This is a genomic window from Pseudomonas sp. SDO5591_S426, assembly GCF_054070755.1.
This window is the reverse complement of sequence record NZ_JBSVXD010000029.1, coordinates 1-44,833: the sequence shown is the minus strand read 5'-3', so window position 1 is coordinate 44,833 and position 44,833 is coordinate 1. Positions and strand designations below refer to the sequence as shown.

Here is a 44,833-nt window from a genome sequence, read left to right as displayed (position 1 = left end):
GAACGGGAACGTACGTTAGCGTTCCGTTGGACTTCAAACCCCTATAACCAGCTAGGTGGCAGAACACGATTCACTCCTCTGACCAGTGGGTTGCACGTCCGCCGAGGCGTCGCGCCAGGCGCTGGATGTCGTCGATACCGGCAGAACGCAATGAAGGTTGGCGTTTATTGACTGCTAAGGCGGCATCGCAAGCGGCATTCCATGCTTTACCACGCTGGTGACGCAATGCACGCAGCGCTTCGATCAGCAGCTCCCGCTCATCATCGCTTAAACCTTCGACCGACGTCGTCTTGACCATGATCAGGACTCGCTCACGTCGCCATCTTCATAGGACAAGCTTTCGGGGTAGAGGGTTGTCAACTGGGACAAGGTTTCCTGCACCTGCTCCAGCGAGGTTATCAGGCTGTGCACCTGGTCTTCCAGATCGACGGCTAACTCGAACAGTTCGTCTACTCGGCTGCGTGATCCCTCGTTAAACACAGCCATCGCCAGTTGATGCAGCTTCAACAGGTCAGTGCGCAGCTGCGGCGGCCCGCCGTGCTCGCTGTCGTTCAGGTCGCAGCGCAGTACGTCCACGGCATCGACTGCACGCAGTAATGTGGCCGTCTCGAAGTTCTCTGGTGACAATTCGTCCCACTCTTCATCGGTGATGCTGATTGTCATGTTAGTCCCTCCCTTGTTCTGAGCAGAGTTCGGCATTCTACAGGGGCCAATTAACACACGCGGCTCGACTCCAGCGGACTGTCGGAAAATAGTTGATTTCCGGCGCTGCTGAGCCAAGCACGAAAACGGCACTCTTTCAGGGGTAAAGCGTATACGTAAAACCATGTCGGATAGACGAAGCAGCCGGAAACCTAGCTTCAGACCTTTTCCGACGGAATTTTCTGGGGTTCCGGCTTACACCCCCTTTTAGGCTCTATCCCGCGATCTTCAAACAGAGTTAAAGAGACCGTTTTAGACTGGGAGTGGTAAGAGGGGTTTGGGGAGCAATGGAACCGAAAACCAACGTAAGCACGAATTAGAGTTCGCTTTACTCGTATGTGACTGTTGATTGGAGAACTCTGATTGTCGAAACGAGTTTATCGAACCGCTTTTCGGATGTTTACGGTCCTTCCTGATGTTCGTTAAAGCGGTTTCATAAAACGGTGGTTTTATCGTACTCCCCAGACAGAGCGCTGGTTTGCGGGCAGGTACTGGGCTTAAGTGCGTTTACTGTTCCATTGCTCCCCGAACCCCAGGTCGCTGCCAGTCGAGTGGCGGCCAGCGGGCCCGGCGCTCGGCTGGCAGTGGCCAGGCTGGCCTCCGAAGCCAATTTGGTCTAAATGAAGTACGCTCACGCAGCCATTAAGGCGCATCACAGGAGTCTGAAATGAGTGAGCAATACGATCCCGAAGGCGTTTATGACGTCATCGAGCCAGAGGGGAGCAAGACCGGCGAGCTGCGCCAGGGCCGCTATTTTGAAACCACATGGGAAGTGGGTAAGGTTGAAGGCGATGTGTTTCATTACAACGGCAAGCCGGCTGGCAAGCTTGAAGGTTTGACGCTAACGCGTGACGATCCACCCGGCGCCAAATTGACTCAGTTCAAATTGGTGCGCCAAGAGTAACCGTGGTTTACCACTAACAAAAAGCCCCGCTACTGCAGGGCTTTTGCACGACCTGGCCGATCAGATCAGATCAGAATCTCGATACCGTGCTTTCCACGATGGCCAACTGCTTGATGGCCATGCCGCTTGGACGCTTATCGTCGGCTTGAGTTAAGGCATGAAAAAACCGCCTTCAGGCGGTTTGGGCGTCACACCAATTTATGGGCAGCGGGTAATGTGAACGGGTCGTGATCGCCGTAATCCACCAGCTTCACATGGCGTGCGCTTTCGTTGTACGTAAAGTGCAGAACCCAGTCCGACACCTCGTATGTGGCATTCGGATTTTTTGACGGCTTCCAGGTGGGGATACCAATGTGCGCATGCCAATACTTGTTGGCTTTGGCATCCGCCCTTCTGATCGCGGCATCTGGGTAGTGGTCTGGCACAATCCAGCTTGGTTTGATCTTGCCTTGCCAGCCGGATAGGCCATGGTCTTCACAATGTGTCCAGAAGGCGTCGATCTGATCGAGGTCTCGCTCGGGTAATTTGTCGTAAAGGTTACCAAAATAAACGCTCAGGCTAACGGTTAGCGACATTCGACAGCTGCTCACGCACAAAGCGACGACGCGCCTCTTTGGTTAATCCTTTAGGAACATGAATCTCGCCGCTGTCCAGGGACATGCGCATACGTTCCATGTTGTAAAAAACGGGCGCATCGAGGTCGTGCTCCGTTTTTTTGGGGGACATTTTCAGTTCGAATATCACGAGAACTCCTCGACCCGGCATTGGCAAGGTCATTTTGTTGCTGAGGATCGTGCGTCTGTCATAGATGACAATGACTCACTTGTACTCACTTGTAATTCACATTCTATGCCGTCCTATGCCAGTAGTCACTGGTTTGATCGCTGCACGTCGCTTTTATGGGCCCGCTGGGCTGCGAATAACAGACCCTATGTTAAATGGCCCCCCACACAGACAGCGCTCCTGGTTTGTTGGTGCTGATGGAAAATTGACCCACCCTGCCGATTGAAATTTGACCCAGGGCGGATTGCTGATTTCTATATCAGCAACTGTGGATAAGTCTATCAGCGCAGCTGCTTTAAAATCCCTTCCTTTCGATCGCCCCAAGTGGCGACTGAAGACCTGCCACATGTCGTCATGCAGCAGGCCATCCTTTCCCTAAAATCAAAACGGTTCGTCGTCCACCGGCTTCTGATCGTCCTTGCGTTTTCGCTCCCGTGATTTGATCTTTGCCTGAGCCGCCAAGCTGCTGTGTTGCAGGCGGTAGGACTCGTTGCCCGTTTCGACGATGTGGCAGTGGTGCGTAAGCCGATCCAGCAGGGCGGTGGTCATCTTGGCGTCGCCGAGCACGCGCGACCATTCTGCGAAGCTCAGGTTGGTCGTGATCACGACGCTGGTGTGCTCGTACAGCTTGGACAGCAGGTGAAAAAGCAGAGCACCGCCAGCCTGACTGAATGGCAAGTAACCCAGCTCATCGAGGATGACCAAGTCCATGCGCAGCAGTGCTTGGGCGATGCGCCCGGCTTTACCGTCATGCTTCTCGCGCTCCAGCAGATTGACCAGGTCAACCGTGGAGTAGAAGCGCACGCGCTTGCCGTGCAGAGTGATGCCGGACACGGCTAGCGCGGTGGCCAGGTGGGTCTTGCCGGTGCCCGGCCCGCCGATGAGTACCACGTTCTGTGCCGTGTCGGTGAAGGCCAGGCTGGCCAGTTCCCTGATCAGCCGTGCGTCGGCGCTGGAGGCGCTGAAGTCGAAGCCAGCCAGGTCACGGTGCATGGGCAGCTTGGCCATGTTCATTTGATGGCTCACCGAGCGCATGGCGCGATCCGCATGCTCCTGTTGCAGCAGGTGTTCGAGCAACCATTTCGAGGAGGCTAGGGCCGACTCACCCTGCGCCGTCAAGTCCGCCCAAGCATTGGCCATGCCGTGCAGGCGCAGCTCTTTGAGTTCTGCCATGAGATCACGCATGACGGATCTCCTCGACGCTGCCGCGTAAACGGTCGTAGCGCGCCGTGTTCGCGACAGGCGCTTCCTTGAGCTGCAAGTGAGTCTCGACGGAGGGCGGTGGCTCGGTCGCTGTCAGCCGCGCCACGACATTCAAGACGTGTTCGGCGCTCAGGGTGCCGGCTTCGAGTACCAGTTCAACGGCCACCAATACGGCATCGAGTCCGGCGACGGGTACGGCAGCCAGGACTTGCGCCATGATCCGGTCACCGCCGGCATGACGTGTCAGGCCGTGTTTGAGTTGCCGCAGTGGTGTTGGTAGATCCGCAAAAGGAGCGCCATTGCGCAGTGCGCCCGGCTTGCGCTCGATCAGCGGGATGTAGTGCTGCCAGTCATAGTTGACCTGGTCGCGATCCAGCAAGCGCGCGTGGCTGGCAATCAATACGTCATCAGCTACCACCTCGATCCGCGTCGGATACAGGCGGCAACTGAGCCACTTGCCGGCGTACTCACAGGGTACCGAGTAGCGGTTTCGTCCCATGCTGACCAGGCAGGTGCTGGAAACCCGCGCCGCACGCTCGACGTAACCGTCGAAGGGCGCGGGCATGGGCATCATTTCGGCCCGCTCCAACTCCAACACCTCAGCCACGCTCAGCCCGCTGTATTGCGGGTGCGGAAGCTCGCTCCAGAGTGCGCGGCAGCGCTGCCCGAGCCAGGCATTGAGTTCCTCGAAGGAGTGGAATTGACGGTCTTGGGCGTCCAGCCAGATACGCCTGCGACTGTCCTGCACGTTCTTTTCGACGATGCCCTTTTCCCAACCTGAGGCAACGTTGCAGAAATCCGGATCGAACAGGTAGTGCGCGCACATCACCGCGAAGCGCGCATTCACCGTGCGGCCTTTGCCCTTGTTGACCTTGTCGACGGCCGTCTTCATGTTGTCGTAAATGCCTCGGCGTGGCACGCCGCCTAAGGCGCTGAACGAGCGCGTATGCGCGTCGAACAGCATCTCGTGACCTTGGCTCGGATAAGCCACCAGCCAGAAGGCACGGCTCGCGCACAGCTTCAGGTGCGACACCTGCATGCGCCGGTAAATGCCGCCGATCAGCAAGCCTTCCTCGCTCCAGTCAAACTGAAACGCCTCGCCAAGGGCAAAGGTCAACGGCACAAAGGCGTGCGCTGCCTTGCCCTGATCCCCGCGCCAGGCACGGACAAACGCGGTGAGCTGGCTGTAGCCACCGTCATAACCCTCGGCTTTGATTTGTGCCAGCAGCGCCTTGGCACTGCGCCGTTGTTGCTTGGGACGCAGCGAGTCGGCTTTAAGCGCCTGCTCCAGCGTGCCGTGAAACGGACTCAGCTTGTTGAAAATGGCCCGGCGCAGGTACACCGGCTGCTTGGCTTCCGGCGCTCTGACCCACTTGCGAATGGTGTTGCGCGCCAATCCGGTGCGCTTGGCTATCTCATGCAACGACAGCTTGTCGCGGAAATACATCCGCCGAATTTTGCCCATCATTTCCATACTGATCACCCTGTGTTCTCCTGCTCATAAATTGAGCAGGAGCAGTTGAGCACCTGGGTCAGTTTTCGATCGGCAGAACAGCCTCTACTGGGTCAGTTTTCGGTCAGCGGCAACACTCCTGGTTGAAATGTGGGCCGGTCACGGCGACCAAGCCCCCCACTTCTGGCGTACCGCCACGTACACTCCTGGTTTTAGAATGATTATGCCGCTGCGCCGAACTCAGGAGCCCCACCCCATGCGCGACAAACGTACCGGTCGCCTTTTTTTCCTTGTTCATTTGCTGCAAGAACGTCATGGGTCTTACCCATTAGGTCGCCCGGCTTTCGTCACCTGGCTGAATGATCAGCTCGACCAATTGCCGGGCGATGACGGCATGGCCAAGCTCATCGACGATTACCCTGCCCACCTGGACGCCCTGGAGGTCTCGACATGAAAAAGGGGTCGTCTCAGAAAACGGAAAATAAAGCACGTTAAGCTCCAATTTCGCGCAGGTACTGGTACAACGTTTCGCGGCTGATGCCAAATTCACGGGCCAGCTTTGCCTTTTGCTCGCCGGCCTTGACGCGTTGCAGAAGTTCAGCGGCGCGTTCGGGCGAAAGCGCTTTCTTGCGGCCCCTGTATGCTCCGCGCTGTTTGGCGAGCGCGATGCCTTCCCTCTGTCGCTCGCGGATCAATGCTCGCTCGAACTCGGCGAACGCGCCCATGACCGACAACATCAAGTTTGCCATCGGCGAATCCTCACCGGTGAAGGTCAGGCATTCTTTGACGAACTCGATGCGCACACCGCGCCTGGTCAGCTTTTGCACAAGGCGGCGCAGGTCATCGAGGTTGCGGGCCAAGCGATCCATGCTGTGCACCACCACCGTATCTCCTTCGCGCACGAAGGCCAGCAGCGAGTCAAGTTCTGGGCGCTGGGTGTCCTTGCCCGATGCCTTGTCGGTGAATACCTTTCCGACTTCGACCTGTTCCAGTTGCCGCTTCGGGTTTTGGTCGAAGCTGCTGACCCGGACGTAGCCGATACGTTGACCTTGCAAGATGCCCCCAAACAGAAAAGTGTCAGGAATAAATCTATGACCTTGCGTAGCTTGTGTCAATAAATTAAGCGATGGAGTCTATCCGGACGTTTCTGGGTAGGCTGTCCTGACGTCAGGTTAGGGCATAGCTCAATATGACACATGGCTGCAAATCGCTAATTTTCCAACTATAAAGAGCTATGCTCTCAAGAAGCGGTTGCGCTAACCGATACAGTATAAATTGGGCCCCAAGTATTATTTTATTTGCACAAAGGTAATGATTATGTTTTTCAATAAAAACAAACAACTGCTGGACACAGAAAATAAGCTCTCAGAACTACAGCGGCAGCTTGATTCAATAAGTCGAAATGTCGCGGAAATCAGATTCAGGCCAGACGGGAGCGTAATCTATGCGAGCAATATCTTTCTAGAGATGCTTGGTTACAAACTCGAAGAAATAGCAGGGCAGCACCACAGAATTTTCTGCGAAAAGAATTATGCTAACACAGCTGATTATTCGCGCTTCTGGCAGAAATTGGCTGACGGCCATCTTCAATCAGGTTTATTTAGGCGGCTGCGCAAAGACGGTAACTTAGTATTGATTGAGGCTACTTATATTCCAGTTCAAAATCAAGATGGAAAAGTTATTGAAATCATTAAGATTGGCTCAGATGTCACTCAGAGAGAAAACGAGTTACTCTCACTAAGAGCCGTCCATGCAGCCATCTCCCGCTCGATGGCGGAGATCGAGTTCACACCTAACGGTGACATCCTGCATGCAAATGAGAATTTCCTCCGTGCTATGGGTTATCGCCTCAGCGATATCAAGGGTCGACACCACCGAATGTTCTGTTTCGATAATTTTTATCAAGAAAATCCAAATTTTTGGCAGAGTTTAAAGGGAGGAACTTTTTTAAGCGGGCAATTTGAGCGCAAGACCGCATCGGGAGAGACCATCTATCTTGAGGCCACCTACAACCCCGTCATTGATGAAGCCGGCCAGGTTGTGAAAGTGTTAAAATTTGCCACCGACGTCAGCTCGCAGAAGCATAAGGCTGATGAAATCCGTCAGGCCGCAGAGCTTTCCTTCACCACCGCCGAGGAGACATCTCAAATTTCCGTGCGGGGCATGGAGTCCCTTGCTAGTTCAATTGAACTATCTCAGGGTACATTTAATTTAATAAACGGTGCGGTTATTTCGATTACACAGCTAAATGCTCAGGCTAAAGATATCGAGAAAATTGTTACCATCATCCAAGGCGTGGCAGAACAAACTAACTTACTAGCACTTAACGCCGCAATTGAAGCTGCCCGAGCGGGTGAAATGGGCCGAGGCTTTGCTGTAGTAGCCGACGAGGTTCGTCAGTTGGCAGCTCGAACTAGCAGTGCCACCGTGGAAATCCAGAATGTGGTAACTGCTAACGGAAAGCTTACTCAGCAACTGAATATAGATATGAACAGCATCGCTAGAAGCGCCGAAGAAAACAACGATCAGATCGCAACTGTAACAACTATTATGCGTGAAATCAGTGACGGTGCAGACCATGTTGCCCGTACCGTATCGACGTTGTTCAAAGACAATAGCTAGTGTCCAGTTTTAGGCAAAATCAGGATCGGAACTTCGAGCCGCAGCGCTACAGAGCCAGAAGCCCAAACTTGGTGACGGCCATCGTGCTATGGAACACGATGTATCTGGAGTGCATCACTTGGGGCTGGTCGAGGCTGGCAAGTCGGTGGGCGGCGAGCTGCTGCAATACCTATTGCCGCTGGGCTGGGAGCACATCAACCTGACTGGCGATTACGTCTGGCGGCAGAGCCGCAGGCTGGAGATCGGGAAGTTCAGGCCGCTACGATTGCCCGGAAAACCTTAGCGTACGATTTTTTCCGAATTCTGCGGGCTCCCCTATCACCAGCTACGCTCGACCATCGCCCAAGTCGGTGGGAAGAAGGAATTGACCGGCCGCACCGACATCGAAATCGAGATCAGCAACCAGTGCGCCAGGCTGATCGGCAACGCGATCATCTTCTACAACTCGGCGATCCTGTCCCTGCTGCTGACGAAGTACGAGGCAGCTGGCAATGCCAAGGCGCTGGCGTTGATCACGCAGATGTCGCCAGCGGCCTGGCGGCACATCCTGCTGAACGGGCATTACACCTTCCAGACTGACGGCAAGTTCATCGACCTGGATGCGCTCGTGGCGGGACTGGAGCTGGGCTGACGGAAATTTCTGGGATTCCGGCGTACAACCCCAGATCAGACCATCCCTAACGGTTGTACCGGCGTCGGTGTGCGAAACATAGAGAATGGCTACCTACAAGCCCTGTATATCTGTACACTAACGCAAATGCACAGACATCTGCGGGGCGCACTTCATGCGATTCACTGACACTAAGAGCGAAACCTTGAACCTACGAGTATCCCCAGCCTTCAAGCTGGCCTTGAAGGAAGCCGCCGACCACGAGCAACGGAGTATGGTTAACATGCTGGAAGTACTACTCGGGGAGTATTGCGACCGCAAGGGCATCATACCCGCAGTCCAGCCGGACTCGACGTCTCCCGCCCATACGCGAGCACGTGCTGGCAGTAAGGGCCATGTTGGAGCCGCAACATGACTTTCCGCTACATCGGTTCGAAGTCCAGGCTCATCGACCAAATCATCGGCTACATCGGCCCGCCAAAAAAGGGTGCCTTTTTTGTGGACGCCTTCTGCGGAACGGGTGTGGTGGCAGAGGCCGCCGCAGCACTAGGCTGGAACGTGCGCATCAACGATAACCTGCACTCGGCGGTGATCTCCGCCGGAGCACGGCTGATCAGCCAAGAGCAAGCTGCGTTCAAGAAGCTAGGTGGTTACTCCAAGGCCATATCCACACTCAACGCGGCTACGCCTAGACATGGCTTTATGTGGCGTGAATACAGTCCAGCTTCGCTTGAATCGTGCGGCATTGAGCGTCGGTACTTCACCGAAGAGAATGCGGCGCGGATCGATGCCATGCGGTCCCAGATCGGAGATTGGAGCCAGGCGGGCACCATCGATGAAGCCGAACAACGGCTATTGATCGCAGACCTCTTTGGCGCCCTTAACCGTGTTGCCAATATTGCAGGCACGTTTGGTTGCTTCCTCTCTAAATGGACCAATCAATCCCAAGATAAGATCGCTATGCGGTGCAGAGAGCTAAAATCCAGCAGCGTTTGCGTTGAGGCGACGGTGGGTGATGTGTTCGACGTATCCAATTGCGCCCAAGACCTAGTGTACTTGGACCCTCCATACACTAAGCGTCAGTACGCCAGCTACTACCACATTCTTGAAACTGTGGCCCTCGGAGATGAACCCGAGGTGGAGGGCGTTGCGGGCCTGCGGCCTTGGAAGGACCGAGCTTCGGACTTCTGCTACAAGACCCGCGCTCTCCAAACGCTTTCGCGTCTAGTGCATGGTTTGAAAGCTGAGAAAGTGCTGCTCTCATATAGTAGTGAAGGGCATATATCTATGCCGGACATGAAAGCCGAACTCTCCAAGATCGGGAAGTCCACAATGCACCCCCTGGGAGCTATCGGTCGCTATCGACCCAATAAGGTAGCAAGTAGCGCGGCATCTGATGTTAACGAATTCTTAGTGGTGGTGGAGCGACCATTCATGCAACCGTCTAAGGTCGAAAGTAAGTTTGTCAAAGCTACTGAGTCCCTCCTCGTCGAGGGCTATGCATGAGTGCTCCTCGGCCCGTGGAAGCGGAATACCTAGCCCCAGCAGAGGCGGCCCTCACTAGGGCTGTGGGCGGTGCACATGGTCCTGCGAGCTTTGAGCTCAGACTCCAAGTGTTGGAGGCGGCCTCGGCGCGCTTTGGCGGGTTCGACCTAGGGGACTTTCAGGAAGCCTTTGGGGTGCACAGCAAGAAGCCAACAGCTGAGCTCTTGGAGCTAGCGGCTCCTGTGGTAAGCGCTATTGAGTCTTCGCCGATCCACCATGCTTTGGCCCTAAGTGCTTTGGCGCGTGAGGCTTTGCATGAACAGGATAGAAAGAATACGGGGGCTTATCACACTGACTTTCGCTTGGCGACAAGACTGGCGCAGCTTGCAGCGCCCAAGCTGACACACAACAGCAGAGTGATTGATCCCGCAAGTGGGGCGGGGATTTTGCTTGCTGCATTGACCCATACCGTCTGCGGAATGGATCGAGCAAAGGCTGCGCATTGGCTCGCTCATGGTGTATGTGCTGCGGATCTATCGGTCAACTCCCTGCGTGCGGCCTTGTTGAGTCTGGCGTCGTTCACGGACGATGTTGCGGCACTCAAAGCGATGCGGGCCCGTTGGTATTGCGGCGACAGCCTGATGGCGGACTCTAAGGTCTGGGCTAGCATGGCTCCCGGAGGCTTCGATGCGGTCATTGGCAATCCGCCCTGGGAGAAGGTCAAGCTCTCTCGACACGAATTCTTGAAGTCCTCGGGCACCCAGCGACATTACGGTGCCCAGATTCATGGGCTCGATGAAGAGCGTTTTGCGGCTCAGCGTGATGAGGTCGTTAACTACTCTCGGCGGCTACTGGCACGGTACCCCGACTTGGGCAATGGCGAGCCAGACCTCTACATTGCCTTTACGGACCTTTTCTTTGAGCTATGCAAAGAGCAAGGCATCGTAGCCGCACTCATCCCTGGGGGCCTCATACGCTCGCAGGGCACCCAAGCTATGCGTCAGAAGATCTTCCACGCCAGCCAGAGCGTTTCCTTGTCGATCATAGACAATCGCGCTCGGTTCTTCGCTATCGATACGCGCTTTAAGTTCTTAGCCATCGTCTTAGTGAAGGCGGGTATCGAAAAGAGTAAGCGCGAGCCAATCCAACTGCTGCACGAGCGTGGTACGCCTACAGCCTTGGAGACGACCGGCAGCACAACCATCGGTCGTGCTGCACTGGCAGCCGTAAGGCCTGACCTCAGTCTGCCTGAAGTCCGTAGCGTTGCCGAGTGGAAGCTCTTTTCCAAGATCTCTGAAGCTGGCACTTCATGGGACGAGCCGGGTTGCGGCTGGACCCCGAAGTTCTGCCGGGAGGTCGACATGACCAAGGAGCGGCCTAAGTTCATGGGGCGTGCGACGGCTGGGGCACTGCCTCTGGTTGAGGGCCGGATGGTTCAGACTCACCGCTTTGGCGTGAAGGGGCATATCTCGGGAACCGGCCGCAGCGCTGTGTGGGAAGCCTACCCCATTGGTGGCTCACGCCTCTCACCGCAGTTTTGGATTCGTCCCGAGGACATGCCTCTAGGCAACCAGCATCGAACAGACTTGCTGCGGGTGGGTTTTTGCGACATCGCGGGCCAGACCAACGAGCGTTCCCTTATGGCCGCCTTGATCCCACCAGGCGTAATCTGTGGCAACAAGGTGCCCACAATCCTCTTTCCTGAGGATACTTCCGAAGAACGGCTTCAAGTCTGGACGGCTATTGCCAACAGCTTCGCCTTTGATTGGATGCTAAGGCGAGTTCTCACTACGACGGTGAACTATTTCCTGCTACAAAGCGTTCCGCTGCCCAAACTGGCGAAGAATGGACTTCCTTGGATGAAGCTAGTAAGCGCAACACGCGAACTGCAAACGCTAGATAAAGCAGGGAGTACAAGTGCGACCTATGAGCGCATGGCGCAACTCCGAGGCGAGATTGATACCGAGGTTGCGGTGGCTTATGGGCTCGATTTGAACGACATGGAGTTGGTGCTCCACGATTTTCCGATTTTGGATCGGGGCCAAATCGCATTGCCTACGGAGTCTAAATCCACGATCACCCGAGATAGCGTCTTGGCAGCGATGGCAAAGCGCACGGGAATTCGATCTACTGAGTGGCAGCGCCGTGCGGTTGAGGCACGTGCGTTGGGGGCGAGAGCTTACGTGCCCTCAGAGCTCGCCCTAGGTGGCGAAGTAACCGAAGAAAAAGGAACCAGAAGTAATGGCTAACGAGGCAGGGCAGGTAGCCCGCATCCTCTATAAGGAACTTGTAGAAGGCGATTTGCGAAAACTTCAAGCGAAGTCCAATGACGCAGATACGGGCGGTGGGGCTCGGGATTTCCGTTTTGGCTCTTACAAAACGCTGCTGCCTGTTATTAAGCAGATGTTCCCGCAAATCGTCAAAGAGAACCGTAAGCGCGGCGGACAGATCGTGCAAATCGACGTGTTCAAGGGGGCCTTCTATTGGCTCGACGCAAACGGGGTTGCCCAGAACAAGGACGCCTTCTTCGAGCCGCCTACTGATGTGCGACCCCAAGAAGGACGCATTTCCAGGGTGCACGAGTACCCTTGTTTTGACGCGAGCAATGTCAAGATCGGCGTGGGGAATCGAGTACTGCTTTTGCTAATCCAACTGGATGACGGCTCTGTGTGGCCGTACTACGCAGAAGAAAGGTCCTTGCGGACACCTCTTGCTTGGCACGCCGTGGTTGCCAAGGAGCTTCTGAACTGCATGGACGCCGAACGCCCTGTGAATCAAGCGGTGATCGGGTATCGAGACTTCGTCAACCCGGGCAGATACTGCAATGGCAAGTGAAGAATGCAAACAGGCCTTAAAGCTTCTGGCCCGTTCTCGAAACGTCCTAATCTCTGGGCCGCCTGGCACAGGCAAATCGAAACTGCTCTCAGAGGTTGCGTTGGCCTTTGAGACGGCCTTTGGAGTTGTAACCGCAGGCGGGCTGCCCAAGCTAAACCCCAAGGGGGGTATACCAATTCCACCTGCGGTAGGAAGAGCCGAAAAGGACATACCCGCGCCTACCATGACCGACCGCAAGGTCTTTCGCACGGTGTTCCACCAGAACTCAAAATACCGCGATTTCTTATCGGGCATCACGCCAGCGGTCAATAAGGGGGCGGGGGGGCCTGATTTCGTCATAGTCAAGGGCACGCTCTACCGTGCCAGTGAGCATGCTAAGTCTGCCAATGGAGCAGCCTTGCTCATCATCGATGAGATCAACCGTGGGCCTGCCGTACAGGTATTTGGCGGTGCCATCGTGGCGATTGAGTCTGACAAACGTCTAGCACCTGATGGGTCTAAACGAGCCGAGACCCAATACTTTGAAGTACTCGATCCGAGCTCTGGCGATGTGGTCGAATACGCATTACCGCACGACCTATACATCCTGGCTGCGATGAACCAAGCAGATGCCTCGGTGGAGCCACTGGATGTGGCCTTCTTACGGCGCTGGGAGCCGCTGCGACTAGAGCCGGATGAAGAGGCTCTAAGAAGCTATTACGAGCTAGGAGCGAAGGATGCCAACGTTTTACTCAATGCACCTGCCGCTGTGTCTGATGCCTTGGAGACTTCCGTAAGGGCGTGGGTTGCGGTTAACGAGCAAATTGCTCTGGGCCGTGGCCCTGAATTTCAAATCGGCCACGGGGTGCTCATGTCGCACATTAAGCCGCAGACACTGCCCTTGTCTGAGGCATTAAGCACGCTATGTGTGGGCTGGGCCAAGGTGCGAGCGCACGTCGAGGAGGTCTTCTTCGGGGACACCCGTGGGATCGCCGCAGCACTGAATGCGTTGGATGGGCCCGCTTTTAACCCTTTCAAACTCACAGAAACAACCTTTGCGGATGATCTTCGGTTCAGGCTTGAGGGTCCGACGAACTTCAATGAAACCAACATCTATCCCGCCTTAAGGGCCTTTGCTAGGGAGTAGCGTGTGGCTCACAACCGAATACGGTTTTCGCTTGTCGAGTACGGCGCGCCAGTTGATCTGAGCCGCGAAATTAGTGCGGCCATTGGGATGGATCGCACTAAGGCCAACAGTCTCTTGACGGATGCAGGCAACCGCGCTGCTTCGAGCTTAGGGCTTAAGTACAATCCTATCAGCGTGGACGCCAAGGGGGTACGCGCCATCGATTTTGCAGGTCTTATCAGGCTAGCCCCCTCATTGGAACTAGAAGTGGCGCCCAAGTTCTTAGGACTCGATGACGCCGACGCCGCCTGGCGAGAAGACTTCTTCTTTCTGTCCACCCTCTCACGACACGGGCGGCTGCTCGCTGCCGAGAGCCTGTCGGCCTCTGGTGGCACTCCTCGTGACCTCTCCACTTTGGTAGCCCGATCGATCACGAGCATGTACGAGGCACGCCAGCGCCGGCCATTGCGCAGCTATCGCAGAGTTAAGGAGGTGGACTTCTTCATCGATGGAGATCCCGATCCTGTAGATCTCATCTTTCCATCGCCCGATGGCTTCGAACAAGATCTCATCCGATTTGATCGACGCAACGGATGGAATGCAGACATCGTGGCTGCAGCCAGGGAGTTATTGCCCGAAGTAAGCGATCCTTCGGCTGCAAGCTCTCTAGTCCGCCTGATCGAGGACCTTTCGCCGCAAAGCGCCCCAGCTAATCGTCGAAAGGCCATCCCCGCGAGGCACAGGGCTTGGAAGCCTCTACACGAGCTCTCTCTCGACGTACTTGCAGGCCTAGGGATGAACTACAAGCAGGGTCAGGCTCATGCACCTGGATACCTTGTGGCAACTTGGCGCGTGTGGGAAGACTTGCTGACTGTAGCTGCGCGACTTGCCTTTGGTCGCTCTGCCGTGGTTACGCAAAAGGGCTTCACCCTAGGCTCCAAAACCAAGATAAGTACCGGAACCGTGAGCAAGATGTCAGTCTTTCCTGACATTGTAATCGAGGCTTATGGTGCGATACCCAGGATGATTTTGGACGCCAAATACAAAGGTCATGTGGAGCGCGGGCAACTTCGCATTTCCGAAGCGGATATCTACGAGGCTATGGCCTTTTCTAAAGCCACGGGCTGCAATCTGGTAGTGCTCGCTTACCCTGCCCTACCCGGCGACGAGCCGCAACCTGTGGGCACTTGTACTGTATTTGAAAGGGCCCAAGTAGATATGGTGGAAATAGTGGGAATTCAGATCGAGACCCGGCTCATTTCCAAGACTGGGGCGCTAAGAAAATTTGCCACCAATCTGGCCGCTGGGGTATCTGCCGCCTTCGCCTAACGTCGTGGGAAAATTGCGGGTGCCGGGGTAGAATGTCAGAACGGTCTTTTGCTCCTTCGCAGAAACCTAGAAACCCGCAAGCATTGCCGTGCTGCGGGTTTCGTCGTTTCAGGCTGGATAATTGCAAGGACTTGGGTCGCGGTAGGGATGGCAGTTACCCTTGTTACTTCGGGCAGCTTTACGTACACGGGGTTCGGGGAGCAATGGAACAGTAAACGCACTTAAGCCCAGTACCTGCCCGCAAACCAGCGCTCTGTCTGGGGAGTACGATAAAACCACCGTTTTATGAAACCGCTTTAACGAACATCAGGAAGGACCGTAAACATCCGAAAAGCGGTTCGATAAACTCGTTTCGACAATCAGAGTTCTCCAATCAACAGTCACATACGAGTAAAGCGAACTCTAATTCGTGCTTACGTTGGTTTTCGGTTCCATTGCTCCCCAAACCCCTAAGACACACTGTAGATCCAGGGCGACCCGCAGTGCCTGCCTGGTGCGGTCTGATCGGTCGGCGGCGCCGCTTCCCGGGCTGGCTTTTACGGAAAAAAAACGGTCAAACACCGCTAAATCCGCGATTTTCCATCTATAGATTTATCTCTTTACTAACCATATTAATGCACCTATTATGGAGTGGCTCCAGGCGGCAACCTGGCAGGCTAACCAGATGGGAGTTAGTGATTATGGCTAGATCGAGGCAGAGCCATGCGACGAAAAGAACGACTTACCCCGCAGGACTTCGACACCCTCAAGGATCATATGGGGTCACGTTGGAAGGCTGCGAACATCGAGGCTGTACGGCGGGTGATGGTCGAGGGCTGCAAGCAGAAAGACATTGCAGCAGACCTGGGCGTCACTGAAAAAGCCGTATCTCAGATGGTGAAGAAAGCATACGACTTGCACCAGGAACACGGGACGGTGCCGGTGGGTTGGGTATCGGTTTATGCGACTCTCCCCCCCGACCTGGCCGAACTGGTCAAGACCATGGAACAACAAGCGCGGGCAACCTTGAGTAGAGGTAAGCAATGAACCTACCACGCCGGTTTAAACAGAAAGCATGGGCGAACCAGAAGGGCGGCAGCGGGAAATCCATGCTGTCTTACAACGATGCGTTTTACCTGGCCGAGAGCGGGTATCGCACTCTTTACCTGGACGGCGACGAGCAGGGCAACGGTAGCAAGCCGCTGGGCGAGTATGCCGTACCTGGTATGAAATCGTCTGACCTGTTCCAGGAGACGCCGCTAGAGCCTATCGCCCTGGTCGAGGGGCAGAACCTCTATGTGTTGATGGCAGACAAGCCTGGCTTGATTAAAGCCGAGCGCAGCGCCCTGGATGACGACGAAATGGTAGACCTGGTGCGAGCCCAAATCGCCCGGATCGCTCGCGACTTCGACTATGTGGTAGTCGATACCGCAGGCTCTAACAGCCGCATTGCCAACTCGCTTTTGGTCAGCAGTGATTATGTGGCGATCCCGTGCCGGATCGACTCCTACAGCATCGACGTGGCCAAAGATGTGCTTACCCGGATTGCGTTTATCCAGCAGGAATGGAACCCCCAGTTGGTGAGCTTTGGCATTGTGCCCAATGAGTTCGACGCGACCCAGCCCGCGCAAATTGAGTGGTTAAAGCAACTCATGACCCATTATCGCAAGCACTTGTTTGGCGGGTACGTGAGGAAAAGCGGGGCCTACAAGGAAGCCGCGGCTGAAGGCGTGCCAGTGTGGCGTCTAGAGGACGAGAAAGGCCGTGTGAAGACCGCCGCCCGTACAGCGGGCAAAGAAGTGCGGGTAGTTTTTGAAATGATGCACAAGCAGATGGAGCAGGCGAATGGCTAAGAAATTGGATCTATTGGGGCTGGCAAATTTCGAACCGACCCCGGCCCCTGCCCCGGCCGCAGCGGGGGAAGATGGCCAGGTGATCGAGGTTGCGGTTGATGACGTGATCCCGGACCCCGGCCAACCGCGTAAAAAGTTCGACCAGGTGAAGCTGCAAAAGCTCGCAGAGGTCATTAAAGCCAGCCGACTTAACCAGCCGGTAACAGTACGACCAAAAAATGCCGATGGGAAATACGTCATTGGTTTGGGCGAACGCCGGTGGCGCGCCTGCAAACTTGCTGGCCTGGCCACGATACCGGTTCGCATCAGCGAGCAAATCGACTGCTACGACCAGGTAACGGAGAACACCGAGCAGGAGCCGCTTACCGTCATGGAGGAAGCGCGGTTTATCGCCTGGCGGGTGAAGGAAGGCGACAAAAAATCGCTCATTGCCAAACGGCTTGGAATGCGCCCGGACACCGTGTCGCAACTTTTGGCGCTGGCCACCGCGCCGGACTTTATCCAGGTACTTGGCGATGACAAGGCAGTCGGCGGGCGTACGCTCTATGAGCTTGTACAGGCGCACAAAGAGTTTCCCGCCGAGGTCGAGCGGTACGCCCAGGGCGAGGAAATCACCCGCGCAGGCGTAGGCCGATTGCTGGAGCAGTTGCGCAGTCGTGAGGCAGAAGCAGCGGCCCAGGCCCTGGCATTAGAACAGGCCAAGGCGCAGGCCGCTCAGAACCCAGGTGATGCGCCACCTAACGAAGAAACCAAACCGCCTCGACAGGAGGGCGACCGCGACAAGGAACGCCCGCTAGACCTGGAGAACCCCAACCAGGCACCGGCAGGGCCAGCGCAGCCTGCGGCAGCGGCGCCCAACCAGGCGACCAGCCAAGGCAGTACGACTGTAAAAGTCCTGCTTAACGGGCGGGCGGCTACCTTGGCCCCTGCTGGTTTAGTCCAGGTTGTTTATGCTGATACCGGGGAGATTGTCGAAGTCGAATTGTCGACCGTGCAAATCGTCGGCGTGGAGGACATTGGAAATGAAAGCTCATGATGCGGTAACAGGATCTGCGCGACTGGCGGCGTTCTCGCTGCTATCGCTTGTCCGCCCCGTGGTTGTCGGCCTGCTGGAAATCATCGCGGCAATGTCGCTGTTTGGTTTCCTTGCCTGCGCCCTGTTTGGGCAATGGTTTGTCTTCACGGTCATGCTGGTGACCGGCTTACTGGCCACGGCCTTGTGCTGGAGCTATGACGCGCTGTTAAGCCGCCTGGTGCCGTTCAATTACGGCCTGCTGTCTGACGGCTAAAAGGGACGCAACAGGGGGCCGCATGTGCGGCCTCTTTTGCTAATAGTTACCCTAACACATATATGTGTTAGGTAATGGCTGCTGGCGTGATCAAACCCCGACCACCACCGGCGCAGGGGAAAAAGCTGGCTTCTACGGAAAGAAAAATTCAGGGGCGGGTTCATCCTTTACGGGCGGCAGCGTCGGCAGCTTCTTTTGCGCGGTCGTCGTACTCCTCGCGGTAGCGCTCGCGGATGGTGTTCATCTCAACCACCAGGACGCCGATTTGCGGAGCTACAGCCGCTTCAAATGCCGCCAGGTCATCGGCGCTAGTCTCCGACTTAGCCGCCGCCGTTCGACCTGGTGTGCCAAACGCCGCCAGGGCGGCCCGAAAGTCTACCCCGCGACCTAGCAGCCGTTCACATAGGTGTTCGGCCACAGTTGGGGTTATGTCCAGGCCTTCGGATTGCGCCAGTTCCAGGGTAGCAAACAGCAAGCCCCGCTTGCAGCGCTTGTGCGCTGCCGAGCATCGCGCTCCGCAACGCCCGGCCATACTACGCAGCTCACCCACGCCGCTATCCAGGCGGAACACAAAGGATTGCAGCAGCTCAACATAGGCCGCCGATATTTCCGCCTCATAGGCCGCCAGTAGTGCCGCGTGTTCAACAATGCGCATGTTCTGCCCCTTTGCCTGGTGATTAGTATTAGCCTAACACATATATGTTTTAGGCTAAGATTAATTGATGCGCTCGCGCCGCGTCGGCCAGCCAGGCCGCCACTATTTCGGCTCGACCTCGGCAAATCGCTGTGAGCATTCGCCGCAGATCAAATTTAGGCCAGGCTTTGCCCATACGTTTATTTCACAGGCGCAACTGTACTTCGCCCGAGTTTGTTTGGTCGGCGCCGGAGCCGCAGTTGTATCTGGACCCAATAGGTTTGCGGGGTCTACGCCTTCGACGGTCCCGTCAAGCGCAGCCTGCAATGCGGCTGGGTCAACGTGGCGCCATGGGTGGTGGTCTAACCAGGTGATCCGGTAGGAAGTGGCCAACAGCTTATCAAGTGCCTGTTCAAACACCCCGCCTTCAATGGCGTAGTCCGCCATGCGTTCGCCGGTTTGCTTGCCCCCAGGTTTTCCGGTGTCGCTTGGCATCAAGCCCACGGCTTTCATTTTGTCGCCCCACTCGCGGTTATGGTAACGACGACGCCCCGGCTTGCCGAAATGGTGCTGCCACAGATGCACCATTTCATGGACGACCGTTTGCATGATTTCCTTTAAGGACACCACGCCGAAATACGCCGGGTTCAGCGCGATTTCATCGGTGAATGACTTGTCCACCTGGTTTATGAATCTCCCTGCCGAGAAGTAACCGTAGGTTTTCTTTTCACGTTGGAGGGTGATTAGACAGGTCGGCAACTGACCGCCAAACAGCTCCGCATTGAAGTGCGCGTAAGCCCGGTCAAGTTCGTCATATGCGTCTTTTGTAGGGATCATGGCCAATCTCACTTTGGATTGTACAAACCAATTATATCAACTTTGGTTTGCACAATCCAATATTTTTGGTTTGTACAATCCAAAATAAAACTTTGCCATGACAAAGTTTCTGCTGGTCTCGGGCTGGTCAAAAAGCCAGGTCAAGAGCGCCCCCACCGGCCCGCCTGCCCTCGATTCGGAACGGTGGAGCGTGTTCCTCACCCTACGGCCCTTCGGCCTTCGGGCGGCGCTTCGCTTGTCATCGGGCGGGCCGGTGGGGGCAGATCAAAGGCCAAAGCAAGAGCACGGCGCCGACCTGGTGAAGCACGCCCGGAATTTGTTTTCCGTAGCAGCCTAGGGCCTCGAATCCGCCGCCCCGGTTTCTGGTTTGTACAATCCAAAAAATGGTGCAGGCGGCGCAGATTCGGCCAGCCACGCTTTGCGTGGCAGAAGCCTGGGCCGCGATTGCCACTTCTACGTTTCCGTAGAAGTGGATGCCCTTTTTGCCATGGCAAAAAGAGGCTTGGTGTAGGAGCTGAAGGCAGGATAGACTGTCGTCGGCAAGGTGTGCCACCTAGCCAGGTCCTCAAGCGCGTTGCGCTTTGCGGTCCTCGTTCGCAAGCGAACTGCGGGAGTTGTGAAATGCCTTCTACCAAGCCGCGCCTTGTGGCCCGTGTTGATGAAAAGACTAAGGCGGCTTTCGATGAACGAGCCGCGACACTGCGATTAACTAGCTCCGGATTGCTGGAGCAGGTTGTTGCCGCTTTCTTGCAGATGGACCCACCAAAGGCGGGCCAGCTAGAAACGCCAGAGCCTGGCTCCACCAAGGGGCGCCAGAAAATAGATACGAGGCTATCCCCGAAAGAGGTTGAAGCCCTGGATGCCCTATCCCAGGAAATGGGCTGGTCCAGGTCCAAATACCTCGCGCAGCTATTCCGGGTTCACCTTTCAGGAGAACCACGGTTCAGCGAAAAAGAAATGCTGGAGCTGCGCCAGGTGACAATGCAGCTCGGCGCCATAGGCCGGAACATTAACCAAATCGCTCGCGCCTTGAACGTCAGCTTGGATAATGCAAACCAGGCGCACGCGGTTCAGTGGGAAGTGATGCACAAGGTCATTGACGTTCACCGTAAATACGTCAAAGCCCTTGTTAAAGGTAATCTGGACTATTGGGGGGTGAACGATGGCGACGAGTAATGCGGGCGGTTTTTCACGCGACGAAGAACACAGCATCGAATTTGCTTTCGGGCACAAGCGCCCAAAAGGGCAGCGGCTAAAGCTCGGGAAGGGTGGGGCAAAAGCTCAGGCTTGGCGCACTGTTACGAAAGCCCCCGAAGTAATCGTGCGTGTGTCAGGTGGCGGTAAAACAGCCCAACACGTAAAAGCCCACTTCGACTATATATCGCGCAAAGGGCAGCTTGAAATGGTCACGGACCAGGGCGAGGTGGTCCGTGGGAAAGACCAGGTGGCCGACCTGTTCGACTCTTGGGATATGGACCTTTCAAAAGGGCAGGGCGAGAATCGCCAAGCATTCAACGTGGTGCTGTCGATGCCTGCCGGTACCGATCCACAGAAGGTTTTAGCAGCAGCCCAGGGCTTTGCCAGAGAAACCCTCTATGGCAAGCATCAATATGCGATGGTTCTTCATACGCCGGAAACCGACCCCCACAAAGACGCGCCACCCCATCCGCATGTTCACTTGATTATCAAGGCCGAGGGCTACAACGGTAAGCGCCTGCATATACGCAAAGCGACCCTGCAAGCCTGGCGTGAGACGTTCGCCGAACAGCTAAGGGATAGGGGCATCGAGGCGAACGCAACGCCGAGGGCGGTCCGAGGCATCACCCAAAAGAGCAAAAGCGCAGCTATCTATCACCTGGAGAAACGCGGTGATTCAGACGTGCATGCGGCTAAAGTGAAAGAGGCTCTGGAGGAGTTGAAGACGGGCACCCAGGAGTTGAAGCCTTGGGAAAAGGCCATTATCAACCGGCGTCAGAAAACCCTTCGGGAAATGCTCCAGGCGGCACAGACCTACGAGGCAGAAGGCGACAAAGATTTAGCCGAGGCTATCCGAAAGCACGCAGCATCAATGCCACGGCCAGAAACTGAACGGCACACGATTAAAAAGGCCCTGGTCCAGGAGTTGAAGCAAAACCGCGACAAGACCCAGGGTAAGGACCAGGACGCACCCGAGCGCGAAGAAAAGGACAGATAACGATAATGCACTTTCTGTCATGACAGTTATGTGTTATCTGTATTGTGTGATTCTGCTAGTAACCAATCTCCTTGGAGGTGGCATGAAACCAAAATTGAGCATCGGCCAGGCCCTATTGGCTTGGGTCAATATGATTGCAGGAGCGGGGACGCTCTGCATTAGCCTGTGGGCCTTTCTGGCAACCCTCACAGACCTGGAATTGAAACTGACCGCCTACTATCTCTTTGGCATAGCATTCGGCGCTTTCTTCATGCGTAGCGGCTTCCGTAAGCTTTGGCCGCGACCATCACAACCAGAATCACGCTCGGAGGTGGAACATGAAACCCCGCAATAAGATTGTCCTTCATTACACCGATGATGTTCGCACCCTATTAGCAGTTGAGTGCGACGGCGGGTTAAGCGTCGAGGTGTTTGGTGATGGGGATAACGGCAGCTATGAGTGGCGTCTAGTAGCCGATAACGGCCTGGTAGAGCAGCATTCCGATTGTGGCTATGGGATACCTGCCCTGGCTTTGCGCGACGGTCTCATTGCTTACTATGGACCGCCTGAACACAATGCAGATCATGTGGATCTACGCACGCCAACAAGCCTCAACAGCGCTTCTACGGAAAGAAAATGACCGCCGAGTTTGATTATTTGAAGGGTCGCAAAGACCAGGAGTTGCGCCTTTGGCATTCGTTGTTTAACGACGATAAGGCAGCCTGGTACCGGCCTGAGTTTCAACATGCAAGCTTGCGCAAGCATGCTGAGGTGCTGAACCGGTTTGGCATCATTGACGGTCCCGAACTGATCGAGCTTAACGAATTGGCCGACGCCCGTTATGGCCACGCCATCGAACAAATGGAAAGCCGCTTGGAGAGTTCCCACCATGAACAATGAACAAGACGAATACATAACAGTCCAGGTCAAGGCTGTCTCGAAAGAGGACGCCATAAAACGCCTGGCAGTGTGGCAGATGAAAGGCTATGACAACCTGCTTGAAGTAGTCCGCATGTTTGACCAGGACGACGGCAGCGTTACCGTTGGGTTCATGGATTACTCTTTTGGCGAGGCTCTATTTTTCGTCCCGGAACACATGAACCGTACATATAAAAAGAAGCAGCACGCATTGGGTGCCGTAGGGGCGCTGTTTGACGAGTTGACTAAGTGGAATGCCCTAATGGATGAGATCCACGCCGCCATACCTCAACAAGCAAATTCGTAGGGGCAATCATATGGCTACCGCGAATGATCTTGCACCCCTGGTAGAAATAGATCCCGCCACCCTGGACGAATTGAAGCGCAACGCCGACCGCTATCAGTGGCTACGCGCTCGCGCAGTCCGTGTTCAAGGCAGCGATGTATGGTATTCCGGGGCTGCCCTGGACATTCGCGTAGACGTAGGCCGCGACCACGTAGCAGAACAAGCAGTATCGCGGGCGTCAGATCCATACCCAGCACGCCGGGGGAAATAATGGGCCATTCTGAATACTTCTATTTCATTGACCCCCGCGCTGGGGTTGATGGTGTCGAGTGGGGCGCGTCTACACGCGCCCAGGCGGAACAGCTCGCACGGACTAAGGGGTATTCAGGGCCGGTCCACATTCGTATCACCGCGTACCCCCGCAAGCCCTCCCAAGCGGTACTGGATGAACGGTCGATGCGCGAGCGTTGCGGTTACGCAGACGACGAACTCACCTGGTAACACCCCCTTACCGGCTTATCAAATACTCTACTCATATGAGGTTTCGATAAGGCTCCGCGTGATTTATCATTTGCCGGTGAAAACCTAGTCAAATGATAGATTATCGCTCACCTTGTGTTTCGGACCTCAAATGATAAACAGCCAGTGCCGCCTATACCTTCGCGCAAGCACCAAAGACCAGGATGAAGAACGAGCCCTGTTCGCCCTGGAACAGTTCGCGGCACAGCGCGGACTTGTCATCGTAGCCACCTACGCCGATACCATTTCCGGCACCAAGCTAGAGCGTCCCGAGCTTCGTCGGCTACTTGACGAGGCCGCCCAGGGCGACGTGTTGTTGTGCGAGAGCGTAGACAGACTATCCAGGTTGACGCACACGGATTGGCGCCGCCTACGGCAGATGATCGAGGACAAGGGTATGCGCCTGGTGGTTGCGGATCTGCCGACCACCCACATGCTTATCGGTGGGAACGACATAACCGGTCAGTTCTTGACCATCATCAACGACCTATTGCTAGACCTCATGGCCACCCAGGCGCGCATTGACCAGGAGAAGCGCGTGGAGCGGATACGGGAGGGCCTGGCCAACAAGAGGCGCCGAGGGGAGAAGGTCGGCGGACGTGGCCGCAACCAGGAAAAATGGGCTGCTATCGAGCGACGGCTGAAAGAGAACCTGGCCATGGCAGACATTGCCAAGTTATGCGACGTGGGGATAGCTACGGTCTATCGAGTCCGGGCAGAACTCAACAAAAAATCAATTATTGTATGACCAGATATTAGGTATTTGCATTAACACTTATGGCAAAAGTGTCGTATCATAAATGCGTATTCTGTTAGGAGACGCATCTATGAACCGCGCAAAAGCTCAGCTCTTTAACGTCCTGGACGCGAGTGGCCAGGTGATCTACCAGGGCACTATAAACGGTTGCTCCCACTGGGTCGATTTGCACGCACGCGGCAAGGTCAGCGTAGAGCGTGTGCGTCGCAACTTCCGCAAGAAGGAGGCAGCCCATGCCTACTAACCAGGTAGCAGCGGTCATAGAGCGCGTGAAGGGCACCCGCGTTTGTGACCTGGCCCAACTCCTTTCCGAAGACGTGCAAGCCTTTTGCACGTTCCAGCCATCGCGATTCCTTGATAGCTTGCAGTTTGCGTTCAACCAGGCCAAGGACCATCGGCCAGGGGCGCATGGGCCGAGAAAGGATCATTGACAGCCTCATGAGGAAAGCCGCCATGACCGCGACTGAAACCCCCGCCACCATCACCCGCGTAGATCTGCAAAACGCCCTGGTGCGTTGCTGCGATCAGCATCCAGCCAGTGCCAACGGCCATCGCCTACACCCGGATGCGTCGTTGATGGCCGATTTGTTCGGCCTGATGTTGCACTACCGCCAGAGTTCTACCGCCACCGCTGATGTTGAACCGGCGATCATCGCCGCGTTTGAGCGCTGGAATACGGCAGAATAGCCCCAGGCGCGAGCCAGGGACTCACACACAACATCTTGTGTTCAAAGCCGCCGCCGGCAGCTGCGATCGACACCAGATGTTGTGGTTCATTGGAGAGGAAAGTAAGCATGACAGACGACACCGCCATCTGGCAGGCCACTGCCACCGATGTAATCGCCGCCATCAAGGCCGAAATAGCCAAGATCACACCTCGGGAGCTATCCCATGAGCATCTTTACGACTATCTGTTATCGGTCAGCCGTGCCGAACTCGCGGGTTCGGTACCGGCCATTCGCGACATGAGCGAAAAAGCCTTTTCAAGTGTCATGGCCGTCATTCTCGACCGCTTAGGTGGCGACGGTATAGAGACCCATGGCCGTCCTGCTATCTGGCTCCAGGTAACTCCAGCGGAGGAAAAACGCCTGCCTAACAGATACGCCGGTGCCCGTCGCTGGATTCGCCTGGCTTCGATTGAAGAAGTCCACCCGATGCCGGGCATTGCTGTTGGTGAAGACATGCGAACCTGGCAATACGTGATCCAGGTGTCAGCCAATGGCAAGACCTATGACGCAAGCCCGGTTCGATTTCTTGGCCAGGCCGTGGAAGCGCCGGTAGAGCGTTTGCTTGCCTTGGTCAATACGGCGGTAAGTGAGGAAAATCGGCGGAGGGCGCAACTATGACAGTTCAGGCGAAGCCATTAGCAGTGGCCGCCATCGCAATCAGTTGTGTATCGCTCGTTGTTGCGAGCTGGGCAGCAGGCCATCAAAAAGCGCTGCCCGCTTTCACTGTAACGGCCTCAACTATCCATGTCTGGAACGGCACTACAGATAGCGGCGAACAGGCCGTTTGCATTAATGGCTTTGCCTACAAGAGCGGCGCGATATTTGACGACAGTCTGTTGGTGCCTATCACGGGCGTACGCGCTGATGACGTAGACGGGACCGCTACTGCCTACCCTATGAAGGCAGTTCGGTGCGCTAGTTGACTGTATGAGAAAGGCAGGAAAAAGCCCCGATATCGGGGCTTTTTTCATTCTGCCGAGGCGTATTGCGTAGAAGGGTAGGACCTGGCCGGAAGCTGGTACCGCTTCCAGGCTTTCAACACCAGGTCGGGATACTCGCGTTGGCCGCGGCTACCGTTGTACCGACCTAAAGCCATGAATACGTCGCCGTTTTCCGTGTCCAGGTAATGCCGCAGGATCGAGCAGCCATAGCGCAGGTTTGTGCGCAGATGGAAAAGGTTATCGCCAGGGCGATCAACCACCTTTTTCCAAAAGGGCATGACTTGCATGTAGCCCCGCGCTCCAGCGCCGGATACCGCGTACTTGCGAAACCGGCTCTCGACGTACAGCACGCCGAGGACCATTTCAGGGTCCAGGCCTGCGCGTACCGCCTCGTAATGCACGGTCAGCAACAGCTTTTCACGCTCCCCCTGGTTAGGCACCCAATCGGCCAGGCGCGGGGATTGGGTGTCGAGCCAGGTGTCTTTGGCTGCTACGGAAAGAAAAGATCCTTCCGGCGCGCCCTGGTCACTAACAGCCATGGCCAGGCCAGCCCGGACGGAATTCGAGATTTGTTCCTCTACCTGCGCACCGGCGCTGGCGACCCCAGGGGCCACCAGCGCCGCGCTCAGTAGGACGGCAAGGGCAAGGCCCCTCAACGTGCGGCCTCTTTCTGTGCGCCCTTACGCGGCTCCGGTTGCTGCTGTTCCTTCCCCTGCTGTTTCACCACTACCGCCTCCCGCAGTTTCGGGGCCGGTACCGGATCGCCGTGGGCGATTCGTTCGGCCATGGCCAACTGTGCCACCGCTACGAACCGTTCCTGTTCTTCCTTGCTGTTCGGCCATGTCTTTTCCGCGAACTTGTGGGCAGCGGCCACCGTGCCATATGCCGGTGCCAGCTCGGGGTGTTTGTTCACCACTTCGCTCCGATCACCGTAGACAAAGGCTTTGGCCTTATCGACCGAACCCACTTTCCAGGTGTTACGGATTGCATCCACTTCCCGAGAGCCAACCACTTTGCCCTGGTCATCAAATACTTTTTCCTTGGCAACCACGCCTTTGGTGTCCACCTTTTCCAGGCCGATGGTTTCACCAGGCTTAGCCTGGCTTTCACGCATGGCCCGTTCCAGGTCTTTGCCCCAAACGGTGCGCTCGCCGCTTTCTGTCATCACCTTGACGAAATAGCTTTGGTCCTTTTTGTCGTTGAACTGGTAGTTCGCTTTACCGTGGTCGAGTAGCTGACCGGACACGGCACCTTCACGCATGCTGAAATCCTTCATGCGCGGCAGATCCGCAGGGCGGTCCGCTTTGGCCGGGGCATCTTGGACCGGGGCCACGCGCTCACCTGCAGATGGTGTCAGCGACCGTTTACCAGGGGCTTTCTCGCGCTGGGTTCCGACCTCGATGCTGTTCTCTTGTGCTGTTTCCTTGACCAGTTTGGCCAGGTGGGCTTTCTCGATGGCGGTAGGCTTATAGCCGCTGACCTCAAGGCCGTTCATGGACGCCTCAAGCCACGCAGCACGCCGAAATTCCTCACTACCTCGGACAGTGATTTTTTCCCAGCCGCGAGCCTTGGCAATGTCCACCATCGAGGCGATAACTTCCTGGTTCTCGCTTTTGGTGGCCAGCTTCTGGCCCTTGTCATCGAATGCCGGGGACTTGTCCGGGAAATAGAATTTGTTCTCGACCTGGACGAACCGGGATTTCACATGGTCAGGAACGGCCTGTGCGCGCGCCTGAGCGGCTTCCTTGTTGAACCGGATAGGCTGGGCGGCGTCGCCGCCTTCACGGCCATCAGCGCCTATCTGAGGCGCGCTCTCGCGGGCGCGCTGGTCAAGCCCCAGGTTATCGCGCTCCATGCGAACACGTTCACGCTGGCGGGCCGCGAACAGCAGCGCCTCAGCGTCTGCCGATTCCAGCACCGGCGCGGCGCGCTGGCCATCCAGATCCGCACGGCGTTTGTTGGCGAAATCCCGGGCCTGGCCATCCAGCTCGGGCGAGGGTACCGGCACGGCCTGCGCCGCTGGTGGTTCGACAACGGGTGCGCGTGTGGCAGCCCTACGCAGGTTCTCGCGCTGACTGGCCACCAGGGCCGACAACTCCGGGTCTACCTCGGCGTCACGCGCCTGGCCGTTTTCTACGGTGTTCTCGCGGGCCTGGCTCGCGGCTGGAACCTTGGCCATCAGGGGAATACCGTTTTGCTTGAGGGCTTCAACGGCAGTGAGGGAGTTGTCCTTGTCCCCGGCACGGGCGTTTATGTCGGCCCCGGCCTGGAGCAGCAAATTCGCCGTGCGGCCGTCCTTGCTGGCAGCGGCCGCATGCAGTGGGGTTACGCGGTCCTGGTCACGGGCATTGACGTTGGCCCCGGCTTCAATCAGCACCTTGGCCACGTCCGGGCTCTTCGCCTTGATGGCGGCCAGCAGTGGGGTTTCACCCTTGACCTGGCCAGCTTCCAGGTCAGTTTTCGATACCTTGGCTTCAAGGCTGGCCCCGGCCTCGATCAACGTCCGCGCCGCCTGGCCGGTCAGCGCTGGGTCATGCAACACGGTCTTGCCAGAGGGCAAGCGCATGTTGACGTCGACGCCACGCAAGACCAGGCCCTCCAGGAGCATTTGGCCGTTGAATTTTTCGCCGGTCGATAACTGACCACGGACAGCGGAGAGTAAGAGAGGGACGCCATTTTCCAATGGCTCTTTCATGTTCGGGCTGAGTGTTTTTCTGGCGTCGATAAGTGCAAGAGCCGTATCAACATGGTTTTCGCGCAGCGCTTTTACAAGACCTTCTTTATCAGCTTTAGTAGCCATAGTTACGTTCCTTCCGCGTCAGTCAGCGATAGAATTTACAAACGAGCTAAATAGTTCTTTCAGTTCCTCATCGGTAGCGGGTTCGTTTTCGGGTAGTTCGATTTTCTCGAAGTCAATATTGTAATCCGTCAACGACAGTTTATCTAGGTTGTCAACGTCTTTAACTTCAATTTTCCGATCAACGAACTTAACTAGTTGGCCATCGACTTCGGTAACTTCTTCTGCCTTTGGTTTAGGTTTAGGTTTGGCCACTCGGGGTGGCGGTGGGGTGTATTCCGCCTGCGGTTGAACAAACGGCGGTAGCAGGCGTTTTTTGAATACGCGCTCTTTGTAGTAGAAAACTTTTTCGCAGAGAATCGCGTTCATGTTTTCAACGAAAATGATTTGACGCTTCTTGCCAATCTGCCGAACTTCTTGCGGCAGTAGCAGAGCGCGCTTTTGCTCGGAGGTGTTGGTAGACCCTCCTTTTAAGTCGAATTTCGGGCGGGAGTGGCTTTTCGTTTTTACGGTGGTGTCACCAAGCATTTCGGAAACTGTCCGGGCATGCTCTTTGTTCTTCGGCGCAAAAACGATTTCGGCGCCCAGGCATTCAATAATCGTCTTGGCTACTTCCATGCCATAGGTGGCAATGAGTTGCGATATCGACTGCACAATAATGAATGGGCGGATGTTGTAACCACCCAGGTAGCCAATAGACTTCGCTACAACTGGCATGCGCCCTGGTGCAGTGAATTCGTCCATGATCCACGCCAGTTGATATTTAAGTTCGGGATTGTCCTCGGGCATTTCATCCATGTTCAGCTCAAGAATTTGTTGAGCAAACAGGTTGATAATCAGCGACAGGTAATCCAAATCTTTTGGCTTAATCCCCATGTAGATGGTGATTTTCTCCCGGCGCAGTAAGCGCAGGTCAACAGAGCTACGGCAAGTTGCCGCGTCAACGAGCGGGTTTAGCCATAGTTCCAGCTTTGCCGTGAATGTTTTGCGGATGGACGATTGCGTATTGCCACTGGTGAAAATGAAGTCATAGAGCGCGGCTTTACAGGCCGAACTAAGCGGGGTAGGGGATTGGTCCCGTTGTTCGATAAGTTCTTTCCAGTGTTCTCCCACGGTTTCGCCTTCGCCAAACATAATTTGGCGGACAATTTCACCGAAAGTACGTGGCAGGCCGGGTGTTTCAAATACATACAGTGCCAGGCCCAGGAACAGCGTACGGCAGGAAGCAGGCCAGAACGGATCGCCGTCCGCAGGATCTGGCGACAGCATGTTGCCGATTTTCTGTAAGTCGTTCACGCGCAGCATTGGGTCATCTGAAACATAGTCCAGAGGGTTCCATTGCATGGTGCGCAGGTCAGGGTCTACCGGGTTAAACAGGAAAACTTGGCTAAAGGTTGATCGGAAGCCCGAGGTAATCCGAAAGGACTCCTGGCGCACGTCCAGCAGTACGACGCTGTCGGGCCAGCTCAGCATATTCGGTTGGACCACTCCGACACCCTTACCGGACCGTGGCGGGGCCGACAGCAGCGCTCCGAGCTGACCGGCCAGCATAAGAAACTTGCCTTTCCACTTACCGATGATGAAACCATGTTCACCCAGGAGATTGTTCTTTTTGATTTCGGATGTTTTGGCAAACCGCGCATCACCGTGTAACTTGCGGTTCAGTGGTGCAACGCAAATACCTACAACAACGATTGCCGGAATGAGTCCGGCGCCGGTGCAGATGGTCAACCACCGTTTTACTGCCGGTTGGTCACCGTAGTAAATCCAATAATCAATGATGGTTTTCGGCGTGGCGCTCCAGGGATGTTCTCCGATCTTCAAAAGAAACCAGTACCCGGCAAGATAAAGCCCCATGACCACGGCCAATATAATAAGCGCCGTGAATGCGGTAACTTTGGCCTTGTAACTATCCAGTTCATTTAGCAGCATACAGCGCCTCCTTACCCGGCTACCTTGATTGCGTATTCCGGGTCGTAATAAATCTGGCTAACAAACGGCTTGCCGTTATCGTCGCGCTCGCACTGAATAACGATGTTAATTAGTGCGTACAGGTCTTTGATAATCAAGTCCTGCGAGAGTTGGCTACCCTCGGGGCTGGCCTGAATCATGTTAGCCATACGCCGGAACGCCATCTTTGGACTGTTAGCGTGAAAGCTTGCCATGGTCCCAGGATGACCACTGTTAACCACGTTCTGGAAAAAGAAATACGCTTCATCACCGCGTATTTCCGCCAGTAATACCCGGCTTGGAAACTGACGCAGCGTAGAAGCCAACACGCCTTTAACGCGGATGCGTTCAGGCGCATCACTGTCCCGGCTGAATTTCAAGTTGACTTGATTGCGGTGAGGCAACCGTGATTCGCGGGTGTCCTCTACCGTAATCAAGCGCTCACCCGCTGGAATCTTGTGGCCCAGCGCGTTCATTAATGCGGTTTTACCCGAACCAGTTTCTCCTACAAAGAAAATGTTCTGTTTGCCGATCACCGCTGCGCACAGAAAGCCTGTTACATCCTTGGCTTTGAACAGCTTCAACAAGTCCAGCTCTTTCGCAGTCAGTTCCTTGTTAAGTTCCGCCCGGTCGGCGGCACTTATGCCGCGTGTTTGTACCCATTCGGTGCGCTCAAAACTTCCGAATCCGATAATTTCCTCAAGCGTGAAAGCCTTCCCCTTGGGGGGAAGGCGAATCGTGATACCTGGAACTTCCGTGACGGGCGGCAAAACAATTTCTATCCGTTGACCGCCAGGCAGCTCCGCACTGATAACGGGTTGCGGTGCCTGGACGGAGAAGTTCGCCACCAAGCGGCTTAACTCTACGCACCAGGTGTAATCGAGTTCGGGCATGGGGATACACTCCCAATGCCCGTGGGTGTACGTCCACAGTTCGCCAGGGGTGTTTACACACAGCTCGTTATAATCGCCGCCCAGGTACTGCCCCAACACCTGGAGGTGCAATTCAACCGTGTGCAGAGTTTCTGTATCGACAGCCTCACTCATTGCTTGTACTCCAGGCTATAGACTTTGTTGAAGTCAATATCCCGCGCAACGTAGATATAGATATTGGCGCCTTGGTTGCGGGTAAGAGTGTTAGGGATATTGGCGGCTTCCTTGAAAATTTCGGTCGCCAGATCCTGCCCGCCATTGGTGGTGTTTCCCAGGTTGAGCGTGGTGTTGTTGCCGCTGTTGCTCTGTTGGGTGGCTTGCAGGTAGGCGCCTACGTCGTCGATAACGCTCAGCGCGACGATAGGCCCCCAGCGTTCGGCCAGGTGATAGTCAATGTCACCGGTGACGCCGGTACGGCCCAGTTCATCCGTGGCCGCCGAACTCAGGTTGAAGGCCACGTTGTTTGGCATCGGTGTGCGGCCCCTGGTCCATACGATCGGCAGGCGGCGATTGCCGCGAGCCAGGCCCATGAGTTGCTGGCCGGTATAGATGGTGCCGCGTTCAGCCACGATAGCGCTGTGATCCGCAGACCACAGGTCATCGCTCTGCACGCACTGCACCATGCCAGGCAGAGAGGAGTCCAGCGCGGGGCGAACCACACAAGGGATGGCTTCGCCCTGGTACACCATCAAGCCAGGATCGCCCAGGCGATAGGCTTCTACAGGGTCCATCTGTGCCGATTGCAGCGACTGGGACAGGCGGTCGCCCGGGTTGCCTGCCGAACCCATGCCAGGCTGGCCACCAGCTCCGGCCTGGCCACCAGCTCCGCGTTGGCCATCGGTACCGGTTTGGGTTGCATTGTTGGTTGGGGCTTGGGGCAGGGACGATGCCATACCATCGAGCTTGAATTTCACCGGCGACGACAGGCGCCCTTCCCGTTCGATTTCTGCCGGCGATTTGACTGGCTGCCCGTTGGCGGTGCCGCTGCGTGCCTGCATGTTTGGCTGTGGCGGCGCGGCCTGGCCAGCGGGTTGCTGTTGGGTCTCCAGGGCGCCGACCTTCAACGGCGGCAGTTGATTGGACGCCGTTTGCGTCTTATCAACGTCGCGGTCTTTCTTTTCCTGGCGCTCTTGATAGAGACCCGCGTAGTAGTGGAACAAGAACCAGCCGCCAAAGGCGATAATGCAGATACCGGCAACAATGTTGGTCAGGCGGGCTTGCATGCCTAGCCCTTTATTCACCGAAGCAATCTTGCGGTCGCCTTCGATTGGTTGTTGTTCCTCTAATTCTTCTTCCTCAAATTCATCTTTCCGGTTCCATGGCATTCTCATTGGTCAGCCTCCTTCAATACGCGCTCAACGTGCGGCGACTGGGTTTTAGTCGCAGGGCGCTCGCCGCCGTGAGGATCGTAAGATTCGTTGTAGATGCAAGTTACAAGCTCGCCACTACGGAAAATAAATTTCGGCTTAACATCATGGATAACCACAACATCGTTCTCGACGTTCCAGCTCGCCATAACCTCCTTGCCTTCTTCGTTCACATAGTAGATTTGCGGGAGCTTTGCCCGTGGCGGGAATGAGACATAAGTTGCCAGGCCATTATCGACCACCCGGTTAGGCTCAATCGTCGTAGAACCCTCTACCGTGTAATTCTCGTTCTGCTTGCGGCCATCACCTTGGGCAAGCATCTTTTTGACCAGATCGGCCTGGCCCTGTGCGCGCCGCGCTTTCAGGTCGTCGTCGGGATAGCGGTACTGCACGAACTCATAACTAACTTCGTTATTCGACCTGGCCAATACCATGTCCAGGTTGTAAACCCGCTTATTGGTGACAATGTGAATGTTTGTATTCGGGCTGCCCTTCGCCGGTTTGATGAAAAAGCCGTTTTGGGCAGTAATCGTGCCCACCCCCCACGCTTCTGTATAACCGCCGCCCATATCCAAAATCCTTTCGGATGGGCTAAACATAACCAGCGTATCCCGGCCTATGCGGGCCTTGAGCGTGACGATGTTGTACGGGTCGTAATCGACAAAACGCACGCGGCTATCCTGGCGAGCAGCAACCGGCACTTGCGCGGCGTTGGCCTGGTAAGTCCAGGCGCAGCCGAGCAGTACGGCAAAGGCAATCGGCGAGAGTTTCATAGTCATTCCCTCCCCTGGTTAGGCGAGTAGGCCGGGGCCGACAGACCCTGGCGCGGGGCGGCAGGCACGGCGGCAGGCGCCTGGCTGCGAGTAGCACCGCTGGAAGCGGTCAACACCTGGTTGGTGGTGTATTGGGTAATCTGCAAACCAATGTCATTAACGCGGCGCTGGGCTTCTTCCTTGGGCAGATTGACCATTTTGAAACTAACGTCCGCTACCCAATGGGTAACATTGGGCACACCGTTTTCGGTCACAGTGCGCTGAAAGTAAATCTGTGCGGTATCAACGATGCCTTGATTGTTGGTACGCGGAGAAATACTTTCAATCGTTGGCTTAACCGTGGCTCGGTTAGCGTAAACAGTAAGCGGACCATTGGGGTTATCTGAATCCCAATATTTAGCCCACTGCGATTGCAGTTGTGGCGACATAAAAGACGCTGCACAGAAGTAATCACTTTCGGCCATGTCGCGAATATAGCGTTCTCGGCAGATCGAAAAAGTATTCAGCGCTCGCCGGAGCACGGCATCTTCATACTTAACTTTCACTTCCGTCAGCGACATAAGCGGGTTAATCGCGCCGGTGGTCTCGTTCATCACAAGTACCTGTGGGGGCGGCGGGGGAACCATCGCTGTTTGGATCGCCTCATGCGCAACCCACAGAGCGCCGACCGCGAACACCACGGCCCCGGCCGCGATGCGAAAGGCCCAGGCCTTGGCCTTTTCCTTGCGTTCGACCTCGGTGTCAGCCCAGGACTGCGATGCCTGGAGGATCTGCTGTATGTCGTCGTGGGAGTCCACGAACGTTTTGATGGTGGACAGGAACCGCTGTAGTGCCTGGTCGTCAGCGCTCTTTTTCGCGGCCTCGGGTTTGAGCTTTTGGCGGGTTTCCATTAGCCGTCTCCCAGGTCAAAGGCATTCAGGGCAACGGCCTGGCCGCAGCTGGGGTAGGTGATACCGGCCTGGCGGTCAGCGTTGATCGGACGGCGGGCTTTGCCGTCGCAGGACGGCGGTTGATGGGCGCAGCCAGTGGCGGCGACGATGGCGGACAAGACAAGTACACGAAAAACGTTCTTCATTTCTACTTTCCTCACGCACACAAAAAAGACGGATACATAGCAACACTTTACTATGTTCCGTCTATACAGAAAAGGCATTTCTGTTGGTTTGGGTGGCTTCAATGCCTATAGATTCCTTGATTGCCGACCAGTGGTTATGTGCGGATAGAGCCGCCCCGTGGGCGTTTGCGCTCGCTATTTCCACCACCACCAGGGCGACGACGAGGCATGATTGAACGCAAGCTGCGCTGGAGCATGCGTGCCGCAAGACGTCCGGCACCGTAAGAGTTGATCGAGACACCCCCGGCAAGACCAGCTGCCTTGGATGGGATCTGTGCCAGGCACAAAAGCGATATAGCCCCAGTCACCAGGAACGGGAACAGTTGGTTAATCTGTGCGGTGCTGGTGATGGCTGCTGCGCCCGTCGATGCACGCTCATACAACGTCATAATCAAAGCGTTCGCGGCGATGGTCATCACAATGACCAGTGCATAGTTGGAAAGTTGCTGAATCCATCGACTGAAGAAATCAGAGGTCGCCTGAAACATCAGCGAGAAGATGAACAACGGACCTAGCGCCATGATGATGGCCAAAGCGATTTTGGACGACACGATCAAGAAGCACGCATAGGCGGTAACAATGATGGTCTGCCCCCATACGAGGATAGCCACCATGTACATGCCTGGATCGCCCACCAGGATACCGCCCTGGTCCCAAAACTTTTTACCGGCAGTGAATCCCTTAACCAGGATGCTATCGAGTGAGCCGAATATAGTGGTGCTGTCATTGGCCCCAAAGAACGCATTACCCAGCTCCAGCGGCGCGACGCTGAATGTGTTCACGACATAGGTGTTATACGCGGCAAACTGAAAGCCCACGTATAGGATGCACACCATCTTAAGGATGCGCTGTAGGCCATCCATCATAGGTTCTTGCTGCCCCGCACCACGAAACAGGGCGTACCCCCAAAACATGATGTAAACCGCTAGCAGGGTGTTCACAGCGGGCGCAATGGCATTGGCCACGTTGACCACGTTTTGCGTGATGAACGTCGTGGTCATGCCATCCACGAACGTCAGAACTTGAGTGTAGGTTTGCGTAGCCATAACCAAGACTCCAGGTTAGTGCCCCTTGTCAGGGGCTTTCTTGAATGAGTCCGGGGCGCTGGTATCCAAACTTGGAAAGTCGGCCTGGCCGGAGCGTTCGGCGCGGCAAGCAGCGTCACAAACCACCTTATCTTTCTCATCCCAGCAGCCCGACAGACAAACCAGGACAAAGGCGAGAGCGATAAACTTTTTCATACTTTTCTTTCCGTAGAAGTTAGTTAGATGGAATGGACGTATCGATGGCCGGAAAGTCTGCACTCCCGCTCACCTGCATACGCAGCTCGTTTTGCATCTGCCGTGCGGCCTGGTCATTGGCCTGCGTCAGTTGTTGCACGCTTTGCAGCTGCGCCTGGTCATTTGCAAGTTTGGCTTGCTCCGACTGCGCAACCGCTTGAAGGTCCATGATTGCTTTAGGGTCGGTCTGCGCGTTGATGCTGTTTGTCAGGCGCTGCAAGGTCGCTATGCGGGTCGCAGAGTTGGTGTAGGCCGCTTGCCCAAGTGCTTGTTGATTCGCGCTCATATTGCGCATCTGCGACAAATACGACTGCATTTGAGGCGACAAAGACGCTGCTTCGGAAGAAGAAAGTACCGCTTGCGACTCGCGAATTTGGGTGGCCGAATTAGCGAGGTCGCCATAGGTAGGCCCGCTATTGCTATTCAGCAGGGCCATTCCTTCGGCCCAGTTGTCTGGTAGGCCATTGCGTGGCGAGTCCGACAACAAGGTACCCAGTCCGCGACTACCCGTAAGCGAACTGTATTGGTTCCTTGCGACATTCAGATTGTTCTCAATCTGAGTCAGTTGGTTGCTCATAATCACGCCATTGGCAATTGCTTTTTCAATGGCGAGGGCGTCAATCACGGGTACCACGTCGGCCATGGCCGCACCGGAAGCGATAGCGGTAGCCAGGCCGATAGCGATAGTCAGTCGTTTGATAGTCATCTTCATGATTTCCTGTCAGCAACTTTGAAGTGAGGAAGCCATTGTTCCGGTTTGTCGCCGTATTCAGCGCGCAGGCGATCCACCAGGGCAACGGTGTGTTTTTTACTCGACAGTACGTCCAGCTCGTATTTCATTCCTTCCATGTCGAACCGGCAGACAACCGAATTATGTCCCTGTTGAAGAACGAACACCCGGCTTGCCTCGGGATCTGTTTCTTTCACCAGTTGGAATACCCGGTCAGACGTGCCGAGCTTTTTGTATTGCGCGTAATCTGCCTTGTCGTTCGGGAACAACACTTTGTTCGGCGTTTGCTCAATGAGCGTGTCCGAGATAGGACTACTAAGCGCATCATTAGGCGACTGGGAGTCCAAGACCACAAAGCCATTGTTTTTACGAATGGTCTTTAGTTGGTCCTGCACGAACGACTGAAAAGGCGGGTCGCCCAGGGCTTTCCAGAACTCTGCAATGAACAGCGCAAACCGGCGACCGTCTACCAGGGTAGATACCAGGTGGAACAGGTACATATTGATCGGTGCACGAAGTTCATCATTGTTGAGGAACGCGGTAACGTCGAAACCTGTAATCAAGCTCTCGCCCAAGGACGCGGCCAGGGTGTCGGTCTGGTTGTCGAACACCCAGGCGTTTTCCCCATCCGGCTGGCCGTTCTTGCGTGAGTGGCACCACCGCTGCAAGCGCCGGTAGATAACCGAATTTTGGTCCAGGTAATCCAGGACGCGACCCAAGCGGCGATGCTCCAGGTCCAGCCGCAGGACTGAATTAACCGCCGCTTCGATTTGTTCCACTTCCATTACGTCCAGGTCGCCCACGTTGCCCTGGTGAGCGCCCAAATACAGCGTCAGGCGCTTGAGGAACGGGCGAGTAATGGGGTTGTCCAGGTCGAGCTTGTACGGGTTCCAGTTGGTCTTAACGCCGCTCTGTACTGGATAATACTTCCCACCCAAGGCACGAATGATGATTTCGGTATCCCGGTCTTTCGTGAACAGCACGCAGGTAGCGCGGAATTTGAGCAGCATTGCCAGGTTGAAGGCGACCCAGGCGGTCTTACCTGAGCCAGTTGGACCCAGTACCATCGTATGGCCAACGTCCTTAATCTTAATGTCGTTCTTGTCCTGTGGGTCCGACGCATGGAACGAGAAATAATAGGGCGTCCCCGCCGTGGTCATATACATGGTCAGAGCGTCCCCCCAATGGTTATTGGTGAGTCGCCCCGCAGGAAAGTTATGCATTGGCGCGAAGCCGCTAAAGTTTTTGCTGTTAATGCCGGAAACGCGGGGCCGGTCTTTAAACTGGCCAGGGAACTGCGCCCAGTAGGCGGCGACGATTGCCAGGTCTTCACGAACTGCCGTCATGCCGGTGCTGCCCAAAATATCAATGGCGTCGGCTACGTTATCGTTAAGCCCCTCGACCGTATCGGACTTAACAAACAGGTTGAAGTGATGCTGCCCCATTACGATACGGCGCGATGCCAGGTCATCTAACGCTTCGTCAATTTCGTCAATCTGCGACGTGGCGTCATCCTCGGCACTTTCCATACGATCTTGCGCGGTCTTCATTGTCCGTCGCGCCGTTTCCTGTTTGATGAAACTAAAAGATTGCGTCAACACGAAATCATACGGCGCGTTGAGCAAATCATTCAGGAAAATAGAGGTAGTTTCCGGGGGGTAGGTGCCGATACCCAAGAGGGCGCCGTAGAACGTGCTGGTGGCCCCGCGTACTTCTACCGTCTCATTACCCCAGAACGGCCGCGACGCTGCCACCAGCTTACGCAGGGGCGCTTGGGCGATGGCCACGCGCTGCCACTTGCCGTTGAGCAGGAAGCCCATCAGTTCCATGGGTTCGGAGCAGTAGATACCCTGGTGCTTGTAGATCCCCAGTTTTTCCACGTCATAGCGGCGCAGGCTGCGCATGACTTGGCGAACTACCTTGTTCAATACTTCAATGGCTTGCAGTCGTTCGGCTTCGCGGGTGGCTTTATCGGCCTTGGAGACCATTTTGAATACGGTATTGGTGAAGACCGAAGGGAACGGCCGGTAAACTACGGTCAAGTACAGCTCATTGACACGCAGTTTTTCACCGGACAACCGGGAGGAATATTTCTCGTTGAGATCCTTGGCAAAGCCATCGGGGAATTCGCCAGGCGGATACTTTGTTTCCCTACGACGAATAATGTGTTGCCACAACGCGATGTTGTGGCTAGAGATGTTTTTGAACAAGGCGTTCAAGCGCTTATGCCAGATATTCAACTGTTCATCGTCGGCGCTCTCAAAGCTTGCGCCGGTCAGTCGAATAACCTGCATGTAATCACGATCCTTTGTCATGATCGTGTGTTCGTCGAGGTGAACTTCAAACGGCAGCTTGTCAGCGACAGGCGGCTCATTCTTAATAACCTTTTTCCGTACTTTGTCGGCAAAACTCATATCAGACCCCTTTTCTGTAGTTTGCGCAGTTTCCGCTTGCTCAGCTTCTTACCTACATTGAACTCTAGGGGGCTGTAGGTCACCGCTCTCCAGTAAAAGAAATTACCCACGAACGTAAACGCTTTGGTCCTACCCCAAAGGTAGATAAGCTCAAATGCGCGTGGGTCATATAGACAGATGCCGTACAGCACCAGGTGAATCGGAAAGAACATGAGTAACCACACTAAGTTTTTCGTGAATACGAAACACTCGATGGTAAACATCATGTTGATGATGAAGGCTTGCCAGGTGACTCCCCAGCGCATCGTGGGGCGCGTAGGCCCCACGAATAAAGTATCGACCAGAATTCCGTCGTTCTTTTCCATGTGGGGCCTCTCTTGATGCAGCTCGATTACACGCCGAACAGGCCGCGAACCCAGGTAACAATCTGATCGCTACCGAACAGCAGCACGATGCCGACGATTGTGCCGAGGAGCCACACCCAATGAATTTTGCCGAACAATGCCAGGGCACCCACTACCATGACGGCGATCCCTGCCACGGGCGTAAGTATAGCCAACGTCTCGCTCGAAAGGCCGGTGGCGCCGGTGGTGAAGGGGTTCGCCGCCATGGCGAACGCTGGGAAGATCGAGCCAATCACAGCGGCCACGAACGCCAGAAGGCGGCGATGCGGAACCGGGGAGCGGGTCAGGGTGTTAGGTGTCGTCTGTACTGTCATAGTCAAGCTCCAATGATATCGGTGTCTGGTGGCATTTAAGCCCCCGGATATAGCCAGCCAAGGTGTTCAAGTTCGGCCAAAGCCTCACTTGCTTTCGTGCGTTGAATAAAACGTTCTCTCCGTCTTTCCAGGTCAAAATCACTACAAGTCCAAACTTTTCGGGGGTCATCTGCCGCAATATGAACTGCCGTATGGCTTTGTTCTTCGCGGCGTCCTCTAGCTGGTCCTCATACATAGACGTCATTTCTGTGGCCTCTTGTGCGTTCTGTGGGGCCGTCATCGTATCCTTTTGCAACGATTTCGGCCTCACGTCTGCACACATCGACGCTACAGGTTTCGGGGTAGTGTCCCCGCGCTTATGGTTATTTTGTGGATCCAGAACGGGCCTCCTTGTCACCGGCATCAGGTGAGTCGTTCAACGCTGCCCCGTCGTCCTGGTCTTCTTCGGGAGTGGCTTGGGGCACGTTCTGTTTGCGGTGATACACGTCCCAATAGGGAACATCTGCCGGTGCTTGGGCGCTGGGAGCCGGGGCCTCGGGTTGGGCCTCGGGGACGAACGCAGCACGACGGGGACGGGCAACTTTCCCGCCCAGGCCGTCTAGCTCGCGTTGCAGCGATTCGATGTTGTTGCTGTGGCCCAGGGCCTGTGCGGCGATGGCCTGCACGTCTTCTGGCGACTTTTGGGCCTTGATCGCGTCCGCCATTTCGGCGTTCACGTCGGAGAGGGATTTTTTTTCCGTAGCCAGCTCGTTGGTCAGGATCGAGCGGCGTTGCGCGTCACGATCCTGCTGGGTATCGCTGGCGACTACTGGGTAGTTTTCGGCGTGTGCTGCGCTGGGTAGCGCGTAGGCCGCACACATGGCCGCTAAGAGTGCGAATGGTGCCAGCTTCATAACCCCTCCATGGTCCGGCAGGCCGGACATTGCTTACTGTGGTTATGAACCTACAGCAATGCCCTTTCTGCCGCAACACTTTTGAGATAAGTGTAATGTGAATTATCGCGTGTTTGTCCTGCCTCACCGTTCCGGTTCAGCTTCCCGCTTTCCCGGCGCCTGATCCTTCACGGCAGCGCGCACGGCTTTAAGCTCGATGTTCCAGTCTTTACCAGCGGTTGGGCGCTGACGCTCAACCTCCTGGCTTACAGCTTGTTTCAGGCGGTCTCCTAGGCGGTCCCCGGCCTTGTCAGCGTTGAACCCATCGACAATTTTGTACCCTTGGCCTTCCAGGTGTTTGGCGGCGCCCTGCAGAATGTCTCTTGTACTTCCTGCGGTACCGATCACCAACGCCTCCGGGTTTAACGCCTGGTAGCTCATGGCTTCAATGGAAGACTCCACAAACACCGCCACTTTCGAGGCGGCCTTTCCGGTGAAGTACAAGCCACGATCCCCGCGTATGCCATGAAACGGTCTGCTATAGGTGCCGCGAAGTTCTGCGCCGGAAACTTTCCCGTCCAGGTCGCGGAGCGTAAACACAGCATTGCCGTATTTATCTCCCCATACACGGCCCTTTTCGATGGCGGTATTGACGATTTGTTCAGGGATGCCGCGTGTTTTTGTGAGGTAGTCCCTCACTTTCGGTAGCTTGCGGGGATCTTGCTCGGGGATTTCAAGTTTGGGCTTGGGGGTGCTGTCTAGGATTCTGGTGGCCTGCTGACGAGCTTCGGCCTGGTAGGTCTGCACTGCGGCTTCGCGGCCGTGGGTTCCCCCCAGCCAGGCCACAGCGTCTTTGAAGCCAAACCCGCCCAGGTGCATGGCCAGGTCGATGGCACCGCCGCCGCCCTTGTCGGCATCGTGGTTGTAGAACTTTTGGTCCGTGACCGTTATCCGGCCTGCATGGGTTTTCCAGTTGTTCTTGGGATCGGCTGGATCACGTATTCCGCCAAAGCCCTCGATAACGCTGGCCAGCTCAATCCCTCGGGCTTTCTCTATGTCTGACTTTTCCATGGGCGTCCTCCGACAGAAGATCAAAAGATGCTACTACGGAAAACAAATTTCCGCATTGGCATAAGCACCCTATCACACGACAGAAGGTAAAGAAAAGTATAGACTTACCAGTTAATTCGGCAGTATAATGGACCCATGCAGACGAAGGGCTGCATAAGCAACGAAGCCCCGGACGGCGGCAACCGTACCAGGGCTTCTAATCACAGCTAACTAGATGGAGTTACGCCATGACTACTAAGCATCTTACCTGCGCAGACACTGCAAAGCTCGTTCGCAAGGCGCTCAAAGAGTCTTTCCCGGACGTTCGTTTCAGTGTTCGCAGCCATACCTATTCCATGGGCGCGAGCATTACCGTTGCATGGAACGATGGGCCGAACGCTAAGCAGGTGGAGGCTGTTACCTGCCGCTTCCAGGCGTCGTACTTCGATGGTGGTATCGACTACAAAGGTTCGATTTACCACATGATGCACGGCGAAACCGTATCCTTTGGTGCCGACTCGATCAACGCTTGCCGCACGGTGTCGGACGCAGCTGTAGAGCAAGCCATTGACCGGGTATATCGCAACCTGCGCGATAACTTCCGTGAAGCTGGCGTAGCAAAACCCACCGTCGAGGCGTTCCGCGCTGGCCAGCTTTGGGCCACTGTACTGCCCTCCTACCACCTCAACGCCGGCGACAGCCTGCAAAGTGAAATCTGCGCCTCTCTCAACCGCCATAGCGACCGTCTGCGCGGCCTGGTGAGCCAGACAGCGCAAAGCGTATTCGTGACCCATGACGACGGCTACAGCCGAAAATGCGGAAGCGGATATTCCGCCGTCACCATCCAGTAAACAAGCTGGCCCCTCGGGGCCAGTTTTCATTTCCGGGGCCAGTCTCCCCGCCCAGGTCCCACCCTCCGAGTGGTTTGTACAATCCAAAAAACTGGTTTGTACAATCCAAACACCCTGCGCAACTCCCCAGGTCCCGGACATAAAAACCGGCCCGATCAAGGGGCCACGTCAGTCCGCTTGACGTTTAACGGTTTAACCGCTACTTTTTGACGGTTAGTTAAACGGTATAACCGGACAACGACTATGACCGCACAAGCGCAAACCATCATGGCCACGAAAGTGACCGATTCGATTAAGCGGCGTTTTGACTCCGCGATGAGAGCGCGCGGCACTACCACTTCGGCAGTGTTGCGCGAAGCGGTATTGAGGTACCTGGACGAGCTGGAAGCTGGGATAGAGCATCCACAGTTCACGTTAGAATTAGACAGCCCACAGGCTGTTAAAAAGGCCCCTAACCACTAATGGCGGGGTCTAGAAACGCAAACGCCCCCAAATAGGGGGCGTTGGTTGGTAAGCGGCGCCTGCAAGCACCCTTACCACGGAGTCTCGGAGAATCTGGTTTGACGGCCATGAGCGAGACTCGTAGTGACATTCTGAGCATATTTCTATGTTCTGTCTAGCCCTGCGCCTGACATTCAGATGACCTGCGAGCGCCCGCAATTCACGAACTCCACCGTTGCACACGGGTGGCAGGACAAGTGACGACAGCGTGTGCGCGGTGACAGTTACGCAGCTACTGGGGGAACCGACCAAAGCTGCGACCGGTATGAGTTGTCTGTCTGATACAGAGCAGGGACATTGGGTGATTACCCTTCCTTGCAGCGTGATGACAGGCGGTCTGTGACGGGGTCGGGCGCTGATACGTGGCGTAACACGGACAGGTGCAGGGGCGTACCCTGATGCACTCCCGACCAGGCTCCAGACAGCGGCTCCGGCCCAGCGTAATCCGTCTGTAGTGGTCAGGCTCAAACTAAGGCGACTTAGGTCGCTTTAGGGTGAGTTTTGCCCGCCCCTCACCACCAGCTCACCAACCCTGCGTTTGCAAGCCGTATGCCAGCGCAGTGCAGCCCGCCAGGGCGAGCACGAGCAAAACAACGAGCGCGAAGCGCGACAACATAGCTCTTAGCTTTTAGGGGGTGTAAGCCGGAACCCCAGAAAATTCCGTCAACCTAGTTGGATAGGCCCCAACCCCTTGAGCCCTTGAGGCGTGGCGGGAAGACATCGGCATTGCCCGTGGCTGGATCGACGCCTTGCAGTGCGAGGGGTTGATTGATGAGGCGACCTTTCGGGCGCTGGATGCCGAGATCGATGCGGCGGTGACCAAGTGGGACGGCGTCGCGCCGGAGTAAGTTCGCGTTACCCATAACGCCGGTACCGGAAAAACTTTGCACCTAATCGGGAAAACTTTTCCGGCCAATCTTACGAAAAAAGGGCACCCCTGCCGGGATGGATGATGCGCTACGCTGGCTACTTCAATACGGCAATCTAAGGAATAGTCATGAGCTTTGCGCATATCGGAAAAATCAAGGAAGTGAGCGATTTTATTCAAGCCAATGAGCTGATCGAGGCGGGATATGAGCTGTTGCAGATAGTGCCAGGCATAACCAGCGACCGAGATCCTTGCACGCTGTTCTATCTCGGCCAGCACAAGCCGAAGGCCGCAGACCCCGAGGGCGAGTATGTCGACGGCGAGTGGGTGCCGAAGGAGTGACGCCGCGTTACCCATAACGACAAATGAACCCCCACCACGAGCGAGAACGATATGACCACACCGAAGAACCCGTTTGAAGGCCTGCCACGTCATCACATGATGTTTCTCAACCTGCGCGATGGTGGGGAAACACCGGCTCGCCGAGGCGCCACCGTGGCTGAGTTCTATGGGGTCACGCTGGACGAGCTGAAAGAAAATTGCATCAAGGCCGGTGAAGAGCTGATCGCCGAGCGCGGCGAATTGCTGGTGTACGAACAGCCCGTGTACGACTGGGCGAAAAGCTAAGTCCGCTGCGTTAGGGGTTTGAAGTCCAACGGAACGGGAACGT

General features: G+C 55.8%; 52 protein-coding genes and 3 pseudogenes. 30 read left to right on the top strand and 25 right to left on the bottom strand.

Annotation, left to right across the window (positions count from 1 at the left end; all coding sequences use genetic code 11):
• Positions 1-70: 70 nt before the first annotated feature.
• Together ACW9JC_RS09210 and ACW9JC_RS09205 are read right to left on the bottom strand one after the other, a co-directional pair.
• Positions 71-298, bottom strand: coding sequence for a hypothetical protein (locus ACW9JC_RS09210; RefSeq protein WP_048402762.1), 228 nt, complete (start codon positions 296-298; stop codon positions 71-73).
• 2 nt (positions 299-300) lie between these two features.
• Positions 301-663, bottom strand: coding sequence for a hypothetical protein (locus ACW9JC_RS09205; protein WP_048402760.1), 363 nt, complete (start codon positions 661-663; stop codon positions 301-303).
• 706 nt (positions 664-1,369) lie between these two features.
• Between ACW9JC_RS09205 and ACW9JC_RS09200 the strand changes: the two genes are divergently transcribed.
• Positions 1,370-1,606, top strand: a complete 237-nt coding sequence (locus tag ACW9JC_RS09200; protein WP_048402754.1) for a hypothetical protein — start codon at positions 1,370-1,372, stop codon at positions 1,604-1,606.
• Between the two features lie 188 nt (positions 1,607-1,794).
• On the opposite strand, the gene ACW9JC_RS09195 is transcribed toward ACW9JC_RS09200, so the two are convergent.
• The 4 genes from ACW9JC_RS09195 to istA form a co-directional block, all read right to left on the bottom strand.
• A complete protein-coding gene (locus ACW9JC_RS09195; RefSeq protein ID WP_108184858.1) occupies positions 1,795-2,181 on the bottom strand; it encodes a hypothetical protein in 387 nt (128 codons plus the stop codon).
• Positions 2,165-2,350, bottom strand: coding sequence for a hypothetical protein (locus ACW9JC_RS09190; protein WP_048402749.1), 186 nt, complete (start codon positions 2,348-2,350; stop codon positions 2,165-2,167). The genes ACW9JC_RS09195 and ACW9JC_RS09190 overlap by 17 nt, the downstream gene beginning before the upstream one ends.
• A 420-nt stretch (positions 2,351-2,770) precedes the next feature.
• Positions 2,771-3,574: an IS21-like element ISPst3 family helper ATPase IstB gene (gene istB / locus ACW9JC_RS09185; protein WP_003117254.1), complete on the bottom strand. Its 804-nt coding sequence runs from the start codon at positions 3,572-3,574 to the stop codon at positions 2,771-2,773.
• A complete protein-coding gene (gene istA, locus ACW9JC_RS09180) occupies positions 3,567-5,066 on the bottom strand; it encodes an IS21 family transposase (protein WP_126543471.1) in 1,500 nt (499 codons plus the stop codon). Before istA ends, istB begins: the two co-directional genes overlap by 8 nt.
• Positions 5,067-5,301: 235 nt before the next feature.
• Between istA and ACW9JC_RS09175 the strand changes: the two genes are divergently transcribed.
• On the top strand, positions 5,302-5,499 hold the full coding sequence (locus ACW9JC_RS09175; RefSeq protein ID WP_108184860.1) for a hypothetical protein: 198 nt from the start codon (positions 5,302-5,304) through the stop codon (positions 5,497-5,499).
• 37 nt (positions 5,500-5,536) lie between these two features.
• Here the strand turns inward: ACW9JC_RS09175 and ACW9JC_RS09170 are convergent, their stop codons facing one another.
• Entirely contained in the window at positions 5,537-6,100 is a 564-nt protein-coding gene (locus ACW9JC_RS09170; protein ID WP_019334898.1) for a recombinase family protein, read from the bottom strand.
• 256 nt (positions 6,101-6,356) lie between these two features.
• Here ACW9JC_RS09170 and ACW9JC_RS09165 point away from each other — a divergent pair.
• The 13 genes and pseudogenes from ACW9JC_RS09165 to ACW9JC_RS09105 form a co-directional block, all read left to right on the top strand.
• Positions 6,357-7,121, top strand: a pseudogene (locus ACW9JC_RS09165) (PAS domain-containing protein); the annotation flags it as partial.
• A gap of 87 nt (positions 7,122-7,208) precedes the next feature.
• Entirely contained in the window at positions 7,209-7,667 is a 459-nt protein-coding gene (locus tag ACW9JC_RS09160) for a methyl-accepting chemotaxis protein (RefSeq protein ID WP_275941885.1), read from the top strand.
• A gap of 20 nt (positions 7,668-7,687) precedes the next feature.
• A pseudogene (locus ACW9JC_RS09155) lies at positions 7,688-7,950 on the top strand (Tn3 family transposase); the annotation flags it as partial.
• 33 nt (positions 7,951-7,983) lie between these two features.
• Positions 7,984-8,298 (top strand): annotated as a pseudogene (locus tag ACW9JC_RS09150) (Tn3 family transposase); the annotation flags it as partial.
• Between the two features lie 390 nt (positions 8,299-8,688).
• Entirely contained in the window at positions 8,689-9,783 is a 1,095-nt protein-coding gene (locus ACW9JC_RS09145) for a DNA adenine methylase (protein ID WP_153355428.1), read from the top strand.
• A 173-nt stretch (positions 9,784-9,956) separates the two neighbouring features.
• Entirely contained in the window at positions 9,957-12,011 is a 2,055-nt protein-coding gene (locus ACW9JC_RS09140) for an Eco57I restriction-modification methylase domain-containing protein (RefSeq protein ID WP_260456093.1), read from the top strand.
• Entirely contained in the window at positions 12,004-12,597 is a 594-nt protein-coding gene (locus tag ACW9JC_RS09135; RefSeq protein WP_153355424.1) for a hypothetical protein, read from the top strand. Before ACW9JC_RS09140 ends, ACW9JC_RS09135 begins: the two co-directional genes overlap by 8 nt.
• Positions 12,598-12,820: 223 nt before the next feature.
• A complete protein-coding gene (locus ACW9JC_RS09130) occupies positions 12,821-13,723 on the top strand; it encodes an AAA family ATPase (protein ID WP_233086232.1) in 903 nt (300 codons plus the stop codon).
• A gap of 3 nt (positions 13,724-13,726) precedes the next feature.
• Positions 13,727-15,031 carry a 5-methylcytosine restriction system specificity protein McrC gene (locus ACW9JC_RS09125; protein WP_169906924.1) on the top strand — a complete coding sequence of 435 codons (1,305 nt, stop codon included), beginning with the start codon at positions 13,727-13,729 and terminating at the stop codon, positions 15,029-15,031.
• A gap of 702 nt (positions 15,032-15,733) precedes the next feature.
• Positions 15,734-16,057, top strand: coding sequence for a TrfB-related DNA-binding protein (locus tag ACW9JC_RS09120; protein ID WP_457454764.1), 324 nt, complete (start codon positions 15,734-15,736; stop codon positions 16,055-16,057).
• Complete coding sequence (locus ACW9JC_RS09115; protein WP_457454763.1) at positions 16,054-16,863, top strand: ParA family protein; 810 nt, start codon at positions 16,054-16,056, stop codon at positions 16,861-16,863. Before ACW9JC_RS09120 ends, ACW9JC_RS09115 begins: the two co-directional genes overlap by 4 nt.
• Complete coding sequence (locus tag ACW9JC_RS09110) at positions 16,856-17,899, top strand: ParB/RepB/Spo0J family partition protein (protein WP_457454761.1); 1,044 nt, start codon at positions 16,856-16,858, stop codon at positions 17,897-17,899. The genes ACW9JC_RS09115 and ACW9JC_RS09110 overlap by 8 nt, the downstream gene beginning before the upstream one ends.
• Positions 17,886-18,152, top strand: coding sequence for a hypothetical protein (locus tag ACW9JC_RS09105; RefSeq protein ID WP_393923056.1), 267 nt, complete (start codon positions 17,886-17,888; stop codon positions 18,150-18,152). The genes ACW9JC_RS09110 and ACW9JC_RS09105 overlap by 14 nt, the downstream gene beginning before the upstream one ends.
• Positions 18,153-18,312: 160 nt before the next feature.
• On the opposite strand, the gene ACW9JC_RS09100 is transcribed toward ACW9JC_RS09105, so the two are convergent.
• Entirely contained in the window at positions 18,313-18,807 is a 495-nt protein-coding gene (locus ACW9JC_RS09100) for a hypothetical protein (protein WP_457454760.1), read from the bottom strand.
• Positions 18,808-18,909: 102 nt separating this feature from the next.
• Positions 18,910-19,623, bottom strand: coding sequence for a SprT-like domain-containing protein (locus ACW9JC_RS09095; protein ID WP_393923058.1), 714 nt, complete (start codon positions 19,621-19,623; stop codon positions 18,910-18,912).
• A 621-nt stretch (positions 19,624-20,244) separates the two neighbouring features.
• Here ACW9JC_RS09095 and ACW9JC_RS09090 point away from each other — a divergent pair.
• The 11 genes from ACW9JC_RS09090 to ACW9JC_RS09040 all read left to right on the top strand — a co-directional run bounded on the left by ACW9JC_RS09090 (position 20,245) and on the right by ACW9JC_RS09040 (position 25,623).
• Positions 20,245-20,799 carry a plasmid mobilization protein gene (locus tag ACW9JC_RS09090; protein WP_457454758.1) on the top strand — a complete coding sequence of 185 codons (555 nt, stop codon included), beginning with the start codon at positions 20,245-20,247 and terminating at the stop codon, positions 20,797-20,799.
• A complete protein-coding gene (locus ACW9JC_RS09085; protein WP_393923060.1) occupies positions 20,786-21,817 on the top strand; it encodes a relaxase/mobilization nuclease domain-containing protein in 1,032 nt (343 codons plus the stop codon). Before ACW9JC_RS09090 ends, ACW9JC_RS09085 begins: the two co-directional genes overlap by 14 nt.
• Before the next feature lie 82 nt (positions 21,818-21,899).
• Complete coding sequence (locus ACW9JC_RS09080; protein WP_393923061.1) at positions 21,900-22,151, top strand: hypothetical protein; 252 nt, start codon at positions 21,900-21,902, stop codon at positions 22,149-22,151.
• The gene (locus ACW9JC_RS09075) at positions 22,135-22,437 is read left to right on the top strand and encodes a hypothetical protein (RefSeq protein WP_393923062.1); all 303 of its coding nucleotides are present in this window, start codon (positions 22,135-22,137) and stop codon (positions 22,435-22,437) included. Before ACW9JC_RS09080 ends, ACW9JC_RS09075 begins: the two co-directional genes overlap by 17 nt.
• Entirely contained in the window at positions 22,434-22,697 is a 264-nt protein-coding gene (locus ACW9JC_RS09070; protein WP_457454756.1) for a hypothetical protein, read from the top strand. Before ACW9JC_RS09075 ends, ACW9JC_RS09070 begins: the two co-directional genes overlap by 4 nt.
• A complete protein-coding gene (locus ACW9JC_RS09065) occupies positions 22,687-23,022 on the top strand; it encodes a hypothetical protein (RefSeq protein WP_393923064.1) in 336 nt (111 codons plus the stop codon). The genes ACW9JC_RS09070 and ACW9JC_RS09065 overlap by 11 nt, the downstream gene beginning before the upstream one ends.
• Positions 23,023-23,632: 610 nt before the next feature.
• Positions 23,633-24,268, top strand: coding sequence for a recombinase family protein (locus ACW9JC_RS09060; RefSeq protein ID WP_393923066.1), 636 nt, complete (start codon positions 23,633-23,635; stop codon positions 24,266-24,268).
• Between the two features lie 79 nt (positions 24,269-24,347).
• Complete coding sequence (locus ACW9JC_RS09055; RefSeq protein ID WP_393923067.1) at positions 24,348-24,521, top strand: hypothetical protein; 174 nt, start codon at positions 24,348-24,350, stop codon at positions 24,519-24,521.
• Positions 24,511-24,708, top strand: coding sequence for a hypothetical protein (locus ACW9JC_RS09050; RefSeq protein ID WP_457454754.1), 198 nt, complete (start codon positions 24,511-24,513; stop codon positions 24,706-24,708). Before ACW9JC_RS09055 ends, ACW9JC_RS09050 begins: the two co-directional genes overlap by 11 nt.
• A gap of 22 nt (positions 24,709-24,730) precedes the next feature.
• Complete coding sequence (locus tag ACW9JC_RS09045) at positions 24,731-24,964, top strand: DUF3717 domain-containing protein (protein WP_393923069.1); 234 nt, start codon at positions 24,731-24,733, stop codon at positions 24,962-24,964.
• A gap of 107 nt (positions 24,965-25,071) precedes the next feature.
• Positions 25,072-25,623: a hypothetical protein gene (locus ACW9JC_RS09040; protein WP_457454752.1), complete on the top strand. Its 552-nt coding sequence runs from the start codon at positions 25,072-25,074 to the stop codon at positions 25,621-25,623.
• 349 nt (positions 25,624-25,972) lie between these two features.
• On the opposite strand, the gene ACW9JC_RS09035 is transcribed toward ACW9JC_RS09040, so the two are convergent.
• The 16 genes from ACW9JC_RS09035 to ACW9JC_RS08960 all read right to left on the bottom strand — a co-directional run bounded on the left by ACW9JC_RS09035 (position 25,973) and on the right by ACW9JC_RS08960 (position 41,964).
• Entirely contained in the window at positions 25,973-26,602 is a 630-nt protein-coding gene (locus ACW9JC_RS09035) for a lytic transglycosylase domain-containing protein (protein WP_457454750.1), read from the bottom strand.
• Positions 26,599-28,554: an LPD7 domain-containing protein gene (locus ACW9JC_RS09030; RefSeq protein ID WP_457454769.1), complete on the bottom strand. Its 1,956-nt coding sequence runs from the start codon at positions 28,552-28,554 to the stop codon at positions 26,599-26,601. Before ACW9JC_RS09030 ends, ACW9JC_RS09035 begins: the two co-directional genes overlap by 4 nt.
• 210 nt (positions 28,555-28,764) lie before the next feature.
• Complete coding sequence (locus tag ACW9JC_RS09025; RefSeq protein ID WP_393923113.1) at positions 28,765-30,675, bottom strand: type IV secretory system conjugative DNA transfer family protein; 1,911 nt, start codon at positions 30,673-30,675, stop codon at positions 28,765-28,767.
• 11 nt (positions 30,676-30,686) lie between these two features.
• Positions 30,687-31,739, bottom strand: coding sequence for a P-type DNA transfer ATPase VirB11 (virB11, locus tag ACW9JC_RS09020; protein ID WP_457454749.1), 1,053 nt, complete (start codon positions 31,737-31,739; stop codon positions 30,687-30,689).
• Positions 31,736-32,956 carry a TrbI/VirB10 family protein gene (locus tag ACW9JC_RS09015; protein ID WP_457454748.1) on the bottom strand — a complete coding sequence of 407 codons (1,221 nt, stop codon included), beginning with the start codon at positions 32,954-32,956 and terminating at the stop codon, positions 31,736-31,738. The genes virB11 and ACW9JC_RS09015 overlap by 4 nt, the downstream gene beginning before the upstream one ends.
• On the bottom strand, positions 32,953-33,771 hold the full coding sequence (locus tag ACW9JC_RS09010; RefSeq protein WP_393923110.1) for a TrbG/VirB9 family P-type conjugative transfer protein: 819 nt from the start codon (positions 33,769-33,771) through the stop codon (positions 32,953-32,955). The genes ACW9JC_RS09015 and ACW9JC_RS09010 overlap by 4 nt, the downstream gene beginning before the upstream one ends.
• Positions 33,768-34,655 carry a VirB8/TrbF family protein gene (locus tag ACW9JC_RS09005; protein WP_457454746.1) on the bottom strand — a complete coding sequence of 296 codons (888 nt, stop codon included), beginning with the start codon at positions 34,653-34,655 and terminating at the stop codon, positions 33,768-33,770. The genes ACW9JC_RS09010 and ACW9JC_RS09005 overlap by 4 nt, the downstream gene beginning before the upstream one ends.
• Entirely contained in the window at positions 34,655-34,840 is a 186-nt protein-coding gene (locus tag ACW9JC_RS09000) for a hypothetical protein (RefSeq protein WP_457454744.1), read from the bottom strand. Before ACW9JC_RS09000 ends, ACW9JC_RS09005 begins: the two co-directional genes overlap by 1 nt.
• Positions 34,841-34,974: 134 nt before the next feature.
• The gene (locus ACW9JC_RS08995; RefSeq protein WP_393923107.1) at positions 34,975-35,925 is read right to left on the bottom strand and encodes a type IV secretion system protein; all 951 of its coding nucleotides are present in this window, start codon (positions 35,923-35,925) and stop codon (positions 34,975-34,977) included.
• A gap of 15 nt (positions 35,926-35,940) precedes the next feature.
• Positions 35,941-36,120, bottom strand: coding sequence for a hypothetical protein (locus ACW9JC_RS08990; RefSeq protein ID WP_393923106.1), 180 nt, complete (start codon positions 36,118-36,120; stop codon positions 35,941-35,943).
• A 19-nt stretch (positions 36,121-36,139) separates the two neighbouring features.
• Positions 36,140-36,865 carry a type IV secretion system protein gene (locus tag ACW9JC_RS08985; RefSeq protein WP_393946512.1) on the bottom strand — a complete coding sequence of 242 codons (726 nt, stop codon included), beginning with the start codon at positions 36,863-36,865 and terminating at the stop codon, positions 36,140-36,142.
• A gap of 2 nt (positions 36,866-36,867) precedes the next feature.
• The gene (locus ACW9JC_RS08980; protein ID WP_393923104.1) at positions 36,868-39,303 is read right to left on the bottom strand and encodes a VirB4 family type IV secretion/conjugal transfer ATPase; all 2,436 of its coding nucleotides are present in this window, start codon (positions 39,301-39,303) and stop codon (positions 36,868-36,870) included.
• Positions 39,300-39,668, bottom strand: a complete 369-nt coding sequence (locus ACW9JC_RS08975) for a type IV secretion system protein VirB3 (protein ID WP_457454741.1) — start codon at positions 39,666-39,668, stop codon at positions 39,300-39,302. Before ACW9JC_RS08975 ends, ACW9JC_RS08980 begins: the two co-directional genes overlap by 4 nt.
• A 26-nt stretch (positions 39,669-39,694) precedes the next feature.
• The gene (locus ACW9JC_RS08970; RefSeq protein ID WP_393922607.1) at positions 39,695-40,021 is read right to left on the bottom strand and encodes a TrbC/VirB2 family protein; all 327 of its coding nucleotides are present in this window, start codon (positions 40,019-40,021) and stop codon (positions 39,695-39,697) included.
• A gap of 362 nt (positions 40,022-40,383) precedes the next feature.
• Positions 40,384-40,914 carry a hypothetical protein gene (locus tag ACW9JC_RS08965; protein ID WP_393922606.1) on the bottom strand — a complete coding sequence of 177 codons (531 nt, stop codon included), beginning with the start codon at positions 40,912-40,914 and terminating at the stop codon, positions 40,384-40,386.
• A 123-nt stretch (positions 40,915-41,037) separates the two neighbouring features.
• Positions 41,038-41,964, bottom strand: a complete 927-nt coding sequence (locus tag ACW9JC_RS08960) for a DUF3991 domain-containing protein (RefSeq protein WP_393922605.1) — start codon at positions 41,962-41,964, stop codon at positions 41,038-41,040.
• A gap of 227 nt (positions 41,965-42,191) precedes the next feature.
• Between ACW9JC_RS08960 and ACW9JC_RS08955 the strand changes: the two genes are divergently transcribed.
• From ACW9JC_RS08955 to ACW9JC_RS08940, 4 genes are all read left to right on the top strand, one after another.
• A complete protein-coding gene (locus ACW9JC_RS08955; protein ID WP_393922604.1) occupies positions 42,192-42,794 on the top strand; it encodes an LPD29 domain-containing protein in 603 nt (200 codons plus the stop codon).
• 243 nt (positions 42,795-43,037) lie between these two features.
• On the top strand, positions 43,038-43,256 hold the full coding sequence (locus tag ACW9JC_RS08950) for a ribbon-helix-helix protein, CopG family (protein ID WP_393923052.1): 219 nt from the start codon (positions 43,038-43,040) through the stop codon (positions 43,254-43,256).
• Positions 43,257-44,292: 1,036 nt separating this feature from the next.
• Positions 44,293-44,505: a hypothetical protein gene (locus tag ACW9JC_RS08945; RefSeq protein WP_024126000.1), complete on the top strand. Its 213-nt coding sequence runs from the start codon at positions 44,293-44,295 to the stop codon at positions 44,503-44,505.
• A gap of 51 nt (positions 44,506-44,556) precedes the next feature.
• Positions 44,557-44,790, top strand: coding sequence for a hypothetical protein (locus tag ACW9JC_RS08940; RefSeq protein WP_048402763.1), 234 nt, complete (start codon positions 44,557-44,559; stop codon positions 44,788-44,790).
• Positions 44,791-44,833 lie beyond the last annotated feature (43 nt).

Bases quoted from the DNA above. Each gene is read 5' to 3' on its own strand.
- ACW9JC_RS09210 (WP_048402762.1), bottom strand. From the start codon at position 298: ATGGTCAAGACGACGTCGGTCGAAGGTTTAAGCGATGATGAGCGGGAG.
- ACW9JC_RS09205 (WP_048402760.1), bottom strand. From the start codon at position 663: ATGACAATCAGCATCACCGATGAAGAGTGGGACGAATTGTCACCAGAG.
- ACW9JC_RS09200 (WP_048402754.1), top strand. From the start codon at position 1,370: ATGAGTGAGCAATACGATCCCGAAGGCGTTTATGACGTCATCGAGCCA.
- ACW9JC_RS09195 (WP_108184858.1), bottom strand. From the start codon at position 2,181: ATGTCGCTAACCGTTAGCCTGAGCGTTTATTTTGGTAACCTTTACGAC.
- istB (WP_003117254.1), bottom strand. From the start codon at position 3,574: ATGCGTGATCTCATGGCAGAACTCAAAGAGCTGCGCCTGCACGGCATG.
- istA (WP_126543471.1), bottom strand. From the start codon at position 5,066: ATGGAAATGATGGGCAAAATTCGGCGGATGTATTTCCGCGACAAGCTG.
- ACW9JC_RS09175 (WP_108184860.1), top strand. From the start codon at position 5,302: ATGCGCGACAAACGTACCGGTCGCCTTTTTTTCCTTGTTCATTTGCTG.
- ACW9JC_RS09160 (WP_275941885.1), top strand. From the start codon at position 7,209: ATGGAGTCCCTTGCTAGTTCAATTGAACTATCTCAGGGTACATTTAAT.
- ACW9JC_RS09145 (WP_153355428.1), top strand. From the start codon at position 8,689: ATGACTTTCCGCTACATCGGTTCGAAGTCCAGGCTCATCGACCAAATC.
- ACW9JC_RS09135 (WP_153355424.1), top strand. From the start codon at position 12,004: ATGGCTAACGAGGCAGGGCAGGTAGCCCGCATCCTCTATAAGGAACTT.
- ACW9JC_RS09130 (WP_233086232.1), top strand. From the start codon at position 12,821: ATGACCGACCGCAAGGTCTTTCGCACGGTGTTCCACCAGAACTCAAAA.
- ACW9JC_RS09120 (WP_457454764.1), top strand. From the start codon at position 15,734: ATGCGACGAAAAGAACGACTTACCCCGCAGGACTTCGACACCCTCAAG.
- ACW9JC_RS09115 (WP_457454763.1), top strand. From the start codon at position 16,054: ATGAACCTACCACGCCGGTTTAAACAGAAAGCATGGGCGAACCAGAAG.
- ACW9JC_RS09110 (WP_457454761.1), top strand. From the start codon at position 16,856: ATGGCTAAGAAATTGGATCTATTGGGGCTGGCAAATTTCGAACCGACC.
- ACW9JC_RS09105 (WP_393923056.1), top strand. From the start codon at position 17,886: ATGAAAGCTCATGATGCGGTAACAGGATCTGCGCGACTGGCGGCGTTC.
- ACW9JC_RS09100 (WP_457454760.1), bottom strand. From the start codon at position 18,807: ATGCGCATTGTTGAACACGCGGCACTACTGGCGGCCTATGAGGCGGAA.
- ACW9JC_RS09095 (WP_393923058.1), bottom strand. From the start codon at position 19,623: ATGATCCCTACAAAAGACGCATATGACGAACTTGACCGGGCTTACGCG.
- ACW9JC_RS09090 (WP_457454758.1), top strand. From the start codon at position 20,245: ATGCCTTCTACCAAGCCGCGCCTTGTGGCCCGTGTTGATGAAAAGACT.
- ACW9JC_RS09085 (WP_393923060.1), top strand. From the start codon at position 20,786: ATGGCGACGAGTAATGCGGGCGGTTTTTCACGCGACGAAGAACACAGC.
- ACW9JC_RS09080 (WP_393923061.1), top strand. From the start codon at position 21,900: ATGAAACCAAAATTGAGCATCGGCCAGGCCCTATTGGCTTGGGTCAAT.
- ACW9JC_RS09075 (WP_393923062.1), top strand. From the start codon at position 22,135: ATGAAACCCCGCAATAAGATTGTCCTTCATTACACCGATGATGTTCGC.
- ACW9JC_RS09070 (WP_457454756.1), top strand. From the start codon at position 22,434: ATGACCGCCGAGTTTGATTATTTGAAGGGTCGCAAAGACCAGGAGTTG.
- ACW9JC_RS09065 (WP_393923064.1), top strand. From the start codon at position 22,687: ATGAACAATGAACAAGACGAATACATAACAGTCCAGGTCAAGGCTGTC.
- ACW9JC_RS09060 (WP_393923066.1), top strand. From the start codon at position 23,633: ATGATAAACAGCCAGTGCCGCCTATACCTTCGCGCAAGCACCAAAGAC.
- ACW9JC_RS09055 (WP_393923067.1), top strand. From the start codon at position 24,348: ATGAACCGCGCAAAAGCTCAGCTCTTTAACGTCCTGGACGCGAGTGGC.
- ACW9JC_RS09050 (WP_457454754.1), top strand. From the start codon at position 24,511: ATGCCTACTAACCAGGTAGCAGCGGTCATAGAGCGCGTGAAGGGCACC.
- ACW9JC_RS09045 (WP_393923069.1), top strand. From the start codon at position 24,731: ATGACCGCGACTGAAACCCCCGCCACCATCACCCGCGTAGATCTGCAA.
- ACW9JC_RS09040 (WP_457454752.1), top strand. From the start codon at position 25,072: ATGACAGACGACACCGCCATCTGGCAGGCCACTGCCACCGATGTAATC.
- ACW9JC_RS09030 (WP_457454769.1), bottom strand. From the start codon at position 28,554: ATGCTCCTGGAGGGCCTGGTCTTGCGTGGCGTCGACGTCAACATGCGC.
- ACW9JC_RS09025 (WP_393923113.1), bottom strand. From the start codon at position 30,675: ATGCTGCTAAATGAACTGGATAGTTACAAGGCCAAAGTTACCGCATTC.
- virB11 (WP_457454749.1), bottom strand. From the start codon at position 31,739: ATGAGTGAGGCTGTCGATACAGAAACTCTGCACACGGTTGAATTGCAC.
- ACW9JC_RS09015 (WP_457454748.1), bottom strand. From the start codon at position 32,956: ATGAGAATGCCATGGAACCGGAAAGATGAATTTGAGGAAGAAGAATTA.
- ACW9JC_RS09010 (WP_393923110.1), bottom strand. From the start codon at position 33,771: ATGACTATGAAACTCTCGCCGATTGCCTTTGCCGTACTGCTCGGCTGC.
- ACW9JC_RS09005 (WP_457454746.1), bottom strand. From the start codon at position 34,655: ATGGAAACCCGCCAAAAGCTCAAACCCGAGGCCGCGAAAAAGAGCGCT.
- ACW9JC_RS09000 (WP_457454744.1), bottom strand. From the start codon at position 34,840: ATGAAGAACGTTTTTCGTGTACTTGTCTTGTCCGCCATCGTCGCCGCC.
- ACW9JC_RS08995 (WP_393923107.1), bottom strand. From the start codon at position 35,925: ATGGCTACGCAAACCTACACTCAAGTTCTGACGTTCGTGGATGGCATG.
- ACW9JC_RS08990 (WP_393923106.1), bottom strand. From the start codon at position 36,120: ATGAAAAAGTTTATCGCTCTCGCCTTTGTCCTGGTTTGTCTGTCGGGC.
- ACW9JC_RS08985 (WP_393946512.1), bottom strand. From the start codon at position 36,865: ATGACTATCAAACGACTGACTATCGCTATCGGCCTGGCTACCGCTATC.
- ACW9JC_RS08980 (WP_393923104.1), bottom strand. From the start codon at position 39,303: ATGAGTTTTGCCGACAAAGTACGGAAAAAGGTTATTAAGAATGAGCCG.
- ACW9JC_RS08975 (WP_457454741.1), bottom strand. From the start codon at position 39,668: ATGGAAAAGAACGACGGAATTCTGGTCGATACTTTATTCGTGGGGCCT.
- ACW9JC_RS08970 (WP_393922607.1), bottom strand. From the start codon at position 40,021: ATGACAGTACAGACGACACCTAACACCCTGACCCGCTCCCCGGTTCCG.
- ACW9JC_RS08965 (WP_393922606.1), bottom strand. From the start codon at position 40,914: ATGAAGCTGGCACCATTCGCACTCTTAGCGGCCATGTGTGCGGCCTAC.
- ACW9JC_RS08960 (WP_393922605.1), bottom strand. From the start codon at position 41,964: ATGGAAAAGTCAGACATAGAGAAAGCCCGAGGGATTGAGCTGGCCAGC.
- ACW9JC_RS08955 (WP_393922604.1), top strand. From the start codon at position 42,192: ATGACTACTAAGCATCTTACCTGCGCAGACACTGCAAAGCTCGTTCGC.
- ACW9JC_RS08950 (WP_393923052.1), top strand. From the start codon at position 43,038: ATGACCGCACAAGCGCAAACCATCATGGCCACGAAAGTGACCGATTCG.
- ACW9JC_RS08945 (WP_024126000.1), top strand. From the start codon at position 44,293: ATGAGCTTTGCGCATATCGGAAAAATCAAGGAAGTGAGCGATTTTATT.
- ACW9JC_RS08940 (WP_048402763.1), top strand. From the start codon at position 44,557: ATGACCACACCGAAGAACCCGTTTGAAGGCCTGCCACGTCATCACATG.